Genomic DNA, 57,671 nt, shown 5'->3' on the forward strand with positions numbered 1-57,671 from the left:
AAATGTACGGTCTACGACTTTATCAATCACTTCAAGTATATGCTGTTCATCAAATTGCAGTTTTGGCATTTCACTCGTCTCCTCATGATGCATGATGACTATTTCAACCCGCTTGTGCTTATTCCTTCAACAATATAGCGCTGGAATAAGAAGAATACACCTAACACCGGAATCAAGCTTACGATCGACATTGCGAACATGGCACCCCAATTGGATACACTTTCGCTATCGAGGAACATTTTCAAACCAAGTGATACCGTATAAGCGCTTGGTTTATTCAGATAAAGCAACGGCCCCATTAAATCTTCCCAACGCCAGTAGAAGGAAAAGATCGAAGCAGTTGCCAAAGCCGGAATAATGAGCGGCAAAATAATCCGTAAAAACAAGCCAAACTTCCCAACTCCATCAATCGTAGCCGCTTCATCCATCTCTCTTGGAATGGTCCGTATGAATTGAACCATCAAGAAGATAAAGAATGGGACACCGAAGTATTGAGGGACAACAATCGGCGAAATTGTGCCAATCCAGCCTAGCTTGGAGAACATAATGTATTGCGGAACAAGTACAACGTCATGTGGCAGCATGAGCGTAACCATCATAATCCCGAACCAGATCGCTCTACCCCTAAATTGCAGACGTGCGAAGCCAAAGGCGATAAAGGCGGAGGACAATACCGCTCCAATCGTCGAGAGAATAACGATTTCCAGCGAGTTTGTAATAAAGCTCATGAAGGATTGTCCAGATGACCCAATCCAGCCCGTAACGTAGTTGGTCCAAATCCAAGGATCAGGAATGAGCGAGCTCGATGTTGTGAAAATAACATTACTAGGCTTAAAGGAGCTCATGAGCAGCCAAATAACAGGATACACCATAACGATTGCCAGCAGACCAACGAAAATGTGATAAATCGGCCACTTGAATTTTTTCAGTAACATGTTTAGCGGCCTCCTTCTGTTTCATAGTGAACCCAAAGCTTGGATGTTGCAAATACTGCCGCTGTTAAAACGCCAACGATGATGAGCATAACCCATGCCATAGCCGATGCGTAACCCATATCGAAAAATACGAAGGCTTGACGGAACAGATACAAGGAGTACAGCAGCGTGCCATCCAGTGGACCACCCTCGCCTTTGGAAATAATGTAGGCTGGAACGAAGGTCATGAATGCACTAATTAATTGCATAATCAGATTGAACAAAATAATTGGCGTCAGCATGGGCAAGGTGATGCGGAAAAACTTTGTAAAGAAGCCCGCACCATCAACACCGGATGCTTCGTACAATTCAGTCGGAATATTTTTCAGTCCCGCCAGAAAAATCAACATCGAAGAACCAAACTGCCATACCGATAGCGTTACAAGCATGAACAATGCGGCATTGGGATCACCGAACCAGCGCACGCTGTCTATTCCTATCGCGTTCAGCATCACGTTGATAACCCCTTGATCACCGAACAAGTTCCTCCACATAATAGATACTGCGACGCTTCCTCCAATAATTGAAGGCAAATAATACACCGTTCTATATAACCCGACAGCTTTCGAGGTTGTATTCAAGATCATAGCGACGAATAATGCAAAAATCAGCCGCAGTGGGACACCCAGAAATACGTAAAGCATCGTAACCTTTAGCGATTGCATATAACGGTCATCCGAGGTAAACATAGAAGTATAATTTTCAAGCCCTATCCAGCTCGGTGCGGACAGCAAATCATAATCCGTAAAGGAGAAATAAAGAGAGGCAGCCGCAGGTATGAGGGTGAAAATAAGAAAGCCAATGACGAACGGAGAAATAAAGGTATAGCCAACGAGATTATTACGCAAGGACAATGATTTCATCATTACCAGCTCCTGCTCCTAGTGAGGTCTATTAAGTCGGTTTAAGGGAAGGGCGATGAGCCGTTTATAAGCGCCATCGCCCGCTTTTCCAACCTTTATTTATTTTTCTTCAATACGTTTTCTGCATCACTTCTAAATTTCTTAGCAGCATCCTCTGCCGAAATTTGTCCGTAGTTTAACTGCTCTGTCACGCTTTTCAGCGAAGCAAATACTTCAATTGCACCGATAGGATCAACTGGATCCATTGGGGAGCTGTTTTCCTCCGACCAAGCTACATAATCAAATACTTGAACTTGCTCTGGGGACAACAACGGTTTAAGCTCATCTTTAATGACGCTGGATACTGGAACGCCGCGCTCGCCGAGAATCAGCTTGTTAGCTTCCACATCATTAACGAAGAAGTTAATAAATTTCGCTGCTTCTTCCTTCGCTTTCGAGTTTTTGGAAATCGAGAAGAACATGCTCGGTTTTAGATACAAACCTTCTTTAGCTCCTGGGTTCAGCATTGGAGCAATTTGCATCGGACGGTTAACCGCTTGCTGCAGAGCAACAAACTGGTTGGACCATTGCCATACACCGACTTGCGTGCCTTTTACCGTCATATCGTCCTCAACACCCTTAATTTGTGCGAGTGTATCAGGCGTTGGCGCAGCGCCGGATTTAACTAGATCAGCCAATTTTCCAAAGAAATCTACGAACAATTGATCATCCTCATAGCCAAGTCCATTGCCGGCTTCATTGTAAAGCTTCTTACCTACTGTACGGAGGTAGTAGCCGAAGAACACTTCTGCACGCATGCCGCCATCGATGTAAATACCGTTCTCCTTCGCTTTCGCCGCGATGGACATATAGTCATCCCATGACCAATTTTCTGGAATGCTGTCTACGCCGGCTTTAGCAAGTGTTGCCGGATCGTATTGGAAGCCGAGTGAGTTGACGCCAAGGTTCATTCCGTACACGCCTTCGCCCAATTTACCACCGTTCAAAGCATTTTCAGAAATGTTTGTTACATCAATTTCTTTGCCGAAAAATGGTGTCAGGTCTGCTAGCTGGTCTTTACCTGCATACTGTGCATAATAGCCAGTATCAATTTGCATAATGTCTGGAAGCTCATTAGCTGCCGCTTGCGGAGCGATTTTTTTCCAATAGTCATCATAGTTTGCATATTCCACTTCAATCGTTACATTTGGATTTTTTGTTTTGTAAAGGTCAATTACTTTTTTCGTATATTCATGACGTGTTTCAGAACCCCACCATGACATACGAAGCGTTATTGGCTTGTCGCCGCCACCGCTGTTTGTACCTGCATTAGTACCTGCTTCCGAATTCGTTCCTGCGTTGCTGCCACAAGCGGTAGCCAGCATAAGTGCGGACGCCATGAGGGCGAGAACAACTTTTTTAGCTTGCTTCTTCATTTCGTATTCCCCCTTATTTCTTCTTAGTGTTTATTTATGTTGCTTACAAATCAAATTATAGCGCTGTGAATGCGTTTTCTTAATAAAGAAAACCGCTTTTTTTGTTAAAAAAACAGAGATCACTATACGGTTATAGTGATCTCTTGTAGTCGGATGGCGTGTACCCGGTATGTTTTTTAAAAACTTGGCTAAAATATTGCGGGTTGTCACCGAAGCCAAAACGCTCGGCCAGCTCGAATACTTTAACGTCCTCCGTCCGCCCAATTTCCTCCATCGCCTTCTCCACACGCAGCTTCATGACGTAGGCTGAAAAACGCTCGCCCGTTTCTTTTTTGAACAGCTTGCCTAAATAATCAGCATTCATATATAAAATTTCATTGGCTACCCAGTTGAGTGATAATGCGGGATCAGCTATATTCGATGCGATGACCTCAATCATTCTTTTAATAACCGTCGATTGCTTGCTGGAAAATGAGTCAAAATTCGCCTCACAGATGTCTTTAGCCGCCTGAATCACGAAAGCTTCAATAGCCTTCAACGTCTCCAGCTCGTCAAGTCGTGCCAGCATTTGCAAATAATCGTTTAAGCGTTCTGGTGCACTTTGCCGAGCAATGGAAACGAAGAACGGAATGACATATGATTTCGTCAGCACCGTATCCATGCGCTGATCGGCCAGCAATTGAAAAAAACGCCCCAATTCCTCGCTCGCTGCTTCCCAGTTACCCGCTTTAAGCTCCATGCCAAGCTGTTCTTCGTCATAGTCAAAGCTCGAAAGCCGCTCCGCCGCAGCGGTTGAAAGATCCTGCGGCGTAATAATCGCCCCCTCCCCTACATGAAAGCGGAAGTTCAGACATTCAAGCGTCTCGCGGTACATTTTGCGAGCATCGGTAATTTCCCCGGCGCCGCTGACAGCAATCGTCGTTTCAAGCTTATAAAAATCAGTGAAGGTGCCCTTCATGCCTGATAGCCGAGCGAACAGCTGCTCCTGCTGCTCCGTTTCCTGAATAAGCAGCAGGACGTGACGACCAATCGTTGTGCTAAGCAGAACGATCTCCTCGCCAAGCTTTTCCTCGGCAATGTTCGTCAGCGCAAAAATATGCTCGTATTCGAACATTCCTTCCACCTGCATCAATATGAGCCTGATTGGCAAAGTCTCATGCGTAATATGAAACATTCGGCGGTACGTATCCCAATCGCGCTTGCCATATGTTTTATTCGTAACCAGCTCTTTAAGAAACTGCGCTTTCGCATGGGGCAGCACTCTGGTCAGCTCGTTTTGAATCGTTTGAACGAATTGATGCTGCGTGAGCTGCGATTGGAGTTCTTCGATAACCTCCGTAAGCGCCTCCGTAATCTTCGTCTCATTACAAGGCTTAAGCAAATAATGCTTGACTCCATAAGTCATCGCAGTACGTGCATAGTCAAATTCACTAAACCCAGAAAGCAAAATGAAGGCAATTTGAGGATACAGCTCTTTCACCCGTTCTACGAGCTGAAGACCATCCATGCCTGGCATTTTGATATCTGAAATAATAATATCAGGCTGTTGTTCCTCTATGAAAGTCAACGCTTCCAGACCATTTCTGGCTGTCCCGATTAACTCTGCCCCGGAGCTTGCCCACGGTACAATTTGTGAAATCCCTTCCAAAATAATACGCTCATCGTCTACCAACAGCACTTTGAACAAGCTAATCCTTCCTTTCGTAAGGCAGCTTCAAGCTGACTGCCGCCCCTTCCTTCGGCTGGCTGCTCACATGAAGGCCATATTCCTCACCATACAGCAGCTTAATTCGCTCATCAATATTTCGCAGCCCAAGCCCGGTTCCTTTCGCCCTCGCTTCGCCGCTTAACAGCTTATCGGCATACGCCTGCTCCATGCCAGGCCCGTTATCCCGTACAACGATGTACAGGTAATCTTCCTCTGTATAAGCCTGAATGCTAATGGTACAGGTGTCAACCATTTCTTCCAATCCATAATGAATGGCATTTTCAATTAGCGGCTGCAGCGCCAGCTTCGGCAAGCCACAAGTGAGCAGCTCAGCCGGAACATCAAGCTTGAAATCAAGGCGTTCCTCAAAGCGAAACGTTTGAATCGTAATGTAATGATTGACAATTTCCAGCTCCGTCCGCAGTGGAATAATCGACTCTTTCAGGTTAATCGACGTACGAAGCAAGGAGCCGAGCGCCTCCACCATTTGTGAAATTTGCAGCTGATTGCTCATTTTAGCGCTCCAATTAATTGAATCCAGTGTATTATACAAAAAATGCGGATTAATGTTCGCCTGCAACGCCTTGTACTGCGTATCCTTGATTGCGAGCTGCTTGACATAGTTTTCATGAATGAGCTCATTAATTCGCTCGACCATAATACGGAAGTTTCGCTGCATTTGGCCAACCTCATCCATTGCAAGCGCCCGCTCCGCCGGGGCCTCGACATAATCAAAATACCCCTGTTGAATGCGTTTCATATTGGCGTTAAGCCGTTCAATCGGCTTGGTGATGCCATTAGCAACCCTCAGCGCGAATATGCCCGATATAATAAACAGCAAGCCAAAGGCCGCAATAACGAAATTTTTGACCCCTACCAAATTGCGAAAAATATCATCAAACGAGATAATTGTATAATAATGCCAATTCATTCGATTGGAGGCGACATAGGTGACAAAAAAGGAATTGCCCTCACGCTCCATAATGCGGTATCCGCTGGTGCCCGCTGTCAAACTTACAAGCTCTTCAATGGGAAAAATAGCATTGTCCGGATATATAAGTTCCGCACCTCTGGCAATCATCATATTGGCTCCACTGCTGTCAAGTCCGGCTGACAAGTCATGAAACAGCTTAACCGCATCCACACGCACAACAATGGTGCCTAAATAATCCATATCCAAATTTTTATAGCTGCGAATTTCACGGGCAGCCGACAATGCACTGTCATTTTCACCAGGCGCCACCCATGTATTGCCCCCTTCATTTCGCTTCGTCTCCAGCTTAAGCCGCTCTAGTCTTTCACGGGATAAATTTATCGTTCGTACACCGATTGCATATGCCTTGTCATGCACATCATATAGCTGAACGGAATGAATATATTTATCCAAACCACCCAAATTAACGACGCGATCCTGAATATTGACTTGAAGCACGTAATTATCGTATTCCGTTCCACCGCTCTTAATGGTCCGCAAATATTCCTGTACCTTGGTGTCTGTTGCTATCGTATAGGACAATTGCTCGATTTTTCGAAGCTCATTCTCAATGCTTACAGCAGAGAGACTTAACGCTTTGGCAGATTGCTCATAGATTTTCTGATCGTAGATGTCGAAGGCATATGTCTGAAGTACGCCGCCAAGAACCGCAACGGTTAGGAGAACGGCGGAGAGGAGAAGAAACAGCTTATGTTTAATACGCAAATTCGCATAAAGCGCTCTCATATTACGCAAAGGAACTGCCCCCTTATCGAAAATAAGCGCTCCGATTGGAGCGCTCATCACCTATTGCTTCTAGTTCTAGGCCTTACGATATTTTAAATACAGTGTAATTTCGTCGCGATTGTGGAACAACTGCTTTGCCCTCTCAATTGTAAAAGCGGAGCTGAGCCGCTCTGACACATCTCGAATCGTTTGCAGCGGCTTGCGGTGCATAAGCTTAATTGTAATAATCGCTGTAGCTTCACGAGCCAATGACTGCTGGAGGTCAAGCACGAGCCTGCTCATTTGCATCGGACTCCAGCTCATATCGCAGACGAGCAAATCATAGGCTTCGGCGGGCAGCTTCACATCCGCTGCATTACGCTTATGATAGGTCAAAGCGTAATGTCCATTCAACGAAGGATGCAGCTCGCCAGGGTCGACGGCCGTTACTCGAAGGCCACGCTCCAGCAGCAGCGATGTCCAGCCTCCTGGTGCTGCACCTATATCCAGCGCTTGCTGGAATGTTTCATAATTCAAGCCAAACTCCCGCTCCGCTTCAAGCAGCTTGAACTTTGCACGGGAAATTTGCCCTTCCTCCCGTTGAAAACGCACCGCGCCACCCGGCCAATCAGACAACATCTCGCCTGGTGTGCCAAAGCCTACATAAAGCTGCCCGAATGCTGCATATATCGCAAAAATCATATCTGGCTTTTGTCTGGCGGATTCGGCACCGATTTCTTCGAGTACCGCATCCAGCACCGCTTTCGTATCCGCTGCAGAATACGGGTAGTCGGTTATTTTCGCCTTGCGCAAATGAATGGATACCTGCTTGTCCACAAAAGAAAGCTGTGCATTCCGCACAACTCTGGACAGCTCTTCCAAATCATCCGCATTGCCGCTTGTCTCAATGACACGGTCAACCGGCTGCAAATGCCGCAAAAAAATCGGCTGCTGCCGCTGAACCGCTTCCAAGGTTTCTTCCCTTGAAAGCGGGCTTTCAAATAAAAACACTTCACCAGCCGCAAGCTGTGTCACTTTCAGCTGGCCTAATAAACGCCTCAGCTCTTCTACCGCATAGACAGCATATCCTTGATTAGCCGTACCAATCCACCGGCTCATAACGCCACCTCCCTAACATCACACAAACCTTTACAATGAAGCAATTTCCTCCAGCAGCGAGAACGGCATCGGCCCATTATGCACTTTCGTTTCCTTCGGTGCATGGGCGTACAGCATCTGGTACATTTGTACCCGCCCTGCCGCGCTGGAGGTGTGCAGAAATACCTGCCTCGGATAACGTCCCGTGCTCACCATATGGCGAACAACCTCTGCACCCGTATCCTGGTTCCAGCCCAAGTCATAATCAAGAGATAAAATATCAATGTCTTCTGTATCAATAATTTGCTTGCATTGCTCAGCATTCAAAGCAAGAACAAACCCTTTTGGGCAATGCCTGTAATCGTCTAAAAAAAGATGAATCATGAACGATTCCCCCGTTCGCGACTTTAGCTTTCCTCTTGCTCCGTTTGGCAGGAAGGACATACAAATGCCTTGCGTGCAGCAGTACCGACAACTTCAATTGGGGTACCGCAAGTACCGCATGCTTCCCCCGCACGCTCATAGACACGTCGCTGTGTGTAATAGCCGCCTGTCAGGCTGTCATCCATCGTAAGTGGCTGCTCCACGCTGCCTCCCTTACCGGCCGCTTCTTTCAGTACGGCGTGCATCGCCTCATAAAGACGCTTCCATGCCTCTTCCTGAATAAGCGGAATTTTGATATCCGGGCGAACAGCGGCAGCATATGCAATCTCATCGGCATAATAGGAGCCGATTCCACTGATTACCTGCTGATCAGCCAGTGCGGCCTTTAGTGCTCCGCGTTTTTTACGGAACAACTGGGTAAACTTTTCAAGCGTCAGCCTCTTATCGAAAGGATCTGGCCCGAGCTCTGCCAGCACCTGCGCAGTTTCCTTTACTGATAATAGATGCACGAAGCCCTGACGCATACCTGAAACATAAAGGCTTCCCTTTTCCAATTGAATGACAATTTGCGCCTCGCGCTGCGGGCGTTCATCGCCTTGCCCATAAAACAGCGCCGCACCAGCATCGAGCTGCGCAAGCAAACGTTTGCCGTTATCAAGATGCAGCAGCAGATGCTTGCCACGGCGCTCAACAAACCAGATCGTTCTATTCGTAAGCGCCTCGTCAAACTGCTCAGCAGAAACATTTAGAAGCTTCTCTTGCAGCACCTGCACGCCTGTAATTCGGTCTCCTGCGAGCCGTTCTGTTAATAATACGCGATAATTTTCTATTTCCGGCAATTCCGGCATTGCTGCTTCGCTTCCTTCCTGTCTATACGCTATCCCTATGACAGCTGTCCGTAGTTTCCGTAATATAAGAGATCAGTTCATCTAAATTTCTACATATTTTATCCGGTTCACAGCCTGCGCGTTCCGAATAGTGCTTATAATTTTTCTCTGTTGTAAGTCCTGTTAACACGAGCAGTGTCCCACAGCCCGAAGCACGGCCAGCCGCAATGTCCGTAGCTAAATTGTCGCCGATTACCCAAGTGTCCGCAGCCGGAAGACCCAATTGCTTTAAAGAATAATCCATCAAGATAGAGGACGGCTTGCCAATGACAATCGGCTCCTTGCCCCCTGCTGCTTGCAGCATCGCTCCAATTGAACCAGCCCCCGGCATTAAACCGCCCTCTGAAGGAAGCAGCAAATCCGGGTTCGTTAAAATAAATGGAGCACCGCCATGAATATAGCGAACCGCAAGTGAAAGCCGCGAATAGCTTAGCTCGCGGTCGATACCTTGAATAACGAAATCCGGCTGTTCTTCCGTTAGCCGCAAGCCCGCTTCTTCAATAGCCGCGCGCAGACCTGCCTCCCCAATAACAAATACAGAAGCCCCCGGCTTTAGCGAGGCTGCATATTCAGCAGCAGCCTGCGCCGAAGTACACACATCCTGCTTCTCCGCCGGAATATCCATCCTGTTTAACCGCTCCGCTACATCTCCCGGCGTAGCCGAAGAATTGTTCGTAACGAAGCGGTAAGGAAGCTTCAGCTCTTTAAGCTTGCGCAGTAAGGCATCTGCACCATCAATTCTTCTCGTTCCATGATAAAGCGTGCCATCGAGATCGATGAGCAAGCCTCGCATGGCAGGCAAATTATGTCCCATGATTCCCCAGCTTCCTTCCTATCTTGCCCTGCAAGCGCAATGTTCGCTTGCGAAGCTCTGCAAGCTCCGCCCGCTGCTTGGCAGTCTGACGCCCCCGAAGCGGATGGCTAAGCGCCATCTGCAGCGCTTCGTCCGCATATAATAAAGCCGACTCATAATCTTTCAGCTTATGTTCGTAATACATAGCGAGCTCGATAAAGGCACTGTCGTCGCTTGCCCCAAATTTGAGCGGCAACATTACAGCCTTCTGCCACAATAACACAGCTCGCCGCCAATTTCCAGCCTTCTTGTCACGCGCAGCGAGCAGCAGCAAAGCATTAAGCGTCATGCCTGGATGCTGCTCCGCCACCGAGAATAGGCGTTCTGCCTTCTCCGCCTGTCCCATCTTCTCCAGCCATAGTCCTGTTCGAACGATTTCCTCTGGCTCTTCCGGCATCGGAAGGGGGCCGCGGCCAGCTTCACCGCATAGTAAATGCCCAAAACGGATCGCCAAGCTTGCAAGCGAGAGCATGTCGATTTCATTATGGCGGAATACACCTGCCAGCGGCTCCGGGTTTTGATCGGCTAAATATTGAAAATACAGCTGCGGGGCAAGCGAGCCCGGCACATCATCCACGCGTTCGATGCCAAGCCGCTCTTCCTCCACATGACTGAGCCTACAAGATGCAAGTGTATTGCGCCAAATGCTTCGCGCAGGATGAAGAAAATCCAGATGTAGCGGCGCCCACACTTTGCTGCCAAAGCCATTCAAAATAAAGCGGTTCAGCATAACGGGCCAATCAAATGTTCTTCCATTGTACGTTACTAAATACGCATAGGTCGTCAGCTTCTCCTTCAAATAGGCGAGCATAGCTCGCTCCTCAGCCGGATGGCGAATTAACGCCTGCTCTACGATGAACTGCTGTTCCTGCCAGTAGGCGATGCCGACCATAAACGGCACATTTCCCGTCCCGACCCCAAGGCCGGTCGTCTCCAAATCCAGAATGAGCAGGTGCTCTGCGCTAATCTGATCCCCGTGAAAAGCAGATAGCCCTTTGCTCGCCTCCTTAAGCTCCGAGAGTCGGTGAATGCCATGCTGATGAGCGGCGGCATACTTCACTTCACGCAGCAAGAAGGTGCCGACTTCATTGGTTTTCAGCTTGACTCCCATAGCAAGCCAGCTCTCGGGAAGCTGCTCGGGGCCTGCTTCTGTTTCTTCTGTTGCTGATTGTGAAACAGCGCCATCCGAACTGGCAGTATGGGAAGCGTCAAGTTCATTAGCTTTGCTATTGGCTAGTAGGTTGGTTTCTTTATTATCTTCTATTATGGTTTCTAGGGAGCCTTCTATAGTGACTTCTAACTCAGGCTCTCGAGAGAGCGGCTCCCCTGCACCCGCCGGTGCTCCTCCTGTGCTGCTAACCGCTCCAGTTGCGCTGCTGCGCAGGCGATTCATTCGCTCTCGCAAACTGCTCATATATTTCCCTCCGCTTCCTCCAGAAGCTTAAGTGCCTGCTCCTTGCCCAGCAGTCCGACCTCTTCAATGGGTCCGACACAAGCAGGGCAGCCGCTCAAGCAAGTACAGCCGCGAATGAGCGACTTTGCCTGCCGGATCAGTTCATCATGCACCTCAAACAATCTCTCGCTAAGGCCGATACCGCCTGGATACCTGTCATAAAAATAAATCGTCGGCTTCTGTGTATGCACAGCCTTCACCTGCGGCACGACGCGAATATCATAGGGATCGCACATTAGATAAAGCGGTGCAATATGAACCAATACATTCGCAATGCCCAGTAAGGCGTATTGCATTTCATTTTTGCTTTTGCGCGCGGCAGCCTCTTCGCTAAACGAGAACCAGTAGCCGCTCGTATGCAGCTCCTCCTCTGGTAAATGAATAGGGCCTGAGCCAATATTTTCATGGCTTCGCAGCCGAATTTTTTTGAAAATCGTCGCCTTCGCATTCAGCGCCAGCTCGCCGTATTGCCGCGTGAGCTCGCCCGATTCGCGCTCTTTGTCTACGTATAGCACCTTCAGCTCAACTGCGAGATTCGCATCCGTGTAATAATCGACATCGACTTTGCGCACATAAGCTTTCTTCTCGGGGTAATCCAGCTTCTCTACTTGATACTGCACGCCCTCATGAATGTATATCGCTTCTTCGTGAATAAGCGTCGGAGCGCTGAATCGATCGACTTCACCGAGTACGCGGCTGCCCTCCGTCATATCAATGATAACAAAATTTTCCTGCGCCGCGGAGCGCAGCGAAATGTTATGGGCGGGAAACGATTGCTCCATCCAGTACCAGCGGCTGCCTGCACGGTGCAGCACCTTTTCCTCCGTTAAAAACTCCATCATGTCCGCAAGCGACTCCTCCCCAAATTTCTCGCCCTCTTCAAAAGGAAGCTCGTATGCCGCACATTTCACATGGTCAATGAGCACAAGTAAATTATCAGGATGAATAAGTGCACGCTCCGGCGGCCGATTGAAAAAAAAGTCAGGATTTTGAATCATATATTGATCCAAAGGATTGCTGCTCGCCACTAAAAAAGTAACCGCGCTGCCCTGGCGTCGTCCCGCACGTCCCGATTGCTGCCAGGTGCTTGCTACTGTGCCCGGATAACCGTTCAGCACGCAAGCTTGCAGCTGCCCAATATCAATACCGAGCTCCAGCGCATTCGTGCTAACGACGCCGCGGATTTCCCCGCTGCGCAGACCGCGTTCGATTTCCCGGCGCAGCTTAGGCAAATATCCACCGCGATAGCCGCGGATGGTTTTCGCCTCAAGCTTGTCTTTTATAATGTCCTGCAAATAGGTCAATAGCAGCTCCACACGCACCCGACTGCGGGCGAATACAATCGTCTGCACGCCTTGGCGCAGCAGCAAGCCCGCCAGCTTCCTCGTCTCCAGCACACTGCTGCGGCGAATGCCAAGCTGCCTGTTCACAACAGGCGGATTATAAAATATAAAATGCTTTTCGCCCGTTGGCGCACCATTATTATCTACGAGCTGCACAGGCTCGCCTATTAGCTTGGCCGCATGCTCGGCAGGATTGTCAATGGTCGCTGAAGCGCAAATAAATTGCGGATTAGACCCGTAAAATCGGCAAATTCTTTTGAGCCTGCGGATCACGTTGGCAACGTGACTTCCAAACACGCCTCTGTATGCGTGAAGCTCATCAATCACGATATACTTAATATTTTCAAACAGCTTAACCCATTTCGTATGATGCGGCAAAATCGCCGAATGCAGCATGTCCGGATTCGTCACGACGATATGTCCAGCGTTGCGAATGATTTGCCTCGCCGTTGGAGGGGTATCCCCATCGTATGTATTCGTCTTGAGATCAACGTCCATCAGATTGGCAAGCGCCTGAAGCTCAGCCACCTGATCCTGAGCCAGCGCCTTCGTCGGAAATAAATATAGCGCTCGTCCTTCATCATCTTCCAATAATGACTGGAGCACCGGCAAATTATAGCATAACGTTTTGCCTGAGGCAGTCGGGGTAACCGCTACAATGCTATGGCCTTCTCGAACGAACCGATAAGCCGTCTCCTGATGGGTATATAGTTCATTAATCCCCTTTGTGCGCAGCGCTTCCGCAAGCTTCGGATGCAGATCCGCAGGCAATGTCGCGGTACTAGCCTCGCGCGGGGGAATCGTCCGCCAATGGGTGATATTGTCCATAATATCTTGATCGTGCTTCAGCAGCTCCAGCCATTCCTCGAGTCCCGAGGTCTTTCCCGTCCAGCGGTTCATGACTGCTTCTCTCCTTGTATCCTGACTTATCATGTTTATTTGCTTCTTTCATTTTACAAGAATACATGTTCGGCCTGCAATTTTATTTTTTGGGTATCCGTTTATTGACAACTAAGGGCATGACGATTACAATGTGTGTATATTAGATTATTAGATAATTATCTAAATATCGAAAGGAGGCAATCCCTCATTGTCGATTAACCAAGCGTTTAAGGCATTATCCGATCCGACGAGACGAACGATACTTGATTTATTGAAAGAGCGGGATTTGACAGCGGGAGAAATTGCTGAACATTTTCAAATGACTAAGCCGAGCATCTCCCATCACTTAAGCTTGCTTAAGCAGGCTGAGCTGGTGTCGGATGAGCGTAAAGGGCAGCATATCTACTACTCGCTAAATACGACTGTTTTTCAGGATTTGCTCAAATGGATTGCTTCGTTTCAATAAAAGCCTAACCAAAATGAACGACCTGACCTTGGAAAGGAACGATGAACAATGAAAAAGAACACATGGACTTGGCTCATTATCGCACTATCTTTTATGGCCGGGATGATCTTCTACTCTTCTCTGCCTGACACCTTGCCCGTGCATTGGAATGCATATGGCGAACCAGATCGGTATGCCGGCAAAATGTTTGCTCTATTTCTTATCCCGGTCATTATGGTGCTGCTTATGCTTTTGTTTAAATATTTGCCGAAAATCGACCCCAAGCTTGCAGCAAGCGACAGCACCCTTAAAAGCACGGAAATCATCAGTCAAGTTCTGATGCTTGGCCTAACAGCGCTTCAAGGCTTTACCATCGCGTATGGCTATGGCGTTCAATTAAATATTCAAATAATTGTTATTCCGTTTATCGGCATTTTGTACATTACGATTGGAAACTACTTGCCGCGTATGAAGTCCAATCGTTTTGTCGGCATCAGAACACCACAAACGCTAGATAACGAAAAGGGATGGCGCAAAGCACATCAGCTTGCAGCCAAATTATTTTTCTGGGGCGGCTTTCTCATTATCTTGACCGTGTTCCTGCCCGGTATGGTGCAAATAATCAGCTTTCTGACACTCATTGTACTTATTTCCGTCCTATCCGTCATCGCTCCCCTCTTTGTGGCAAAAAAAAGCTAACCCCCTTAATAGAGCGTTAGCTGTTCTACTAATAAAAACAGGATTAAACGTGGGGTGGCTCCCACGTTTTTTTATTCCAGCCTAGTCGGTGCTTCAGCACCTTCATATCTGCATCGAGCGTCACAGCTACCCCAAACGGCATTTGCTGCTTATTCCAAAAACGCACATCGCTCCACGTAACTTCATAACCGTCAAGCTTCTTCTGCACTTGCACATGTACACGTTCGGAAAAGGACAACAGCGCTTTTACACCCTCTTCGTTCATCGCCGCATGTACGACTGGAGCCAGCTCTGCGTCATTCGACTTGCTTACTGTCGTCTCAATCTGAACCAAGCCTCCGGCAACGGTGCCTACTGCGTAATGGTCGCCGCAGTCTGCCGTAAACTGCCAGCTATAGCCAAGCAGTGATGGTACAAGCGTTATGCCTGTACGGATGCCCAAGCATTCCCGCAGCAGCCGCTTCACCTTTCGGCTTATTAGCAGCCTCCATCCGATGTAGAGAGCCGTTATGGTATAAATAATGGCAAACATCGGACCTGGCACGGCTATGCCAGATGCCCAAAGAATACAGCCTGACCCATGCAAGGCAAACAAATACGGATCAAACAGGCATAACGTATCTAAATGAAGCCATTTTTGCGAAATAGGTCTAGCGCATTGCACCCCAAAGGAATTGAACAAATCCAGCAGAATATGAAAACAGACCGCTGCGAACATCCAGCCTACAACTTGCCAGGCCAGCTCCGGCACGCCATAAAGCCACGCAATTGGCCACCCTAGCAACGACCAAACGGCGGGTGCAGGCAACGAATGCGTAATACCGCGATGATGGCGAACATAGGCCGCTTGGCTTTTTAAGCGCATCACCGTATCAAAATCCGGTGCATGGCTGCCGAGCAGCGTCGCCGTCCCTACGGCAAGCATTGCAGCTGGCTGCGCAGCCAGCGCAGGGTCAAGCATCGCGAGTCCCCCTAGTGTTGCGCCGAACAATAAATGGCTTGCTGTATCCATAACGAATCAGCCTCCCGATGTGTAAACTGCTGTTCACAGCCATCATAAGGGGCTATTGTCAACGCATTATTTTCAGCATATGTTGATTTCGTAAGGGGTACCCGTGGCTGTCGTATATTAGGCTGAGCAGAAGCAGTAAATGACTAGCAGTCGCTGCGCCGTGCTATTTTAGCATGAAACAGATCATAGGCCGCTTCCGACTGCGGAAAAATACGCTGAGCCTCTTCCTCCAGCATCGGCATATCCTCAAGCATAAAGCGCGAGCTGAAATGCGTCATAATAAGCTGCCGCACCCCAGCATCCTTCGCAGCCTGCGCCGCTTCAACCGTCGTCGAATGGCCGTATTCATGCGCCTTTTCTTCCTGTCCTGCCGCAAACGTCGCTTCGTGAACGAGCAAATCTGCATTTTCGGCAAGCCGGGCCATGTTGGCACATGGGCTGGTATCGCCAGCAATCGCAATAATTCTGCCTTTCAATGGAGCTCCAGCTACATCAGCAGCACGCACCGTCGTGCCGTCCGGCAGTTCTACATCCTCTCCCTGCTTGAGCTTGCCATATAGCGGCCCTGACGGAACACCAAGCGCTTTCAAGCGCTCTGTATTAAGCTTGCCTGGACAATCGCGCTCCAGCAGGCGATAGCCATAACAGGGCAAGCGATGATCTAATGACCACGCCTCCACAATGAATCGCTCATCCTCAAAAATAACGCCATCCCTATGGATCTCGGTTATGATAAGCTCGTAATCCACATGGGTTCCGCTCAGCCGCAGCGCAGTTCGCACCATCTCTTCAATGCCCACAGGACCAAACAAATGGAGCGGGCCTTTGCCCCCGGAATAAGACCTTGTGCTAAGCAGTCCCGGAATGCCAAAGGTGTGATCACCATGCAGATGCGTAATGAATAACGCATTCAGCTTGCCCATTTTCAGCGGAGATCGCATCATCTGATGCTGAGTGCCTTCGCCTGCATCAAACATCCATAGCCCGCCTTCTGGCTCTGGCAGCCGCAGCGCGATCGACGTCACATTTCGTTCTTTCGACGGCCTTCCCGCACCTGTTCCAAGAAACCAAATTTCCATGCTCCTACCGCCCCCTGTTCAAAAATAGGATAAAGCCTCCGCCAATCGTTAAAAACGATTTTACGGAGGCTCTCCCTGCTATTCATGCTGTTATTTATGCGCCTAACGCTCAACCTTTTCAACGTTAAAATATTGCGCTTCCGGATGTGAAAATACCATCGCTGATACCGATGCTTCCGGCTCCATCATAAAGCCTTCTGTCAGCTCAACCCCAATATCCTCCGGCTTCATCAGCTCGAACAATGGGCCTTGATCTTCCAAATCTGGACATGCTGGATAGCCAAACGATACGCGAATCCCTTGATAACGGGCGCCATGACGCTGCTTCATCGTCATCGTATGCGGATCTGGATAGCCCCAAATATCCCGCATCATATGGTGAACGCGCTCAGCAAGACCTTCCGCCACTTCCAAGGCCACCGATTGCAGGGCATGCGAACGCAAGTAGTCGCCTTGATCCTTCCATTGCCCCGCCAATTCGCGAATGCCTTCTCCAGCCGTAACGACGAGGAAGCCGACATAATCCATAATGCCGCTATCTACTGGCTTTAGAAAATCCGCCAAGCAAAGGAACGGCTCTACCTGCTGACGCGGGAAGGTGAAGCGTTTGATTTCCTTCGTATGATCGTTCGCGTCGTAAATAATAATATCGTTGCCTGACGACTGCGCCGGGAAGAAGCGATACATGCCGTGCGCCTTCAAAATTCCATTCGTCGTTCCTTCTTGCAAAATGCCGTCAACCGTTTCTTTGAGATGAACCGCCTTCTCATTTTTTTCCTTCAGCAGGTTTTCCACATTGCCCTTCAGCCCTAGATGATGACCGAGCAGCATTTGCATATTAATATAAGGAATAATATGCGGCAGCGGAACATCGCGCAAAATATGGCGATCCAAATCAGGCGGAATGTACACAGGCGCGTCTACAGAAATTTTGGAGCGCTCAATCCGGGTAAGCTTAGGCAGCTCTTTACTTTGAACCTCTTCTTCGCCGCCCGATGCTTTGTATTCGGCCATTTCATCTTCCATCCGTTGACGGTGATCCTTATCCATCAGCTTATTGGCAATATCAAGCCCGTCCATTGCATCCTTGGCGTACAGCACCAAACCGTCATACTCTGGGCCAATTCGCGTTTTCGTAAATTTTCGGGTCAACGCCGCACCACCGACCAGAATCGGTGCGTCAATGCCCGCACTGCGCATATCCTGAGCCGTAACGACCATCTGCTGCGCCGATTTGACGAGCAGGCCAGATAGCCCAATCGCATCCGCCTTCTCATTACGGTATGCTTCTATAAGCTTCTCAGGCGGCACTTTAATGCCGAGATTTATAATTTTGTAGCCGTTGTTGGACAAAATAATCTCAACGAGGTTTTTGCCGATGTCATGCACATCGCCTTTTACCGTCGCCAATATAATTTTCCCCTTTACGGATGATTCATCCTTCTCCATAAACTGCTCCAAATGAGCAACCGAAGCTTTCATAACCTCTGCGCTTTGCAGCACCTCTGCCACAATCAGCTCATTGTTATTAAACAGTCTGCCGACCTCTTCCATCCCCCGCATGAGCGGTCCATTAATGACCTCCAGCGCCGTATATTTGGCAAGCGCCAAATCCAGATCAGGGATTAGCCCTTCCTTCGTGCCTTCTACCACATATGAAGCAAGTCTTTCCTCCAGCGTCAGGTTGGAGATTTTCTCCTTCTTGACAACCTTCTTCTCACGAAAGGCTGCAACGAAAGCCGCAAGCGTCTCATCGTTTGTATTAAAAATCAATTCCTCCGCCAGCCTGCGCTCCTCTTCTGGAATCGAGGCGTACCGCTCTAGCTTCTCGGTGTTCACAATCGCATAATCGAGTCCCGCTTTTGTACAGTGGTACAAATAAACCGAGTTCAGCACCTCGCGGCCCGCATCCGGCAAGCCGAATGAAATGTTGCTGAGACCAAGAATCGTTTTGGCAAGCGGATATTTTTCTTTAATTAGCTTGATGCCCTCAATCGTCTCCACTGCAGAGCCAATATATTGCGGGTCACCAGAGCCAACCGGGAACATATTCGGGTCAAAAATAATATCCTCCGGGTTCATGCCATACTTATCCACCAGCAAACGGTAGGAGCGCTCAGCCACTTCAAGCTTCGCTTCACGGCTAACCGCTTGACCCCGCTCATCAATTAAAATCATAACGACTGCGGCGCCATATTGATGGATAAGGGGAAGAATTTTTTCGAATTTCGCTTCGCCATCCTCCAAATTGATGGAGTTAATGATCGCTTTGCCTTGTGAATATTTAAGGCCAAGCTCGATAATATGATCGTAAGTCGAATCAAGCATGAGCGGTACTTTTATCTTCTTGACGACTTCCGGTATAAAATGATGAACAGCATATGCTTCATCAATATCTGTATCCTGTAGGTTAATGTCAATAACGTGGGCTCCGCCTTTTACTTGCGCTCTGGCAATTTCCGAAGCTTCGTCAAACTTCTCTTCTTTAATGAGTCGCTTGAACTTCCGTGAACCGGAAATGTTCGTACGCTCTCCAATCATAATCGGCCGATTTTCAGGCTCAATGTATACGGTATCAATGCCGGATACAGCTGCAGGATGCTCGCCATATTGCGTACGCGGCGGATATTTTGACATCGTCTCGACAAGTGCGCGGATATGGTCCGGCGTCGTTCCGCAGCAGCCGCCAGCAATGTTCAGCCAGCCTTGCTCGGCAAAAGCAGACATTTTTTTCGCCAGTGATTCCGGGGACTCATGATAATTCCCGTTCTCATCCGGCAAGCCTGCATTCGGATAACAGCTGATTGCCGAATTGGCAATTTCGCTTAGGGTACGAATATGGTCTCGCATAAACTCAGGACCTGTCGCACAGTTCAGGCCCATGGATATTGGCTTCAAATGCTCAAGCGAAATATAGAAGGATTCAATGCTTTGACCGGCCAGCGTCGTTCCCATAGGCTCAATCGTTCCCGAAATCATAATCGGAAGCTCTCGTCCCATCGTCTTAAATGCATTGCGAATGCCAATGCTGCCCGCTTTTACATTAAGCGTATCCTGGGATGTTTCCAGCAGCAAAGCATCCACATCCGCTTCCATAAGTGCAATCACTTGCTCGTAATAGCTGTCTACTAGTTCATCAAAAGTAACCCCGCCCGTTACAGAAAGCGTCTTCGTCGTCGGTCCAAGCGCTCCTGCTACATATCGAGGATGCTCAGGTGTCGAATATTTATCTGCCGCTTCACGGGCAATTTTTGCCGCAGCTAAGTTGATCTCGCGCGCCTTTTCAGGTATATCGTATTCAGCCAGCACGACGCTCGTCGCTCCGAACGTATTCGTTTCCAAAATGTCTGTGCCTGCCTCTAAATATTGTTCATGTATAGTCCGTATGACATCAGGACGCGTCAGCACGAGTATTTCATTACAGCCATCCATATCCTCGCCGCCAAAATCATCCTCGGTAAGATCAGCCTGCTGAATCATCGTTCCCATTGCGCCGTCCAAAATTAATATCCGCTTTTGCATCATTTCTTGTATGGTTGGTTTCGACAATTTCCTGCACCCTTCCTGTGAAAATCACTAAAATTCAGTTTAACAGAATCGTCGCAATGTGAAAAGCAATTGCAATCGACAATCAACTGATTTTGCATTATAATCAGTATATATTTAATATAACATTTAATTTCAATAGGAAAAGAGGGAATTGTGATGGCTGAGATTAGAATTCGCAATACTGAGGAAAGAATATCGGGCGAGCAAAATGTTCGCGCATTTTTAGAAAGCCAAGAAGTCCTTTACGAACACTGGGATGCTAGCAAGCTGCCAGGCCATCTGCAAAATAAATTTGTATTATCCGATGAAGAGAAGGCAGAAATTCTCGCTACTTACGATGTTGAAATTCGTGAGCTTGCCGAGCGTCGCGGTTACAAAACATGGGATATCGTTGCCCTTTCGGACGCCACTCCAGGTCTTGATGAAATTCTGAAGCGTTTCGAGCAAGTGCACACGCACACTGAAGATGAAGTTCGTGCGATTACAGCCGGACGCGGCATCTTTATTATTAAAGGCAGCGAAGAGGTTGGCTATTTCGACGTTGAATTGGAGGCTGGCGACGTTATTTCCGTTCCAGAAACGATTCCTCACTTCTTTACCTTGATGGACAATCGTCAAATCGTTGCGGTTCGCCTGTTTATAGAAACAGAAGGCTGGATTGCACACCCGTTTGAAGACCCTGCTTTCATCAAAGCTTAATCATTTTATAATTGACTTTCATCATTAAACACGAAGAAGCCCCTTGACCCATTTCACACAATGGACCAAGGGGCTTCTTCTTATACTTATGCAGCAGCAATGGCGCAAGTATACGCGATTATGCCAACAGCGGAAGCAGTTCTTCTAAATGCTTAATTTCATATGTAGGCACAATTTCATCCGAGCGAACAACTCCATGGCGATTAATCCATACCGAATCCATTCCAATCGTATTTGCACCAAGAATATCCGTAGTCAATTTGTCCCCAACCATAACGCCCTGCTCCGGCTCAATACCCAGGCTCTCCAGTGCATGGCGGAAAATCGAAGCTGCTGGCTTGCCTTCTCCGAAAGCACCAGAAATAATGATATGATCAAAATAAGGGGCAAGCTGTGGAACGCCTGTAAGCTTCTCCTGCTGCAAATCTGGAGAACCGTTCGTCAGCAGCAGCAGCTTGTATTTACCCTTTAACGCATCTAGCAGCCGGAACGTTTCATCATAAACGATTGGGCGCGCCCTGCGCTCTGCCGGAAACTGCTCCGCCAATTTGGCACCAAGCTCTTGATCGTCAACGCCAAGTGCTTTAAGCCCTCTCGTCCATGCTTCACGACGGTAAGTTGGTGCAAGCTGCTCCAGCTTTCTAAACTCTTCCTGCTCTCCCTCACGGAAGTTAGCCCATAGGCCTTCAAAAGGATTAATTCCGATCATTTTCGTGAAAGGGAACGTTTCATACGATTCATATAGGCTGCGAGCCTCCTTGCGGACAGCTTCCTCCAGCTCTATCGCATCTACGCCCGCTGCTTCCGCACCTGCTTGACAGGTCGCATCAAATGCTTCTTGCACACTACGGTCATCCCATAGCAGCGTGTCATCCAAATCAAATAATACCGCTAGCTTTGCCATTGTTCACAGACTCTCCTGCTCGATTTATTTTTGTTCGTACGTTATACCGTTTTCTTTGGCAAACTGCTCTAATTTCGCGCTAATTTCATCCGTTGGATACCGATGAAATACTCGTGAAAATGCCCATGTCGACCCTTTTTGCGGTTCAATCGACACATAGCCAGGCTGTACGCGAATCGTCTTGATCGCTTCTGCACCTAGACGCTTGTCACCGGTTAGCTTGCGAGTTTGAACATAGTTTTTTCCGATTGTAATATACGGGCGCCGCAAAAAAAACACAATTGCCAGAAATACGTAACAGCCAATCGTCACACCCAGCAAGGTGTCGAACTTAAATTGCGGGTCCATTTGTGCAAGAATAACGTACATGGCAATAAACAGCAGGAGCAAAATCGGCGCAATATAGCTGCGACCAACAAAACGATCTGACTGGGGTCCAGCAGGCTTGAAGCTCGGACCGCCTTGCTTTTTGCGGTTTTTGTTAATTTGATTCGTATTTCGGCGCACTTTGCGCTCCCATGTACGTGACAAAATCGTTCCTCCTCATATTGCCGCGGCACAAAATCAAGCTTCATCTATCTCGCTTGACAAGCGATGCAGACTAACACTGTTATCTATAGCTTTCGTTGCACTCTGTTAAAACGGGCGTTTGAATTTTGCAATAAAACGATTCGGATAGTCTTCGGCAAGCGCACTGACCTCGTCCAGACGATTCCACACCTCTTCTGGCATCGACCAACCGACAGCTCCCATATTATCCTCATATTGTGCAAGCGTACTGGCTCCAAAAATTGGGGACGTAATACCTTCCCTCTGCAACAGCCAATTTAATGAAACTTGAGCAGGTGTTTTATCAAGCTCCTTGGCAGCTGCTGCTACAGCATCCAAAACAGCAAAATTGTGCTCAGTTGCCCGATTTGCCCAAGCGCTTTCGCCTATTTTGCTAGTCAATCTGCCCTCTGTCGGCTCAGTGCGATCATACCTGCCTGTCAGAAAACCGCCACCAAGCGGAGCCCACGGTATAACACCTACGTTTTCTTCCAGACAAAGCGACATCATTTCGCGATCCATCTGACGGCTGACAAGGCTATACTGAGGCTGCAAGGAAACAAAGCGAACATAACGATTAGCATCGCTCCAAGCCAAGGATTTCATAAGCTGCCACGCAAAAAAGTTGGAACAGCCAATGTAACGCACCTTGCCTGCTGTGACAAGATCATCGAGCGTCCGCAGCGTCTCTTCAATCGGAGTAGCATGGTCCCATACATGAACCTGATACAAGTCAATATAGTCGGTTTGCAGTCGCTTAAGGCTCGCTTCAACGCCGTCCATAATATGCTTGCGGGATAAGCCTACTCCATTAATATCAGGCGAAGTTGTCATTCTAACTTTCGTCGCAACGACCATCTCCGAGCGCCGCCCTTTAATCGCTTTCCCAACAATCTCTTCAGAGCGTCCACTTACATAAACGTTAGCCGTATCTAAAAAATTACCGCCTCGCTCCACAAAACGATTGATCATTTCAAGCGAATCCTGCTCATTCGTTGTATTTCCAAACGTCATTGTTCCTAAACAAAGTTCAGAAACAGCCAGTCCACTACGTCCAAGCAATTGGTATTTCATAAATAAAGCCCGCCTCTCCCATTAAAATGATTAATGCTGTGGCTTCTCGTCTTCCGCTTCATTCTCTTCATCTTCTACAAACTTAATCGTATCAAGCTGCTGACGAAAATTACTTTTAAACTGCTCCATATATTTACTGCGCAGCTCAGCCCGTTCCGTCAGTTCTTCGGGCGTCAAACCGACTGTTTTATTTTTACGGGATAATTCATTAATTCTTGCAATAAGCTCTTCCATTCGTTGCTCACCTCACTTGCTGTACTTTTCCCAAACTCTTTCTACTTTGACATTACTAATGCGCTGTTGTCAAGGTGAAAAGGCTGTCGCCGTCCTGTGGCGGCGCAGCACGTTTCAGTCCGAGAAATATAGAGAAAGGATGAAAAAGTCATATCATTTCCTATATTTCAAGAAAACGAGCCTACAATTAAATACAGAATAGATCGTACAACGATAATACTATCATTGTTCCGATCTATTCTGTATTTAGATAGCCTATTGGCACTTCCTGAGCCCCAAAGTTCAACTATAGGATAGCTATAAAGCAGAATCCTTGCAATACACTTCTAAATCACAGTAGTTTGCTGCTAAACGCCACTAGGATGAAGGGATAACTAGCTTCTGCCCCGGCCATATATCCGGCGACGACAGTTGGTTCCGCTCCCGTATTTGAAAGACGGACCAGCGTATATCGTCAGAACTGTCCGAAAATTTACGGGCAATCCCCCATAATGTATCGCCTTGTGCAACTACTACCGTCTGCTCTCCAGCAGCTGCTGGTGCAACATGATTCACTGAAGCCTCTGTACGCATTAGTAAAAAACCAGAAAACAATACAATAAACAGGGCTAGACACACTGCCAGCTTCAAAGCATAGCTGCTAATTGCACCCATGTTGATTTGCGACTTCATCTTTACCACTTTAACAGGCGCTTTCTCTTTAAAAATAGATGAATAGGATTCTGGATAAATGATCATTGCGCTCACTCCCAAACGTTTGTTCTGTTTTGATATTAACACGAACATTTGTTTGTGGTCAACAGGCAATGCGAACTTTTGTTTTTAAGAACTTATGTTTGTACGAACGACGGTTCCATGTTATAATTTGAGAAATAAATACTCATACAAAAATCATGTCGCACTCACCTTAGAGTGCATGAACTGGAGTGATCGTGTTGTCTAAAGCTTCCAATCGCCAGCAGTCGATTCTGGAATTTATAAAGAACGAAGTTCGCGAGAAGGGTTATCCGCCTTCCGTACGTGAAATTGGAGAAGCAGTTGGACTTGCTTCAAGTTCAACCGTACATGGTCATCTGGATCGTCTAGAGAAGAAAGGACTTATCCGCCGTGATCCAACTAAGCCTCGTGCTATCGAAATTTTAGATCAGGAAGATGTTGACGGAATTATCCGTCCTGCCGTTACTCACGTGCCGATCGTCGGTAAAGTTACTGCAGGCGTGCCGATTACCGCTACCGAGAATATTGAGGAATATTTTCCAATCTCTTCTCATTATGTAGGCGATGATGATGTATTCATTCTTAATGTCATTGGCGAGAGCATGATTGAAGCAGGCATACATAACGGCGACTACGTTATTGTGCGCCAGCAGCAAACCGCTACTAACGGTGATATTGTGGTCGCTATGACTGAGCATGATGAAGCAACAGTCAAAACCTTTTACCGCGAGAAGGATCATATCCGTCTTCAACCTGAGAATGTAACAATGGAACCTATTCGCCTGAAAAATGTTACGATTTTAGGAAAAGTCATTGGCTTGTTCCGGGATTTCCACTAATCGTTGATTTTCTTACTCTTCATACATGAAGAAAGCTGCATCCTTGCCCATTAATAAAGTGGGTTGAATGCAGCTTTTTATTTTGTCAGTTGATTGTCTTGTTCTCTAAACCCCTTTTTAGACTGTTTCGGAATGCCGATACTTCGGATAGCTTGAACAACTAGCTATGTCCCACTACAACTAGAACAGCCCTGAAATTATCTTTTGCTTGTGCCACCGTCACTTTGTATCCTTGTGATTATAGAAGCTGTAAAAATACTTCTCAAACTGTCGCCTCGTCAACTTAATTATTTTTTGCACACTATCTAACTTGCTCCTAGAATAAGAGGCAATACAAATTCTTATACCAGATTGATTTCCTTTTATTCCTTATATGTTTCACCACGACTCAATCACTTTTTTAATCATTATTTTCCTTATATAAATAATATAATCGGGTTTAATATCTATTATTTGAAAAAGTCGATAAAAAAACGAAACAAAGCGCTACTGATGTAGATATCAGTAGCGCTTTGTTTCGACCCTTCCAACTTTTCAAAGTCAGTTATTGGACGTAATCTATTGTTGTATCAATCATTCTCTTGTAAAATTATGATCGAATTCAGCGGGGATATGTACAATCATGCTGTTTTCATCAATATTGTGAAGTGCATTTTCCCCGCTGTCTGAAAAACGATCATTTCTGTTTTAATATCTCTGTCTCTATAATGATATTCGTTTCCCTCTGCTTTACATTTTCAATATAACACAGAAGAAATCATCGTTATGTCGATTTTTGTCGAATGTCATTCACATTTCCATACTAGTATGGAAATTTATTGACATTACAAAAAAAGCACTGTATAATACCTTTTTTTGTATAAAGGACTGTTTCACTAACCTATAGGCATCAGTCCTTTGTAATTAAATGCTCCACCAAATGAAGTTTACGACCAATTACATTTGCAGTTACACCACCATCAAAAAAAGCCGTGTTCCCAAACCTTTCGACCTTCACATAATTGATGTGGTCGATATTAACAAGAATATTGCTATCCAGTGATTTAAATCCAAGAGGGATAAATATTTGCTTGCAGGCATCAAGCGTTAATATAACTGTAAAAATTCCTTTTACTGTATAGAAACGCGGAACGACATAGTTTTTCTTTGGCTTGAAGACATCAATCAGCATGACTTCGGATAAAATGAAAGTATCAAATTGTTCCCCATCAATAACATCTCCGTATACCCGCTGACCTAAAATCTCTGTTGACATGTCCATAGATCTCACGCTACTTCAATTCCTTCGGTACCGACTGGATCCCAAGGAAAATCTTTCTCTTTTTTCCTTCTGCTGATTTTTCTGCTTGTTTAAATAGAATTTCCGAGAATTTACGAGCAAGTTTCTGTTTCATTCCCCTTTTCACCTCCTATCTGTTGAACAATAACGAAGATCATATGTATAAAAAAAGCAAGCACAATTACATCTGATTTAAGATATATGTTTGATATTAAAAGCAGTAAAGAGATACCCTTCTCCCTCCGAAAAACAATTAATAACATTCCGCTTATTATGGTTAATGTTATTACTGTTACATCGTTCAAAACAATATGTGGGATTATTGAAAGTAGCAATGTAGAAACGGCGAAACATATGGTTAATGATGAAAAATGAAAACCTCCTATATCACGCCTAAAAACGCAAAAAGCAAGCATACCTATTATGGTCTCGATGAAGGCCTCGGTCATCCATCCTATAACTAAAGTCAGCACTACTATCGCCGTTGGATTTAACCAATATCCTAATTGATAGGCCATTACATCGACAGATACATTGCCCTGCGGATCAGCCTTTTTTATAGAAAGCGCTATTCGTCTGGATAAATATTCAATCATCTTCCCGATCCCTTCTACTCGATAAATAGTATAGTACGATTAAGACTAGCAACACCATTGGATATATAAACATGATTACATCGAAATAAAGAGTTATGTACAATGCAACAGTAATAGTGACAGCAATTCCAATTGAAGTAATAATAATTAACCTATTCGTTCCACTGAAAAACTTCTCTCTTATGTCAAAATCATGCGGTGGAATTACAATGAACGCAAAACCAAAGTTAAAGAGCTTAAAAACGGCACCTATAATCAATGCAACCGAGTTAGTTATAACTTGTATAAATTCGATTCCCGGGACACCTGACTCAGCTGCAACGGTTTCATTAACGCCGAACAGCGTTGCAACATAGTAAACAGGTAACTGCAAAGCGACAAAGACACCAAAACCTGTCGAGACCATTATCCATGAATAAAAAACTTTCACCTTCAACAAGAACCTGTTGAATAGAAGGAAAATCACAATCTGCGCCATCATATCCAGAACAGGAGATATATCAAGCACAACCCTAAATAAATAAGATGAGCATGAGCTTAAAGCGCATAAGAGCGCAATTATATATTTGTGATCCCATAAACTCTGCCTAAAAATTTTAAACATCAACACAACGACAGCTAGAGCATCAAACATGCTTAACATCAAAAAAGTTATAGTATTCAGAACGCCACCGTCTTTGATAGTATTTTTTATGAAGAAAAACTTTATTATAGTTGATGATTTCATCATTACATGATGATGTACATATTGGCAATAAAAATTTTTGACGCTAAATGAATAACCCTTTTAAACACCCGACCTGAAAATCAAAACAAACTCAGCCTACCATAAAAAAATCCCTCAACGCTTACAGCGCCAAGGAATTCCACCTTATTCCACCTTTAGAACAAAGTCAAATATTGATCTCTTTCCCATTGGTGAACTTGCGTTTTATTTAGGTACTATACGCCTTTACTAGATTATATCAGGCGTTTATGTGCTAATTCAGTATAATAAAGTTCTATACAAGTCATATAAGCTCATACTTAATCACAAGTCGGGGGGGCATTTGGGGGGCAACATATAATCAACTCAATAATCCATTAATCTATAATTATCCTAGATATTACATTCGGAGTTGCCACATTCACCACTATAGGTGGTACGATCTTTTTTCAATAAGGGATAGTTGGCCAGACAGAATTTGAACGCTAAATGAATAGAGGGGAATGCAAACAAAATGTAATTTAAATACCGATAATAGAAGTATTATGAATACTAAAGGGGTAAAAGCATGCCTAATCAATTTGATTTTGTATCATTGAAAAAACTGTTAATTCAACATGGCGAAAAAACGATTCAAACCTTTGCGAAAACACCACATAATATAGATGTTTACGCCTTTGTACTGGATGCTCAAGCGACGTACGGTACTGTAAACTTCAAGTGGAACACCTTAGAAGGGTTTGCATTGACGCGCACGTTTGAATATTATCAACATTACTCCAATGATAAATTGTACGGCTTATGTGGTCTCAAATACAGCGTTGGAGATTTTCGCTATGAAGACCCGAGAAACCTCAATCTCGACGAATGGGGTATGAAGTACAGAGAGGATTTAGATGCGTTGTGGGAGACAGATGAAGAGCAGGCGGATGAAGTCGTTGCCGGATTCATGGCAGTTTTAGTCGAAGTGGTTAAGGAACTTACACCTGCTTTGGAGCATCTTAATCTTACTGACGATTTTATTGCCTACGCAGTAGACCATGATGAGGACGAGATGAAGTTCCTCGTAGAGACCGTATCCGCTGCTCAGATGGACAAAGCCTTTCCAGAGTTAAAGGCCTATGAGTCTTATAAAGCAAGGGTCTACATGCTTAGTCCTATCGAGCAGGCGTCGTTTTGGTACCAAGCACTTGCTGATTTTGAGCAAGGCCGCGAAAGCGAAGCAGTTGTACAACTACAAAGCCTATCACGATCTTCACATGATGTTCAAGACGAACTAGTAAAGTTAGGAGAGATTTCAATACCACTACTCCTTACTGGCCTTGAACTGGCATTGGGCCACCTTCAAGGATCAATAGATATGAACGAATGGACGTTCCAGAAAACAATCCTCGACATCGGTATAGCAGGAGAGAATGAAATTAACCGCCTGCAGGCGATTTATAACCGTCAAGCATTGGAGCACCCTGAGGACCATAGAACCAAAAACACCTTGCGGGTGCTTAACAGTATCGATCCACAACGTTTCCCAGACAATTAAAACATTTAAAGAAGCAGACTCAGCACCACTTACCTCGCGCTTCTGCGCGAACCGAAATTATGGTAACTTAGTCGGAATTTATAAAATAAGTTTTTAGAGTTACCTTAGAAATTGAAACAGCGACAGCATAGGACGAGACAATAAAGTCCTAGACTGTCGCTATTTTTGAGCTAACGGGAAACGTTAATTGTATTCTTGTTCATACTCATCAATGTTAAGAGATAGTATTTTATTGGAAAATACACACTCAAATTATATTGAGTTTAAAGGTATCCTTTTATTAGATATTCATGAGAGTTTTTAACGTTTCCTACATCTCTTGATACAGGATACATATTCATTAGCTCTGCTGAATAAGGCTTAAGGAAGCTTAAAACATCTTCAGTTGCTTCTATGTATGGCTCCTGGTACTTTTGTGAATGTAGTTTATCCACCATCTGTCGAATCGACGGGAATGACTTTGCCTGCTCCACAAGGGACAGTTAATGCTGATGGGGTCGTTAACTCCTACAATTGATAGGATTGGCGTTGTTGTGACTGGTGATGTTGCCGTTTGATTTCCAAAAGTTAATGGGAATTTTAAGTTCAAAGGGTATTGTAAAAAAAAGGGAATTAGAGCAAAGAAAACGGCCCTGATGGAAAGGCAAAATTAGATACACATCATACAAATTACGGAAAACAATAAATTCATCCAAAAGTGCCTCATAGACATGATTATGATTGGACGAAACCAACACCTAGATCGGGTTGGTATAGTATAAGTACAAATATAATTCCTACTAAGGACTAAGGAGGAACTACCCATGTATTCTTATATAGATTTTTCAGAAGATATTGCTGCAGGACATGAAATTATGTTTACTTATAGAGATAAAGAATACTCAATTTCTATATCCCAAGGAGGATGGTACTTCACAAAAGTAGAGGATTACGAAAATGCCATTAGATATGAATCAGCAGATGAACTTTTAATTCAAGTTAGAATTGCTAATAAAACGTTAGAAGAAGTATTTAATTCAGGAAATCTATCGGATTTTTCTATTAATTAGCTTAGTAAAATCCAAAATGATTATTTTCAATATGAGCCCCTACTAATCTAGTTGGCAGACTAATTCAACAACTAGAATTATATAAAAAGCCCACAAAAAGAAAAAATCCCTCAGCGCTTACAGCGCCAAGGGATTTTACCTTTAGTACAACGTCAAATATTGATCTCTTTCCCACTGGTGAACTTGCGTTTTATACATATCCCACTCAATTTCTTTCAGCTCGTAGAAGTGAGCCAGAGCGTGCTCGCCGAGCGCGCTGCATACAACATCGCTGCGAAGCAGCTCATCGAGCGCCTCCTTAAGATCAACCGGCAAGCTTGGCACACCGGACTCAATGCGCTCTTCCTCAGTCATAATGTAGATGTTGCGGTCTGTTGGAGCTGGAAGAGTCGTTTTGTTCTTGATGCCATCCAGACCAGCTTTCAGCATAACGGCAAGTGCCAAATATGGGTTAGCTGCTGGGTCTGGGTTACGCACTTCAACGCGCGTGCTCAGTCCTCTTGAAGCTGGAATACGAATCATTGGCGAACGGTTGCTTGCAGACCATGCTACATAGCAAGGTGCTTCATAGCCCGGTACAAGACGCTTATACGAGTTGATTGTCGGATTCGTAATAGCAGCCATTGCGCGAGCGTGCTCCAAAATACCTGCCATATAATAACGAGCGGTTGCGCTAAGACCTAGCTTATCGCTCTCATCATAAAATACGTTGGTGCTGCCTTGAAACAGCGATTGGTGACAGTGCATGCCCGATCCGTTTACACCGAACAGCGGCTTCGGCATAAATGTAGCGTGCAAGCCATGCTCTCTCGCAATCGTTTTAACAACGAGCTTGAACGTTTGAATTTGGTCAGCGGCTTTAATCGCATCTGCATATTTAAAATCAATTTCATGCTGGCCTGGAGCAACCTCGTGGTGAGATGCTTCGATTTCAAAGCCCATTTCTTCAAGCGTCAGCACGATTTCGCGGCGACAGTTTTCACCCAGATCCATTGGCGCAAGGTCAAAATATCCGCCTTGGTCATTCAGCTCCATTGTAGGCTCGCCACGCTCATCGGTTTTGAATAGGAAAAATTCCGGTTCTGGTCCGACATTCATCGCCGTATAACCCATTTCCTCCGCTTCCTTCAACGCACGTTTCAGAATACCACGCGGGTCCCCTGCGAACGGTGTGCCGTCAGGCATATAAATATCACAGATCAGACGGGCTACGCGGTCTTGAGCAACCCATGGGAATACAACCCATGTATCTAAATCAGGGTAAAGGTACATATCTGATTCTTCAATACGCACATAACCTTCGATGGAAGAACCGTCAAACATCATTTTATTATCAAGCGCTTTATCCAACTGACTCATTGGAATTTCAACGTTTTTAATCGTTCCCAGCAAATCTGTAAATTGAAGGCGGATGAATCTTACGTTTTGTTCCTCTGCAATTCTCTTGATATCCTCTTTAGTATAGCTCACTAAAAGTCATCTCCCTTGTTTGCTTGATTATAATCGTACGATTGCATCTTAGCGCTTGTGCAAGAAACGCGATAGCTGACCCTGTATAAGAGAGGCCTGACCCGGCCGTTTCTCCAATAACTGCTGCTTGAGCATGCGATGAAGCTGGGCATCAGACAGCTCCTTGCGCGTAACCTCCGATTGCTCACTAACAATAGTCGCATCATCGGATTCTTTGGAAACCGGATTCATAACCTGCTTGATCCCGGCAATATTAACACCCTTCTCAATCAACGATTTAATTTCCAGCAGCCGCTCTACATCATTAAACGAAAAAAGCCGTTGGTTCCCAGCCGTCCTCGCCGGTACAATCAGCTCATGCTGCTCGTAGTAGCGGATTTGGCGAGCTGTTAAATCAGTTAGCTTCATTACAATGCCTATTGGAAATAAGGCCATATTTCTACGTATCTCGTCAGCCATATCACATCAACCTTCCAGTCGCTCATTTACATCTATTTTAACGCCCTACCAAGGAAGTGTCAAGTTGTGTGAGGTTTAATTACAATTAATCCTGCAACGACGAGACGCTGCAATGCCGTCAAAATACCGTATTTAGCATGGGCAAACGTAAGCCCACCCTGCATGTAAGCGATATAAGGCTCGCGAATAGGTGCATCGGCAGATAACTCAAGGCTTCCGCCTTGAATAAACGTTCCTGCCGCCATTATGACAGGATGTTCATAACCGGGCATGTCCCATGGCTCTGGTGTTACATGGGAGTCAACTGCCGCTGCCTGCTGAATCCCCTGTACAAAAGCAATTAGATGCTCCGCGCTGCCAAATTTGACAGCTTGAATTAAATCCGTGCGCGGCGTATCCCAGTGAGGCTGCGTATCAAATCCAAGCTGCGTGAATAATGCAGAAGCGAGCACGCTGCCTTTAACTGCTTGTCCAACTAAGTGAGGGGCCAGAAACAGCCCTTGGTAAATTGAACGAAGCGTCCCCAGCATGGCGCCTACCTCGCCACCTATGCCTGGAGCAGTCAAACGGTAAGCCGCTGCCTCGACTGCTGCAGCTGTACCGGCGATGTAACCGCCAGTCGAGGCAAGACCGCCTCCAGGATTTTTGATTAACGAGCCTGCCATTATATCAACACCAACCTGGGTCGGCTCCAAAAGCTCGGTAAATTCACCATAGCAATTGTCCACAAATACCAGCACATCGGGCTTGATCTGCTTGACGCGGCTCGTTATTTCACCAATTTGCTGCACAGTAAAAGAAGCGCGCCAGCTGTAGCCGCGAGAGCGCTGAATGCCAATTACTTTAGTTTGCGCGGTAATGGCTGCTTCAATTCCCACCCAGTCAAGTTCGCCGTCCTCCAGCAAAGCCACCTCATTGTATTGGATGCCAAAATCCTGCAAGGAGCCCTTTCCATCGCCAGGCTTGCCGATAACTTTATGCAGCGTATCATAGGGCGTGCCCGTCACATACAAAAGCTCGTCTCCTGGTCTTAATACCCCAAATAAGGCGCAGCTGATCGTATGTGTTCCCGACACAAAATGAGGACGAACGAGCGCCGCCTCTGCACCAAAAATATCGGCATACACTAAGTCAAGCACTTCACGCCCACGATCATTATAGCCATAGCCAGTAGAACCGCTAAAATGATAATCGCTTACTCGATGCTTTTGAAAAGCCTCAATGACCTTCCATTGATTTCGTTCTGCAATGCGGTCAACCGCCCTCATTCGATCGCCTGCCAGCTCCTCCGCTTCCTCAGCAAGCTCCTCAAGCCGTTGCCATACCAAAGCTTCTTCATTCCCGTTCAGTCCATTTTCAACGCCGCTATTTCCATTCATTGCTGCTGTAGTCTCTCCCTTTTGTCGATCGGCTCCCAAGCATCCTTAGACGATATAAGGATGCAAACGGTGCCCATTCACTTCATAATCCTGCTTACTCAACTGAATCGTCAAACGAAGCAATTCTCCCTCTTCGCCATCCACTTCCTGCTCAATGACTTCTCCCGTACGATACGCAAGCGCAATTAAATCGCCTCTGGCGGCTGGCAGCGCAAACACAACGGTATCCCCCATTAGCTTTTCCTGAATCGTATCGCAAAGCTGCTTCAAGTCAGCTTCCTTGTATGCGTTAATGATCAGAGAATCTCCACCCGAACGAAGCGTGTAAGCTTCCTCAGGCGAGCAAAGATCAATTTTATTATAAACCGTCAGCGTAGGCTTGCCTGCCGCTCCGAGTTCGTTCAGTATGCGATCTACAACGGCCATTTGCTCATCACGCATCGGCGAGCTGCTGTCTACAACATGCAGCACTAAGTCCGCCTCGTTCACTTCCTCAAGTGTCGCGCGGAAAGCAGCAACGAGATCATGCGGGAGATTTTGAATAAAGCCAACCGTATCGGTCAAAATCACTTCTCGTCCGTTAGGCAGCTCAAGCGTGCGTGAGGTGGGGTCTAGTGTGGCGAACAGCTGATTCTCCACATATACGTCAGCGGCCGTCAGCTGACGGAGCAGCGTCGACTTACCTGCATTCGTATAGCCGACCAGCGCCACTTGAATGATGCCGGATTTCTTTCTGCGCTCCCGGTACAAATGCCGATGGCGAACCACTTCGTCCAATTGAGCTTTAAGATCAGAGATGCGCCCTCGAATGTGGCGCCGATCTGTCTCCAGCTTGGACTCGCCGGGACCGCGCGTACCAATGCCGCCTCCGAGACGAGACAGGTTTTTGCCATGTCCCGACAAACGAGGCAGCAAGTAACTGAGCTGAGCCAGCTCAACTTGTATGTTGCCCTCGCGCGTGCCTGCACGCTGGGCGAAAATATCCAAAATAAGCTGCGTACGGTCTACAATTTTCACATCCAGCATTTCTTCGAGATTACGCACCTGCGCCCCGGAAAGCTCTTGATCAAAAATAGCGGTTGTCGCACCCATTTCGTCGGCAACGAGACGAAGCTCCTCCGCTTTGCCTTTGCCGATAAACCATTTTGTATCAGGCTTTTCACGGTTTTGCGTCAAGGTTGTGAGCACTTCAACGCCTGCCGTTTCGGCAAGCTTAACCAGTTCCTCTAGCGAATGCTCCGGATCGCTGGAGCCGCGCTTTATTTGTTGTGTGACCAAGGTGACCAGTATAGCGCGATCCTGAATGTCTGTCTGTGTATCGTGCGTCTTTTCTCGCATATGTTTACCCTCTCAATCGTTCTTTGCGTCTTCCATCAAGCTTTCGGCTCCCATTTGAAGTCCTCTGGCCTGATGGTCATCAGCTCCTGCTTTGGCGGTACACCGCTTGCATAATGATTCAGCAGCCGCACCGCCTGATGACGAATCGCCTTTTCCAATAGATTTCTAACGTATCTTGCATTGCTGAAGGAAAAAATGTCATTTTGCTTCTCCGCCATTAAATGCTGCCTTAACTTAAATATGGACTGCTGCGCCAAATGATAATCACGGTCCTTGGACATTAGCTCGGAAATTTGAATTAATTGATCCACCGAATAGTCAGGAAAATCAATCTGAATCGGGAAACGCGAAGGCAAACCGGGATTCGTCAATAAAAAATGATCAATCTCGGCCGGATAACCGGCTAGAATGAGCACAAAATCATTACGCCGATCCTCCATGCACTTCACTAGCGTATCAATCGCTTCCTTGCCGAAATCCTTTTCTCCGCCTCTGGCAAGGCTGTAAGCCTCATCGACAAACAATACGCCGCCCATAGCCTTGCGAACTAAATCACGCGTTTTCTGCGCCGTGTGACCAATATATTCACCTACAAGATCTGCACGCTCTACCTCAATCAGATGACCTTTCGACAAAACCCCCATTTTCTGGAACAGCTTAGCGACGATTCGTGCAATCGTCGTTTTCCCAGTGCCGGGATTGCCTTTGAAAATCATATGATACACATGCGAGCCGCCAAAAAGACCTGCTTCCGTCCTCATGCGGCTTATATAGAGAAGGGCATAAATTTCATAAATCAGCGTCTTTACATTTTCCATCCCGACCATTGGCTCAAGATCTTTCTGTATTTCAGCAAATTGGTCGCTCGCAGGCAAAGGCTTCACCGCAGGCAGGGGCTCGCTTTCAGTCAGGGGTGGAGAGGCTGCAACAGCATACGTCTCATGGCTTCTGAGAATAACGTTAATTTGCCTTGAAGGCCTGGCTCCGCTACTAGTGCTCGATTTGACATGTCCGCTCATCTGACGCATCACCTATCCTTCACACTTGTCATTAGGAATGAGCGCAAATGCACAGGCGCTGCATTCAAGGTGAAACGGCTGTCGCCGTCATTTGACGGCGCGGCGCGTTTCAGTCCGAGAAATATAGAGAAAGGATTGGAAAATCACAGCCTTTCCTATATTCAAGCAGAAACCGCTCCCTTGCAGCAGCCTCGCTGCTTGGGCATCGTTCCGCTTTACAAGTGTATTCAGGCATAAACGGTCCTATTAACAGATTTTTTAACTATAGCTGTCATAGGGTCAGCCTAGCCAGAGCATGAGGGCATCAAGCTTCCATTTCGTGTATGCCAAAACCTCACGCCCCTCAGCATTCCACGGCTTCAACACCTGTGAAGGCGTGCCAGCAGCCTCAACCGATGTGTAGTTCAAAAATCGCGCAATTTCAAATGCTCTAGGCGCATGAAATTGATGGGTAATTATTAAAGCGCTCGCAAAACCTTCGCGCTCCATAATGATTTTGCTAAACAGCAAATTCTCATAAGTGCTTGTCGATTGATCCTCCAGCAGCAGCTTGTCCACTGGAATGCCTTTATCAACCAAATACGTCTTCATTCCCGCCGCTTCTGTGACGACCGCGCCTCCTGCATCAAGACCCCCGCTCATAATAAGCTTGTCCACCTTGCCTTGCTCATATAGCTTATAAGCAAAGTTCAGACGTTCTTTAAGCGCTGGACTCGGCACATTGTCCCAAAGCGCAGCGCCGAGTACAATACCGACCTCTGCTTTCTTGGTCTCTTTAGCAGCATCATAACTGTTAATGACCCATAACACATAACCACACCAGAAAACTCCAGCAACCGTGCACCATGCCAGCATACGAAACAAGAGCAGCCCCGGACGCTTATTCGTCCGCCGCTTGCGCCGGCTGCTCCCTGTCCTTAGCATTTGCTTCATGACTCGCTTAACTCCCCTGTTTTCTCCGCCAAGCTTTTGCGATGCTTCAAGCTTAGCGTAAAATAACGGAAACGCCCATTGCGAATATTGGAAAGCAGTCTGCCGGCTGTCTTGCGCGCCATAGCAGCCTCCTTACCAGTAACATCGCCCTGACGCAGCGCATCCTCAAGCTCATCCTCATCGAGCAGATATACTTCTCCGCTTGGCAGCACGACCACATCAAGAAACAGATCATCGAACCAGGGAACCTGTTGATCTGTTAATCCCTGAGTCTTGCAAATGTCAATGTACCACTGTACAACGCGACCCTTGTCATCAAACATCGTCGTCACAACGAAATGCTCGCCACGAGGAAAATGCTGCATCCACAAATAGCCGCGATCGGCCAGACACAGCCGATGTCCGTTATACTCTTTCCAAAGCGGCTCACGCAATTCGTGAATGCGGTAAAAGGTTACCAAGCCACGGAACTCATCATTGTCCAGCGTGATGCAAGAGTAGCTCTTGCGCAAAATGCGACGCCAGTTCGCACGGTCAGAAAATTTTCGTTTCATACGGAACGTACCTTTCCGTTGAGATAAGCCTTGAAGCAACGGCTTTCGATGGTAAAGGATAGCTTTGTAAAAAGCTTACCATAACCAGCCGCGCATCTCCACCCGACTTGAAAAATAAACCAAGCTCTGCTTTTCCCAAATTGCAAAATCGCCGCCCCGGTGACGGGACGGCGAGAGCAGAGCTATTTTTCCTCGATGATTACATTTTGAATAATAATATCTTCAAGCGGCTCATTATTGTCAACAGGCGTCTTGGCTATATCAGTCACCGTATCCATGCCGCTCACAACTTTGCCGAAAATAGAATAGTTGGGATTCTGATTCAAATTCTCAGAGCCGGAGCCTGTGCAAATGAAAAATTGGCTGCCGCCTGTATTCGGCTTGCCAGCATTGGCCATTGCAACAATACCAGGCTCATATTTAATTTCTGTGTCCAGCTCGTCGGGAATCGAATAGCCCGGTGTCCCAACGCCATTGCCTTGCGGATCACCGCCCTGAATCATAAATGATTCAATAATGCGATGAAACGTCAAACCGTCATAGAATCCATGACGCGCTAGAAAAACAAAGTTATTTACCGTTATAGGCGCTTCATTAGCGTAAAGCTTCACAGTAAAATTCCCTTTATTCGTTGTAAATACGGCGGTATACGATTTATTGAGATCCAGCTCCATCTCCGGCATGCGCTCCCAGCGCATCACCTTCTCGGCATTGCCTGCTTCCCCCGCTGTTCCTTGACTGGTCAAGCTCCCTTTCGCTCCACAGCCGGCAAGCAAAGTCATGATGAGGAGTGCCATTAGAAAAGCGCTGCATACCGTCCCCTGTTTCCTGCTCATTCCTGTAACCAGCTCCTTACGTATTGCCGCTTGCTACCCGGCTTCGTTAGTCGTTCCATCCCCTTGGGCGGGATCCGGCGTCGCGTTCGCCGGATGGTCCTCGCCACCTGCATTGCCGCCATTTTGCAACCCTTCCTCTACCGGAGGGCTAGCAAGGTTATCCGTTGGCTCGGGACTTACTGTCCCTGGGTCAATGGTTTCAACCGGCGGCGTCTGTGTGCCAGGCGTCGGGGTTGGCGTCATGCCGCTGTCAGGACTGAAGGAAGGCAATTCAATACCACCTTCATCTGGATCTATGGAATCCATCGGAACGTCTGGAACATCAATAACCGTTTCTGGAATTTGTACGGTTATCGTCTCGGATTGCTTGCTGGTCAGATTATTCTCGGCATCTATCGCAACAACATAATAGTCATACGTCATGCCTGGTGCAACCGACATATCATCAACCGATGTTCCAGCAGAATCAACAAACAAGCTGAAATCCGCCTGATCCATCGCTTTGCGATAAACCTTATACGAAATGCTGCTGCTTGCTGCACCTTGCCAGGACAGAGCAACTTTCATTTGCTCTGGAACAAACACCGCATTAAAGTTCGTTACGGCACCTACATCTTTAACCGGCTCTTTCACGCCCTCTGGCTTCTTAAAGCTGGACTTCGGTATGTCTGCCATCGCCTGCTTCATTACCTTGGAGAACATGGCAGCCGACTGGGCACTGCTCTTCTTGAGCACGTGCTGCTCATCCGTTCGATCGTACCCCATCCATACAGCGGCAGTCCACTCCGGCGTGTAGCCTACAAACCAAGCGTCACGGTTTGCGCTGGAGTTAAAGCCTGGAATACCATGCTGAGTCGTACCCGTCTTGCCGGCGACGGGGCGATCTATGGCCGCACCTGTTCCTGTACCTCCAGATTGGACAACCGTCTGCAGCATTTCCGTCATATACCAAGCGCTATCCGGATTCATAACTTGCTCAGCTGACGGCGCTTTGTACGTATAGACAGCCGTATTGCTGCTCGTCGTAATTTCTCTAATCGTATGGGAATCAACGGTTTGGCCGTTATTGGCAAAAGCACTGTAAGCTGTCGCCATTTGCAGCGGTGTAACACCTTCCGTCAATCCGCCAAGCGCAATCGCAAGATTGCGATCCTGGTCGCTCAGTTTAAAACCAAGCTTTGTCGCAAATTTCACGCCATTGCTAACGCCAATTTCATTCAGCGTCCATACGGCAGGCAAGTTGCGGGAATGCTTAACCGCATCCTGCATCGTAATCGGCGTTGCGCCTCTTGAATCTTTAGGGCAATAATTGCCGAAGCAGGTTTTATCATTTTTCAGAACGGTCCATGGAAAATATTGACCGGTTTCCAGTGCAGGACCGTAAGATGTAATCGGCTTGAACGCTGATCCCGGCTGCCGCGGTAATTCCACGCGGTTCAAGCCTTTGCGTTCATAATCACGGCCGCCAGCAATAGCCTGGATAGCCCCATCCCGATGGTCGATAATGACCATTGCTCCCTGAACCTTCTTGTCGTCAACGCTTTCCTCAAAATTGGAATCGTCGGCAAATTCTTTTTCAACAACTGTTTGCGCTGTTGGATTGAGCGTCGTATAGATCCGATAACCGCCGATGCGCAGATCCGTTTCGGTCATATCCGGCATCACTCTCAATGCTTCTTCTACTGCATAGTCAACAAACGCTTTGTAAGGCTCATCCTTGCTTTGTTCTACTGAAGGAGGCGTCACATAATCAACTGCCTTCGCCTCATCCATTTCGTCCTTCGTAATGTAGCCCTGATCATACATCAACTGAAGCACAACTCCGCGGCGCACCTTGGAGCCTTCTGGATCATTAACCGGATTGTAGCGGCTTGGCGCTTTTGGCATTCCGGCAAGTGTAGCCATTTGCCATAGCTTCAAGTCCTTCAGCTCGCTGTTGAAATAATATTTTGCAGCTCCTTTGACACCGTAAACCCCTTTGCCAAAGTAAATCCGATTTAAATAAAGCGTCAATATTTCTTCCTTCGTCTTGTTGTTTTCCAAGGCAACGGCAATAGATGCTTCCGTCGCTTTCCGGAACAACGTTTTATCCGAGGATAAAAACATATTTTTAGCTAGCTGCTGGGTAATTGTACTTCCGCCCTCAACCGCACTGCGAGCGATAACGTCCTTGACGAGCGCTCGTCCAATGGCGAAAAAGTCGATGCCGGAATGCTCGTAAAAACGCTGATCCTCCGTCGCCACAAGGGCATTCATCATTTCCTTTGGAATTTCATCGTATTCGGCAATTTCACGATTTTCTCCTGCTGTTGACAATCGTGAAATTTCATCTCCGTTCGCATCATAGACGATGGATGCTTCGCCCATAACCATCATATCGGCTCTTTCCTTAAGCATTCGCTCCCCGTTCAAAATAATGAGCGAATACCCGATGATACCGCACACGATAGCAATAACTACAGTGAAAAATAACAGGAAAAACCACGTTTTCCCCGACATTCTTCTTTTTTTCTTAGGCTTTGTTTTCTTCTCAGGTTGTGTTCTTTGCCTGCGATCAGCCATTGCGACTCCCCTCCTGCGCTTCTTCCTAGAAGCTGTCTGTCTTCTTATTTATACCCCCGGAATGAAAAGGACAACCCCTGTTAAAGCGGGCTGCCCTTTCCTTCCGCTATCTAGTTAAACGCAGATCGCTATTAGAAAGTTTCACTAATGGCGTGCGCCTTACGAGTCAGAGCTGCTGTTGTCCTGCATGAGAGATACATTTCGCTGCGGAGTAAACGTCGAAATGGCATGCTTGTACACCATTTGTTGACGGCCTTCGCTGTCAATAATAATGGTGAAGTTGTCAAATGCTTTAATAACGCCCCGGATTTGGAACCCGTTCATCAGGAAGACTGTAACAGGAATGTTATCTTTACGCAATTGGTTCAAGAACGTATCTTGAATGTTGATGGATTTGTTCATTGGACGTTACCTCCGTCTACTAATGATTGATTAGAAGTATATTCAAGATGGACTTGAAACTTTCCTGCTATTATACCATGAATCCGTTGTAAATTGTTGTGAAAATTTTCCCCCATATCGATCCATTCGATATCCTTCATGTGACGAAACCATGACAATTGGCGTTTGGCAAAGCGCCGAGTGTCCCGTTTCAGCAAAGTTACCGCAGCCTCAAGCGTACAATCTCCCCGTAAAAAGGACGCCATTTCCTTATAGCCTAGTCCCTGCATAGCTACTGCATGAGGCGGAACGCCACGCGAGAGCAGCGCCTTCACTTCCTCGACCAGCCCCTGCTCCAGCATTTGGTCAATTCTCCGCTCAATCCGGCGGTACAGCTCCGCACGCTCCATCGTCAGCCCGATGATACACAATTCGTATGGAGATTCTTTTTTCTGACCCTCGAGCTGCTCTGATTGCTTGATGCCTGTTAAATGAAACACTTCAAGCGCGCGTATAACGCGCCTTTGGTCATTCGGATGCAGGCGCTCCGCAGACTTCGGATCAATGAGCGCGAGCCTCGCATGCAGCGCCTCGGCGCCGTGCGCAAGAGCGAAGCGCTCCTGCTCCTGGCGAAAGGCCTCATCAGAACCGCTCTCCGAAAATTCAAAGCCATAGCATACGGCTTCCACATAGAGACCCGTGCCGCCAACGATGAAGGGCAGCTTCCCTCTAGCAGCAATCTCTTCAATGCTGCTTCCGCAGCCCGCCTGAAAGTCTGCCACCGAATAGGGGTCATCCGGTTCGCGAATATCAATTAAATGATGCGGGATGCCCTCGCGCTCCTCCAAAGGAAGCTTCGCTGTTCCGATGTCCATGCCGCGATAAACCTGCATGGAATCGCCCGAGATGATTTCCGCCTGCCAAGCTTTGGCCAGCTCCAGGCTTAAATTGGTTTTGCCTACTGCCGTAGGACCAATCAACACGAGCAAAGGCTGCTTTTTGTATGGCGCGGTTACCCGCTTATTGTCTTGTTCTGGCAACCTCTATCACTCCATAAGCAATTTTTGAAGAATGTAAATGCCGCCGCTCAAAGCCGAGTCTTGCAAACTCTTCACTATGGCGATGCTCCTTAAGCACGACGGTTTTGCGTGCCACTCGCAGCGCTTCGGTCACTGCCTCGGCAGACAATGCATTGTGATTGACCAATTGGCGCAGCGGCTGAATCGAGCTCGACTCATGAATCGGCTGCCGGAACATCGGGTCAAAATATACGACGTCGACGCTTTGATCTGGCAGCTGCCGCAAGTAGTCCAGATGGTTCATGCTGATCATGCGAATTCTGCGCATCGCCGCATCCACATCAGCAAGCCCTGATTCATAGACGGCAAGCCCTTCACGCACCAAGGCGCATAGCACACGCTCGCTTTCAATAGCAGTAACTTGTCCAGATGTGCCTGCCGCATAAGCAAATACGAGAGAATCAGAGGCAAGACCAGCTGTACAATCTACAATTGTATCGCCTTCCTCGCAGCGGGAGAGCGTAATGAGCGGATCGGCCTCTCCCCTTCGAAGCCGCTTGACTCTCACAAAAGCCATGCTGGGGTGAAAAAATAACGGCGTATCCGTCTGTCCTTCATAATACCTGACTTCGCGATCCGTCACAACAAACAGACGAATCTCGGCCATCTCGGCGCCGATTTGCCGCAGCGTCATTCTGCCCCTCGTTTTGTAAGGAACGGACAGCTCACTTGCGATTCTTCTCGCCTTGGCTACCGTTGCCTCAGATGGACGATCAGCGGTCGTTACGATCATGACATCACCCGCTTAAACATTTTTTCAAGCTGATAGGTGGACATATGCACGACGATCGGGCGTCCATGCGGGCAGGTATACGGTTGATGGCATGCCCCAAGCCTTGAAAGCAGCGCCTCGCCCTCTTCACGCGTAAGCCTATCGTTAGCTTTAATTGATGCTTTGCACGAGCACATAATAGCAGCCTTCTCACGCAGCTTGGCAATATTAATAGATTTGCGCTCGGTCAGCAGCAAATCAGCCATCTCTTCAATAATATCCTGCTCCTCGCCATCCGGCAGCCACTGCGGATAGGCGCGCACAAGAAACGTTTGCGAGCCAAATGGCTCAAGCTCGACGCCAGCTTCGTTAAATAACGGCAGCAAGCCGCGCAGTTGCTCCGCCTCACCCGGCGTAAACTCCAGCGTAAGCGGCACTAGCAGCTGCTGGCTTGCAGCCTCGGGCATCCCGAACTTAGCGTAATAATATTCATAATTGATCCGCTCATGCGCCGCATGCTGGTCAATTAAATACAGCCCTTCCTCGGACTGCGCCACAATATACGTCCCATGCAGCTGGCCAATCCAGTGCAGCTCGGGAAAACCGGCTTCATTCGCAGCTGAAGGCTGCTCTGGAGCAGCGCTCGCTTGGCTGTCTTGCCCAAGATTACTATCGGGCAAGGGGGCTGCATGAACAGAGGCAGCAGCTTCACTGCTTAAATCGGCCGTTGCTGCCCCTATTCCTTCCAATCCGCTGCCGGGCTCGTTTCCTGCTGCCACAGACTGCGCGCTAGCCACGCTAGCCGCGTCTTGACGAATCCATGAAGGCTCGGATGGAAGCGGAGCGTCTTCGCTTTGCGACTGCGAATGATTCGCCCCAACACGACCACCGGGCTGCCTTGCCTCAGAGGCAAGGCTCCCCCATGCGGCGCTTGCTTCACGCGTCAGGCCATTTCCAGCCTGAGCAGGCTTGTACAAACGCTCCGCTGCATCCTTCGGCACAAACTCTCTGGCTGCACCTTGTCCAAATGGAGAGTAGGGTGCCTGTGCGAGCGGCCTCTCCCTTTTGGTGTCCTTGTCTGGCACGGGAGGCGTTTTTGGCTCTGGGCGATGAAAGGACATAGCTCCCTGAACAAATACCGGTCCGGACCTTTTTTGATTATGTATAGAATCCGGGCCTGGAATATGACGCTCCTTTCCAAGCGCAGCCTGAATAGCGGACTCAACGAGTGTCCGCAGCTCTGCCTCCTTGCTGAAGCGCACCTCCATTTTGGAAGGATGAACGTTTACATCAAGCAGGCTTGGATGCATGCCGATCTCAATAATCGCAAGCGGAAAACGATTAATCGGCAGCAGCGTATGGTAAGCCTGAAGCATAGCCTGATTAACCGCATGACTGCGAATATAACGACCATTCACAATAACGGTTATGCCATTTCGATTGGAACGTGTCAGCTCAGGCTTGGAAATATAGCCTATAAGCTCATAATCCGGGCTATCGCCTTGTATCGCCATCATCGCCTTAGCCGTGTTGGAGCCGTAAATCGCAGCAATAACCTGCAACCGGTCGCCTGTGCCGAGCGTTCGCAGCAGCGTATTGCCATTGTGCTTCAGTGTGAAAGCAATGCCGGGATGTGCAAGCGCAATACGGTAAATATAATCTGAAATATGTCCAAGCTCGGTTTGCACCGCCTTCATATATTTCAACCGGGCAGGCGTATTGTAAAACAAGTCGCGAACGGTCATATCCGTACCTTGCGGCGTTGCAGCCGGAATGCTGGCTGTTATCGTTCCGCCTTCGATGGACAGCTTATGGCCTAAGCCAGTCTGTCCGGTAGAAGACAAGCATTCCAGCCGAGAAACGGCCGCGATACTTGGCAGCGCCTCGCCGCGAAAGCCCAGGCTTGCAATGCGGAACAGGTCGCTGCTCGTGGCGATTTTGCTCGTAGCATGGCGCTGGAATGCCGTTTCGATTTCTTCGGCAGGAATGCCCGAGCCATTGTCAGTAACACGAATAAGGTTTAAGCCGCCCTCCTCCACTGTGATGTCGATTGTGGAGCTGCCGGCATCGACAGCATTTTCGACCAGCTCCTTAATAACAGAAGCCGGCCTTTCTACCACTTCGCCTGCGGCAATCTGATTCGCGAGCTGCTCGTCCAGCACTAGAATTTTCCCCATTTAAGTTCTCCTCCTTCCCACGCGGACATGCCGCTTCTAGTCGTTCATTTTGCGCTTCATATCACCAATCCACTGCATCGCCTGCATTGGCGTCATATTATATAGGTCGAGCTTACGCAGCTGTTCAGCAAGCTGCTCAGATTTCGCATTTCCTTTGCGGCGACCCGAATCAGCCTGCGCAGCAGCTGGCTCATCCCAAATAGACAGTTGGATCGCCGCAGCCGTTTCACGTACGGCAGCACTTGCTGCTTGGGTAGCCGAATGATCTGTATCCGATGAATTGCCGCTATAGGCATGTTCAGGAGCATTGGATAAAGCAGGAGCCTGCTGCTCAGCCGTCAGACCTCCTGTTCCAGCAACAGCACCTGCCCTCACCTTGCTGCTCGCATTCGTTTCAACCACTGCTTCCGAAACTTCCAACAGCTCATAGGAGCGGGAAATAATGGACTCTGGCAAGCCTGCCAGCTTCGCGCAATAAATGCCGTAGCTCGTACCGGCTGCGCCAGGTATCAGCTTACGCAAAAAGGTCACATGATCGCCACTTTCCTGTACCGCCATACAAGCGTTGGTCAACAACGGCAAGGAATCCTCCAAATGCGACAGCTCGTGAAAATGAGTCGATACGAGCGCTTTACAGCGAATTTGATGATGGACATATTCAATAACCGCTTGGGCAATGGCCATGCCTTCGCCCGTAGAGGTGCCTCGTCCAAGCTCGTCAATAATAACAAGGCTGTTCTCCGTTGCCTTCTCGGTCATAATTTGAATATCCTTCATCTCGACCATGAACGTGCTTTGTCCGCCAATCAGGTCATCCGCCGCGCCAATTCGCGTGAAAATTCGGTCGATCAGCGGAATTTGCGCCGATTTTGCCGGAACAAAGCAGCCGATTTGCGCCATAATGCCGATTAATGCGACTTGGCGCATGTAGGTGCTTTTGCCCGCCATATTTGGCCCCGTAATAAGCAGCATCGTATTATGCTCTTTATGAAGCTCCGTTGCATTAGCGATGAAAGCTGCCCCATTTTCCATAACGGCCTCAACAACAGGATGTCTGCCTTCTTCGATGACCATATCAAACGAATCGGTAATCGAGGGGCGAGTAAATCTGCGTTCAGCACTTACCGTCGCAAATGCCTGATACACATCTAGCTCGGCTATGACCTCTGCAAGGAGCTGAAGGCGGTGAAGCTGCCCTGCTAAATGCTCTCGCAGCTCTAGAAACCGCTCGTATTCGAGATCGACCATTTTCTCCTCAGCTTCAAGAATAAGACGCTCCTTCTCCTTCAGCTCAGGCGTTACGAAGCGCTCAGCATTAGAAAGCGTCTGTTTTCTTTCGTAGCGGCCTTCCGGCAGCATCGCGAGATTGGCTTTGGAAACTTCGAGATAGTAGCCAAATACTTTATTGTAGCCGATTTTGAGCGAGCGAATGCCGGTTGCCTCGCGTTCCGCACGCTCCAGCTCAGCGAGCCATTTTTTGCCATTGGTGCTAGCTTCCTTAAGCTGGTCTAAATAAGCATCGTAGCCCGCGCGAATAAGTCCGCCTTCGCGAATTGAGACTGGCGGCTCGTCTACGACGACCGTCGCAATCATATCCGCCAAATCGGCGCAATCGTCCAATCCGTCTACGAGCTGCTCCAGTCGCTGCGAGCCCGAGTCATTGCATAGCTGGACTAGCTGAGGAACGCGCTGAATGGACGTTTTAAGGGCATTCATGTCGCGTCCATTAGCACTGCCGAATGCCACTCTGCCGACCAAGCGCTCCAGATCATAAATATCATGCAGCTCCGCACGAATATCATCGCGCAAAATCAAATTCCGATACAAAGTATCAACGGCCTCAAGCCTTGCTTCAATTGCGGTGCGCGAAAGCAGCGGCTTGTCGATCCAGCGGCGCATCAGCCTTGCACCCATTGAGGTTTGGCTGCGGTCAAGCAGCCAAAGCAGCGAGCCTTTCTTCGAGCGGTCGCGCACGGTCTCGGTCAGCTCCAAATTTCGGCGGGTATAATGATCTAAAATCATATATTGACCCGGCTCATAGCTGCGGATTGCGCGAACATGACCGAGTGAACGCTTTTGCGTATCATCCAAATAGCCGATCAGCAGATTCACAGCGCGCAAGCGTGCCTCATTCAGCTGTACAAGCTCCTGCCTGCCGAACTGGTCAAGCAGCTTTTGCTCTGGTACAAGCTCGCGCTTAGTCAGCAATATCGGACGATTCCAAGCATTTGAAGCTTGAAGCTTGTCAAGCAAATCCTCATCACCAACAATTTCAGCGGGCTGATAGACGTTAATTTCATCAATCAGCGCTTCCATCTGGAGCGGGAACGAAGTAACATACAGCTCACCCGTGGATAAATCGCAGGAGGATATCGCTACATTTCCATTGACGAGGGCAACCGCTGAAATAAAGTTATTCGTTTTATCGGACAGCGCCTTCGACTCCATGACCGTACCCGGCGTAATGACCTGCACAATTTCACGTCGTACGACGCCCTTGGCAGCAGCGGGATCCTCGACCTGCTCGCAAATGGCAACCTTGTACCCTTTTTCAACGAGTCTTGCGATATAGTTTTGCGCAGAATGGTAGGGTACGCCGCACATTGGAATTTTTTCAGCGCCGCCCCCTTCTCTGCCGGTTAGTGTAATTTCAAGCTCTCGCGAGGCCGCAATCGCATCTTCAAAAAACATTTCATAAAAATCGCCCAGACGAAAAAAAAGAAACGCATCCTTCGCTTCTTCTTTAATCGCTAGGTATTGCATAATCATCGGGGTGTAGCTTGCCACAGTTGCCCCTCCTTTATTTTTGTAAGCGAACGCGGGTGTTCGCAATCTAGGGCGTGTCTGAGAACGCTGAGGGCAGCCAATTTTGCCGAATTTTCGTTCCATGCAAGGCGCGTTTGTGAAGGCGTACCGGGGGTACGGCAAGCAAACGGAACGAAGCAGGGGGCGAAAAGGCGGTGAAAGGAGCCACTGAACGGGTTTTCAGACACGCCCTAGGTTTATCGTATGCTCAGAGCCGTAAATTCCGCCAAATCTCCGAAATTCTAATCAAGCAGCTTTCTACTATTATATCAAGCGTTGGCTTGCCGCGCCAACTTGTCTATTTTTCCGGGTATGCATGAAGGGGGAAAAGCTGGGGGTCTATGCCTAATAAAGGGAGAAGTAACGGGAGATAGAGCAGGAAGTAAAGCATGAAGTTACGCGGAGAAAAGCGGGAAAAAGCGAAGAAAAAAGAGGAGAATGGCCTGTTTGCTTGGCATACAAGCCATTTTGAAGGTGCAGGAACCCCCGCTGTTAATCACGTGCGGAAAAAAGGGCGAATTAAAGATTAAAGATTAAAGATTAAAGATTAAAAATTAAAGATTAAAGATTAAAGATTAAAGATTAAAGATTACACCTTATGTCGTCCTTTTGTTAGACGACCGGTTAGAAGCAGGAGCTGGCATGGGGATGCGCCATTTGTGGCGGATGTCAGCCCGCTCATCCCAGATTATGCCGCGCCGCGCTGCATCGAGCAAAGGCTCGATGTCGGCTGCAAGCGCCGCATAGCTTGGCGTCGCCGCGAGTGCCGCAGCTAGCGGGTCTAAGCACCCGGCCAGCGCCGTGCGGTCGCCGGAGTAGAAGGCTTCGACATACCGCTCGTCAAGAGCCGGTATGTCTGTGAGGGCTCTAGTCTCGCGCGCGCACAGCAGCGCGAGCGCGAGCACTGCTTTTGCCGCTGCTGGCGAGATGAGCCAGCTCGGCAGCGTGCGGTATTCGAAGCCGCCATGCGGCTGCTGGCGGTATTCGCCAAGGGCGCCGTAACGGGGGCGTCTGCCCCGGCCGGCCGAGTCTTCAACGAGCGCGAGCGGAAACGCCGCGTAGCTGTCGAGCAGCCGCAGCAATCGGCTGGACAGCGGCGTGCCGCTGATATGGATGTGCCCGCCGAGCGGCAGCCCCGGCACGGGCATGGCTCCGGCGACCCAGCAGAGGCTAGTGTCGCTGATGCGCTCGGCGGCGCGCAGCAGCAGTCGCCGGAGGTTCGCGGCCAGCGCGGCCGGGCTTTCGGCCGGCTCGGGCCGCAGCTCGGCGACGGGATAGACGATCCGTCGCCCAATAAGCATCGCGTCGCTGCCCGCTGCCCCCTGGGCGCCATCGCCAAAAAAGCGCGAAGCCGGCACAATTCGCCCATCCGGCCGCATTAGCGCAAACTCCGGGTCGGCGCCCAGCATCAGCTTGGGCGCCGTTCCCGGCAAAGGCGCTGCGGCCGCCTCATACCAGGCGGCCATTCGCGCCAAGCCCACTGCGCGCAGCTTCGCATCGCGCACAGCCCCCGCTGCGCGGACGGCGGCTCGCCCGCCTGCGCCAAGCACAACCTCGGCCTCGCCCATATCGAGGCCGAGTGCATACAAAGCGGCGACTGCGGCGCGGATGACCCGCCGCAGAGCCGCATCCCGCGGCCATGGCGCTGCCGCATGGCCGCCCGGCTCCGCCCGCAGCAGCTGCTGCCCGGCTGCGGGCCTGCCCCACCGATCGAGGCGCTGCAGCTCGATCGGCTCCAAATGCGCGATAGCGACCTTATATAATCGGTCGCTATCTCCCAGCTCCTGCCGCCGAAGCAGGCCTGCCCGGCGCAGTCTTTGCTGCTGCTCGGCGGGAGACATCGCCGCGATGCCGAGCTCGCCCTCATTCAGCAGCCAGATGCCGCTTGGCAAAGCAGGCAGCCCCTTCTTTTTCTCAAAAGCGCAGCCGCTCACGATAACCGCATCGCCAGTCTTAACCTCATTAAGCAGGCTTGCGGCCGGAGGTGATTCAGCGGCAGCAGTCTCTTTCCCTGCCCGCTCCATCCGCCCGGTACTGCTGTTCCACAGCCACACTGCCGCCATCTCATTACTCCCTTCTGCATGACCTGCTTGCCTTAACTTATGAGCTTTATTTCCTGCCTATAAGCCCCTTTTCCAATTCCAGCCCTAGGGCATCCGCCCGAATATGTTTAATTGCAACAAAAAGAGGGCTTTCGCCCTCAAGTTTGCGGACATTGCCGCATATCATACCGTACAGAAGCCGAGGCACAGTGGCGTTAAGCTGACGCGTTAAGGATTTTAGCTTCCTTGCCGGGAAGGTTCAATCCTCGCGCGCCCTATGGCCGTCAGGCTGCCAGATTAAAGCTCGTCGTCGAGCAAATCCGGATCAAGATCTTCGTAGTCGTCATCGCCGAGACCGTACTCGTATTCCTTGGCATCGAGGCCGTCCAAACCTCCAGGGATACAAGCTACCGTTACCTTCGTCTCGGCAACCAGCTCTACTGAAAATTCCCGTTCAACCCGGATGACAACGCCGGAGCCGCTCGATGAAACATTCGCTTCGATGCAATTCGGCTCCTGAAGCGCGTCGGCTGAAACTTCCACAGTTGTAGCGCGATGCTTCGGATCGACAAACGAAAGCGGAACATTTTCTACATAATGAACGGATTCCTTTGCCACCTCGGTTTGCGAGTTTTTGCTGTACGAGTACCAGATGTTAATGTCGTAAGTACCGATGACCTCGATTCCATCGCCCGAACGAACCGCTTCATATTGATGGTTGATAATCCATGCGCCCAAAATACTGGTCGGATGTTGAGGCGGCGTAACGGTATGGGTTACAGTGGAAAACTTACGACCTTTGCCGCAGACAGCTTTGGTAATAATTTCTCTGTATTGAAGCTGTTTATCTGCATTAGCCATTGATTTAACCTCCTCCATGCAATCATTCACTTAAAGTGTATGCAGGACGTGGGCGAATGTTGATAAAACGAATGCAGACAAAGAGAGATTGTTTTAAAAAACGCCCACAAAACCTGCTGCAAAACGTAAATCCACGTTTCCCCAAGACCTTCGCTCCCCATTTCCCCGCCTTTAGTTGGCCGCTATATACGAGCAGCTTGCGGGAGGCTCGCCGCAAAATCCTTTTTTCACCCTTGCAGCTCCCGCTCCTATTACGAAAGCGCCAGCTCAAATCGAACTATACTCATAGTTATGAGGCCACACGGGCCATTATGCCAAAGCCTGTTTTTGCTTCTATTTTCAACCGCGCACTAGCTAATTTAGCAGACATAAAAATCACCGCATACCCTGCGCTACTGCTCACGCCAGCCCGCCATCAGCTTGCTCTCCAGCGCAGAAACGGCTTTGTACATAACCGTGGCGACCGCCGCAATGACTAGCAGACTGGAAAGAACAAGCGTAAAGTTGAACACCTGGAAGCCATAAATAATAAGGTAGCCCAGCCCAAGCTTCGCAACGAGAAACTCGCCTACAATTACACCGATCCACGCCAAGCCCACATTCACCTTCAGTGTAGAAATAATAACCGGGAACGAGGCTGGCAAAATCACGCTGCGAAAAAGCTGCGACCTTCCCGCCCCGAATAGCCGGACAACTTTAATGTAGCCTGCATCTACCTCGCGGAACTGGTTATAAATGTTTAAAGTCGTAATAATAACGGTCACTGACAAAGTGACTGCTACAATGGAGAGAAAGCCAGGGCCAAGACAAACGATAAATATAGGCCCTAGCGCCACCTTCGGCATGCTGTTCAGCACGACCAAATAAGGGTCCGCAACCCGCGAAACAAATGGGAACCACCACAGCAGCGCCGCAAGCAGCGTGCCCAGCAGTGTGCCTAGCGCAAAGCCGACAATCGTTTCCGATACAGTCACTCCGATATGCGGCCAGATTGAGCCGTCTGACATCGTCCCCCACAATTGCTGAAACATCTTCGTTGGATAGCTGAACAGCAGCGGATCAATCCACCGATTTCGTCCCGCGGCCTCCCATAGTCCAATAAATAGTACTAAAATAATAAACTGTGTCAGCCCTACTAGCCCAGTCGTCCTTTTTGCCCGCTTCATATAAGCTCGGTGCAGCCAATCCAGCCATTCTCCTCTGACCTCTTGCACATCAGAAGGAGCTTGCTTCTGTCCCTGCCCTACTCGCGCTGACTCTATATCTGCACGTTGCTCCCTTTGTGGATTTAAACCCCCATCATCCTTCATGGCTCTCGCTCCCTTCCCAGAGGGTTTTCTCGGCAGCATCCAGCTCTGTCCATAATTGATCGAACAGCGGCTGAAACTCCGGCAGCTGCCTGGCTTTCATCGGCGATGCCTGCCGAATGGAATCCGGTATAGTCAGCTCGCAGCGAATTCTCCCAGGATTTGCCGCCAGTACAATGACGCGGTCACTCATCGCGACAGCTTCGGATAAATCATGCGTCACAAGCAGCGCCGTCTTGCCAAGCTTTCGCAGCGTTTCCTGTACCAAATCCTCCAATTGAAGCTTGATGTGCAAATCCAGCGCCGAGAAAGGCTCATCCAGCAGCAATACCTCCGGCTCAGTTGCCAGCGTCCGCGCCAGAGCAACACGCTGCCTCATACCGCCCGACAGCTCATGCGGATAACGACTTTCCGCTCCGGGCAAGCCGAGCTCTGCCAGCAAATCGGCTACGGTTTCCACCGCAGCACGCGTCTTTTTCCCCGCTAGTTCCAGCCCCAGCGTCGCATTATCCAAAATCGTCCGCCATGGAAACAAATAATCCTGCTGGAGCATATAACCGACAAGAGTAGACGGCTGTATAACCTGTCGATTGTTCAGGAGCACTTCGCCGCGCGTTGGCAAAAATAAACCGGCCAGCATGCTGAGCACCGTCGTTTTTCCACAACCGCTCGGCCCGACCAGACTGACGAACTCGCCGCGCTGAACGGTCAAGTTCATATCCTCCACAGCAAGCGAGGCGCCCTTCTCATTCACATATACATGAGTCACTTGCCGCAGCGTAAGCGCGGGGTCACTATTCGCCATCGTTTTTCCTCCTCGCAGCCATCGTTACTTCACGGCTTCAATCGCAGCTTCCGCAAAGCCCGTGTTTACGATGGCATCATGCTCGGTTCGCGCCTTCAGCTCGCCGGCCGAGGTCATGACGTCCAGCAAATTGTTCCATTCCTCTTGATCAATGATCGGGTCAGCCGCAAAAGAGCCTTGCTGCTTATAACGATCAATCGAGCTAATCAAAATGCTGCGATCTACATTTTCAAAATAAGGCAGCACAACGTCCGCAATCGTTTCGGCATTATTTTCAGCCACCCATAATTGTGCCCGATGAATCGCATTGGTGAACGATTGCAGCGCACCCTTGTTTTTGCTTGTAAAGCTTTGCTTCGCCATATAAACGGTATACGGCAAATGTCCGCTCTCCGCCCCGAAGGAAGCTACAACCTTGCCACGGCCCTCTTTCTCAAAAATAGATGCAGTCGGCTCAAAAAGCTGTACAAAATCGCCTGTCCCTGAAGCAAATGCTGCCGAAATATTGGCAAAATCGACATTTTGGATCAGCTCTAAATCCTTCTGCGGGTCAATTCCGAATTTTTTCAGCGTAAATTCTCCAGCCATCTGCGGCATGCCGCCCTTGCGCTGCCCAAGGAAAATCTTCCCTTTCAACGACTGCCAATCAAAGCTAGACTCAGGCTCCCGAGCGACGAGAAACGTACCATCGGTCTGCGTCAATTGGGCAAAATTGATGACCGGGTCATCCGCACCCTGCTGATACACATAAATCGACGTCTCTGAGCCGACAAGCGCAACATCAATCACGCCTGACAGGAGCGCCGTCATCGTCTTGTCCCCGCCAGCCGTTGTCGTTAGCTCAATATTCAGCCCTTCCTGTGCAAAAAAGCCCTTCTCCAGCGCAACATATTGCGGCGCATAAAAGAGGGAGCGCGTGACCTCGCCGACTTTTAGCGTTGTTTTCTCACTTTTCCCGCCACAGCCGGTCAGCACAGCGGTCAGCGCCAGCGTGACAACTAGCAGCAACGTTGTCCATCTTCTCCTCATCCCTTTTTCTCCTCCCGCTATTTACAGCTTGCATGCTGTACTCCAGCCTATGCGTGCGCAAGCTCGGCGGTGATTGCCGCTAGCAGCTTTTTGAGCACGAAAAAGCCGTTATTCCACCTGATGCGGAATAGCGGCTCTACTAGGGCATGTATGTAATCGCAAGCAAGGACACAACTCATACATGGGAACCTACTTACCAAAAGACAGCTTCATGCTGCTCTTCTTTTGAAGCTTTGCTCCCTGCACAAAGACGCAGAGATAAACATGGAGGACACAGCAGCCGCTATTCTTGCGGAATCACTGGTTTTGGAACAGGCTGCGGACTCAGAAGCCGCTAATGCGCTGCCCAGCGTCATTTTGAGAGGATTATGATGACAATAGCGAATCTCCAGTCCTCTTAAGGCCCGAAATGGGAGTCAAATCCAAAATAGCGGAAACTCAGTCATTTAGAAAAGGAATAAATCACCAAATGTACATAGTCACAGCCACAGTGGTTTCTGTGAGTATGCTCTAGTAACGATTGCATACTAAGCTTCCTTAAGTCTTGTATGGTCAGAGGGGATCGGCCTCGCACGGGGAGCGACATAAATATGTTTAAACAGTTAAAGAAGACGTGGTCGGGTTCCAATCCACGCTCCCGCACGGGGAGCGACAGCACACCCAAAAACTCCTTACACAGCAAGGAAAAAAAGGTTCATTTTCGCGAACCTCGTTTTCCCCTCTCTTTACCGGCCCATTATTTAACCCGTAATCCGCATTTCTAGTTATTGAGCGCAGAGTGCGAACGTCCCAGGGTTTTCATGGGAGCTTGGGGTTCGCGCGGGGAAGTTTGGTTCCTGCCACTATCGCAGCTTCCTTCCCCCACTAAACCTCCTTATAAGCTAGAACCATTCCCTTATTACAGCTTATAAATCTCGCTATATTTCTTCTCCAAATATTTCACCAAATATTGCGGGTCCAGCGGCTTGCCGGTTACATTTTGGATCAGCTCAGAAGGTGTTCTGAGCTTGCCATATTTGTAAATGCGTTCGCTGAGCCATTCTTTAATCGGCAGCAGCTCCCCTGTACTTACAAGCTCCCAGAAGTTCGGCAGCTCTCGCTCCAGCGTATCGGCGAATTGCGCCGCATACATGTTGCCCAGAGAATACGATGGGAAATAGCCGAATGCCCCGCCGGACCAGTGTACATCCTGCAGAACGCCTTCTGCATTTGTCGGCGGCTCAATACCGAGATATTCCTTATATTTTTCATTCCAAATGGCTGGAAGATCCGCAGCCTTCACACCTTCATTAAATATCATTTTCTCAATTTCATAGCGGATAATAATATGCAGATTGTACGTCAGCTCATCGGCTTCGATGCGAATAAGAGACGGCTGAACGACATTATTGCCCCGATAAAACTGCTCCAGCGTTACATCCAACTGACCCGGAAACTGCTGCTGTAATGCAGCAAAATTATGCTGCCAGAACGGCTTGCTGCGGCCAATAACATTTTCCCAGAATCGCGATTGCGATTCATGAATGCCCATAGAAGTGCCTGTGCTCAGCGTTGTTCCATCCAGCTCAGCCATAATATTTTGCTCATAAAGCGCATGACCGCCCTCATGAATAGTGCCAAACAAGGCGCTCGTCACATCGTCTTCCAAATAACGAGTCGTAATTCGCACATCGCCTGTATTGAGCCCCGTTGCAAACGGATGCGCGCTTTCATCAAGTCTGCCCGCTTCAAAATCATAGCCCATCTGCTGCAAAATCCGCAGACTGAACGCTTTTTGAGCTTGCTTATCATAGTTTTGGCGCAGGAAGGACGTATCTGGCTGATGCTTGGACGCAGCAATGGCTGCTGCAAGTGGCACAAGTTGCTCGCGCAAGCCGCCAAACACTTTATCCAGTTCCTTCACGGTCATGCCTGGCTCATATTGGTCAAGCAGCGTGTCATAGCGGGTTTCTTTCGGGCCCCAAAGGTCGATAAACTGCTGCGTGTAGTCGATTACTTTTTCCAGATATGGCTGGAAGCCCTCGTAATCGTTCGCCGCCTTCGCTTCTTCCCACTTGGATTCAGCTTGAGAGCAAATAACGACATGCTCTTCATAAAGCTTAGGAGGGATTTTGACGCTGCGGTCGTATTCTTCCCTTGTATCCGTTACAAGCTTGCGCTCTATTTCGCTTAGTCCACTGAATGTTTCTGGCTGTTCCAGCTCACTTAGCCATTCACCTAATTCAGGCGATGTGGAGAGCTTGAACATGTCGCCAGACAAAGATCCGATGACCTCCGAGCGCATATCCATGCCTTTACGCGGAGCGCCAGTGCGCAAATCCCAATAAAGTACGCCAAGTGCCTCACCGTAGGCTTTCATTTTTTTCACCGTTTCCAGAAATGGAGCTAGCGCCTTCGAGTTATGTAAGGTCATTTCTCATCACCCTTTCCAAATAAATAAAAGATCAGCCTATTTCAATATGAAAAGTGTAATTTCTGCCAGAGAAAAACACGATTCCTTCATCTTTCATCTGATCTTAACTTGATCTTAACGATTACTGTACGTATAATCAACTTTAATCTAAACATCATTAAAAGTGCGAATTGAAATGGAAGAGAGGCATTGCCTATGTTTATAACTTTTTCCCCGTCTGCAGTGGAGAAGCTTTCACCCTATTTAGAGGATGGCGTTCACCAGCTTAAGCTGCTGCATGACACCGAAGGCTGCGGCTGCGTCGTTAGCGGCGTCCCTGCCCTTCAGCTTGTAAAGGAACCTAGCACAGATGACCGCTTAGCACAAGGCCACCCCTTCTCCTTTTTGTATGAACCCCGCCATGAAGTTTATTTTGAACCTCAACTACGCATTGGTTACGATACAGATCGTGGAACATTCAGTTTGAAAAGCGACGGACAAATTTATTCAATAAACTTGAGATTTTTGACAGCCTGACGGCTACAGCCTATGTATATTGTGTTTTGTTAACCTGCAACTATGATTAACCTGCAACAACAGATTTAGGAGGAGTTTATGAATAACGTCAATCAAATCATGAACGACAATAGAGCATTTGTCGAACGCAAAGATTATGAGCAGTACATAACGAGCCGTTTTCCCGACCGTAAAATGGTCATCGTCACCTGTATGGATACACGGCTAACCGAAATGCTTCCGAAAGCGATGAACCTGCGCAATGGGGATGCCAAAATCATTAAAAATGCAGGCGGCATCGTCACCCAGCCGTTCGGCAATATTATGAGGAGCGTGTTAATTGCGATCTATGAGCTGCAAGCCGATGAAGTATTTGTCGTGGGGCATCACGGCTGCGGCATGACTGGACTTAATCCCGAGGTCATCGTTCAGCATATGACGGAACGCGGCGTACCTGAGCAGACAGTTGAAACATTGCGGCATTCT

Annotated in this window: 53 protein-coding genes (2 of these 53 only partly in view); 9 read left to right on the forward strand and 44 right to left on the reverse strand. The window is 48.3% G+C overall.

The genetic code is table 11. The features are described 5' to 3' along the window. The 12 genes from V5J77_RS14205 to V5J77_RS14260 all read right to left on the reverse strand — a co-directional run. Window positions 1-69, reverse strand: the start of a protein-coding gene (locus V5J77_RS14205; protein WP_338551496.1) for a glycoside hydrolase family 88 protein. 966 nt of this gene lie to the left of the window's left edge; the window shows 69 of its 1,035 coding nt (coding positions 1-69); it begins with the start codon at window positions 67-69; the stop codon falls past the left edge of the window. A gap of 29 nt (window positions 70-98) precedes the next feature. Further along, entirely contained in the window at window positions 99-935 is an 837-nt protein-coding gene (locus tag V5J77_RS14210) for a carbohydrate ABC transporter permease (RefSeq protein WP_338551497.1), read from the reverse strand. Window positions 936-937: 2 nt separating this feature from the next. Next, window positions 938-1,837: a sugar ABC transporter permease gene (locus V5J77_RS14215; RefSeq protein ID WP_338556795.1), complete on the reverse strand. Its 900-nt coding sequence runs from the start codon at window positions 1,835-1,837 to the stop codon at window positions 938-940. Between the two features lie 95 nt (window positions 1,838-1,932). Next, window positions 1,933-3,252, reverse strand: a complete 1,320-nt coding sequence (locus V5J77_RS14220) for an extracellular solute-binding protein (protein WP_338551498.1) — start codon at window positions 3,250-3,252, stop codon at window positions 1,933-1,935. Between the two features lie 130 nt (window positions 3,253-3,382). Further along, window positions 3,383-4,930, reverse strand: a complete 1,548-nt coding sequence (locus V5J77_RS14225; RefSeq protein WP_338556798.1) for a response regulator — start codon at window positions 4,928-4,930, stop codon at window positions 3,383-3,385. Between the two features lie 10 nt (window positions 4,931-4,940). Beyond that, on the reverse strand, window positions 4,941-6,680 hold the full coding sequence (locus tag V5J77_RS14230) for a histidine kinase (RefSeq protein ID WP_338556800.1): 1,740 nt from the start codon (window positions 6,678-6,680) through the stop codon (window positions 4,941-4,943). A 75-nt stretch (window positions 6,681-6,755) separates the two neighbouring features. Beyond that, window positions 6,756-7,778, reverse strand: a complete 1,023-nt coding sequence (locus V5J77_RS14235) for an SAM-dependent methyltransferase (protein WP_338551499.1) — start codon at window positions 7,776-7,778, stop codon at window positions 6,756-6,758. Window positions 7,779-7,808: 30 nt separating this feature from the next. Continuing rightward, window positions 7,809-8,141 (reverse strand): cyclic-phosphate processing receiver domain-containing protein, encoded by a 333-nt coding sequence (locus V5J77_RS14240; RefSeq protein WP_338551500.1) that lies wholly within the window; start codon window positions 8,139-8,141, stop codon window positions 7,809-7,811. A 23-nt stretch (window positions 8,142-8,164) separates the two neighbouring features. Then, entirely contained in the window at window positions 8,165-8,989 is an 825-nt protein-coding gene (locus V5J77_RS14245) for a DNA-formamidopyrimidine glycosylase family protein (RefSeq protein ID WP_338551501.1), read from the reverse strand. A 22-nt stretch (window positions 8,990-9,011) separates the two neighbouring features. Then, window positions 9,012-9,842 (reverse strand): TIGR01457 family HAD-type hydrolase, encoded by an 831-nt coding sequence (locus tag V5J77_RS14250; RefSeq protein ID WP_338551502.1) that lies wholly within the window; start codon window positions 9,840-9,842, stop codon window positions 9,012-9,014. Continuing rightward, window positions 9,832-11,295 (reverse strand): ribonuclease H-like domain-containing protein, encoded by a 1,464-nt coding sequence (locus tag V5J77_RS14255; protein WP_338551503.1) that lies wholly within the window; start codon window positions 11,293-11,295, stop codon window positions 9,832-9,834. Before V5J77_RS14255 ends, V5J77_RS14250 begins: the two co-directional genes overlap by 11 nt. Beyond that, complete coding sequence (locus V5J77_RS14260) at window positions 11,292-13,577, reverse strand: DEAD/DEAH box helicase (RefSeq protein WP_338551504.1); 2,286 nt, start codon at window positions 13,575-13,577, stop codon at window positions 11,292-11,294. Before V5J77_RS14260 ends, V5J77_RS14255 begins: the two co-directional genes overlap by 4 nt. A gap of 196 nt (window positions 13,578-13,773) precedes the next feature. Here V5J77_RS14260 and V5J77_RS14265 point away from each other — a divergent pair, with 196 nt between their 5' ends. Both V5J77_RS14265 and V5J77_RS14270 read left to right on the forward strand, forming a co-directional pair. Beyond that, a complete protein-coding gene (locus V5J77_RS14265; protein WP_338556803.1) occupies window positions 13,774-14,025 on the forward strand; it encodes an autorepressor SdpR family transcription factor in 252 nt (83 codons plus the stop codon). Between the two features lie 48 nt (window positions 14,026-14,073). Further along, window positions 14,074-14,703 carry a DUF1648 domain-containing protein gene (locus V5J77_RS14270; RefSeq protein ID WP_338551505.1) on the forward strand — a complete coding sequence of 210 codons (630 nt, stop codon included), beginning with the start codon at window positions 14,074-14,076 and terminating at the stop codon, window positions 14,701-14,703. A gap of 43 nt (window positions 14,704-14,746) precedes the next feature. Here the strand turns inward: V5J77_RS14270 and V5J77_RS14275 are convergent, their stop codons facing one another. From V5J77_RS14275 to metH, 3 genes are all read right to left on the reverse strand, one after another. Further along, window positions 14,747-15,715: a metal-dependent hydrolase gene (locus V5J77_RS14275; RefSeq protein WP_338551506.1), complete on the reverse strand. Its 969-nt coding sequence runs from the start codon at window positions 15,713-15,715 to the stop codon at window positions 14,747-14,749. Window positions 15,716-15,858: 143 nt separating this feature from the next. Beyond that, window positions 15,859-16,794, reverse strand: coding sequence for a ribonuclease Z (rnz, locus tag V5J77_RS14280; RefSeq protein WP_338551507.1), 936 nt, complete (start codon window positions 16,792-16,794; stop codon window positions 15,859-15,861). Between the two features lie 102 nt (window positions 16,795-16,896). After that, on the reverse strand, window positions 16,897-20,343 hold the full coding sequence (metH, locus tag V5J77_RS14285) for a methionine synthase (RefSeq protein ID WP_338551508.1): 3,447 nt from the start codon (window positions 20,341-20,343) through the stop codon (window positions 16,897-16,899). A 156-nt stretch (window positions 20,344-20,499) separates the two neighbouring features. On the opposite strand from metH, the gene V5J77_RS14290 reads away from it, so the two are divergent. Then, the gene (locus V5J77_RS14290; protein ID WP_338551509.1) at window positions 20,500-21,042 is read left to right on the forward strand and encodes an acireductone dioxygenase; all 543 of its coding nucleotides are present in this window, start codon (window positions 20,500-20,502) and stop codon (window positions 21,040-21,042) included. 118 nt (window positions 21,043-21,160) lie between these two features. On the opposite strand, the gene V5J77_RS14295 is transcribed toward V5J77_RS14290, so the two are convergent. The 5 genes from V5J77_RS14295 to V5J77_RS14315 form a co-directional block, all read right to left on the reverse strand. Further along, entirely contained in the window at window positions 21,161-21,946 is a 786-nt protein-coding gene (locus V5J77_RS14295) for an HAD family hydrolase (protein WP_338551510.1), read from the reverse strand. Window positions 21,947-21,970: 24 nt separating this feature from the next. Then, window positions 21,971-22,477 (reverse strand): hypothetical protein, encoded by a 507-nt coding sequence (locus tag V5J77_RS14300; RefSeq protein ID WP_338551511.1) that lies wholly within the window; start codon window positions 22,475-22,477, stop codon window positions 21,971-21,973. A 105-nt stretch (window positions 22,478-22,582) separates the two neighbouring features. Next, complete coding sequence (locus V5J77_RS14305; RefSeq protein ID WP_338551512.1) at window positions 22,583-23,569, reverse strand: aldo/keto reductase; 987 nt, start codon at window positions 23,567-23,569, stop codon at window positions 22,583-22,585. Between the two features lie 30 nt (window positions 23,570-23,599). After that, window positions 23,600-23,803, reverse strand: coding sequence for a DUF896 domain-containing protein (locus tag V5J77_RS14310; RefSeq protein ID WP_338551513.1), 204 nt, complete (start codon window positions 23,801-23,803; stop codon window positions 23,600-23,602). 357 nt (window positions 23,804-24,160) lie between these two features. After that, the gene (locus tag V5J77_RS14315; protein ID WP_338551514.1) at window positions 24,161-24,541 is read right to left on the reverse strand and encodes a LysM peptidoglycan-binding domain-containing protein; all 381 of its coding nucleotides are present in this window, start codon (window positions 24,539-24,541) and stop codon (window positions 24,161-24,163) included. Between the two features lie 197 nt (window positions 24,542-24,738). On the opposite strand from V5J77_RS14315, the gene lexA reads away from it, so the two are divergent. Beyond that, complete coding sequence (gene lexA, locus V5J77_RS14320; protein WP_046232543.1) at window positions 24,739-25,359, forward strand: transcriptional repressor LexA; 621 nt, start codon at window positions 24,739-24,741, stop codon at window positions 25,357-25,359. Between the two features lie 889 nt (window positions 25,360-26,248). On the opposite strand, the gene V5J77_RS14325 is transcribed toward lexA, so the two are convergent. From V5J77_RS14325 to V5J77_RS14340, 4 genes are read right to left on the reverse strand one after another with little or no spacing between them, the layout of a single operon-like run. Next, window positions 26,249-26,614: a dipeptidyl aminopeptidase gene (locus V5J77_RS14325; RefSeq protein WP_338551515.1), complete on the reverse strand. Its 366-nt coding sequence runs from the start codon at window positions 26,612-26,614 to the stop codon at window positions 26,249-26,251. Between the two features lie 16 nt (window positions 26,615-26,630). Beyond that, window positions 26,631-26,753 carry a hypothetical protein gene (locus V5J77_RS14330; RefSeq protein WP_338551516.1) on the reverse strand — a complete coding sequence of 41 codons (123 nt, stop codon included), beginning with the start codon at window positions 26,751-26,753 and terminating at the stop codon, window positions 26,631-26,633. Further along, window positions 26,731-27,234: an accessory gene regulator B family protein gene (locus tag V5J77_RS14335; protein WP_338551517.1), complete on the reverse strand. Its 504-nt coding sequence runs from the start codon at window positions 27,232-27,234 to the stop codon at window positions 26,731-26,733. Before V5J77_RS14335 ends, V5J77_RS14330 begins: the two co-directional genes overlap by 23 nt. Next, window positions 27,227-27,964: a hypothetical protein gene (locus tag V5J77_RS14340; RefSeq protein WP_338551518.1), complete on the reverse strand. Its 738-nt coding sequence runs from the start codon at window positions 27,962-27,964 to the stop codon at window positions 27,227-27,229. The genes V5J77_RS14335 and V5J77_RS14340 overlap by 8 nt, the downstream gene beginning before the upstream one ends. Window positions 27,965-28,508: 544 nt before the next feature. Here V5J77_RS14340 and V5J77_RS14345 point away from each other — a divergent pair. Both V5J77_RS14345 and V5J77_RS14350 read left to right on the forward strand, forming a co-directional pair. Continuing rightward, window positions 28,509-29,480, forward strand: coding sequence for a DUF4303 domain-containing protein (locus V5J77_RS14345; RefSeq protein ID WP_338551519.1), 972 nt, complete (start codon window positions 28,509-28,511; stop codon window positions 29,478-29,480). Window positions 29,481-30,283: 803 nt separating this feature from the next. Continuing rightward, on the forward strand, window positions 30,284-30,529 hold the full coding sequence (locus V5J77_RS14350; RefSeq protein WP_338551520.1) for a hypothetical protein: 246 nt from the start codon (window positions 30,284-30,286) through the stop codon (window positions 30,527-30,529). 141 nt (window positions 30,530-30,670) lie between these two features. Here V5J77_RS14350 and glnA read toward each other — a convergent pair whose 3' ends face one another. The 14 genes from glnA to mutS all read right to left on the reverse strand — a co-directional run bounded on the left by glnA (window position 30,671) and on the right by mutS (window position 48,215). Then, the gene (gene glnA, locus V5J77_RS14355; protein ID WP_338551521.1) at window positions 30,671-31,999 is read right to left on the reverse strand and encodes a type I glutamate--ammonia ligase; all 1,329 of its coding nucleotides are present in this window, start codon (window positions 31,997-31,999) and stop codon (window positions 30,671-30,673) included. A 48-nt stretch (window positions 32,000-32,047) separates the two neighbouring features. Continuing rightward, a complete protein-coding gene (locus tag V5J77_RS14360) occupies window positions 32,048-32,458 on the reverse strand; it encodes a MerR family transcriptional regulator (RefSeq protein WP_046232536.1) in 411 nt (136 codons plus the stop codon). 59 nt (window positions 32,459-32,517) lie between these two features. Beyond that, window positions 32,518-33,726 (reverse strand): methionine gamma-lyase family protein, encoded by a 1,209-nt coding sequence (locus V5J77_RS14365; protein ID WP_338556805.1) that lies wholly within the window; start codon window positions 33,724-33,726, stop codon window positions 32,518-32,520. 156 nt (window positions 33,727-33,882) lie between these two features. Further along, window positions 33,883-35,175, reverse strand: a complete 1,293-nt coding sequence (gene hflX / locus V5J77_RS14370) for a GTPase HflX (protein WP_338551522.1) — start codon at window positions 35,173-35,175, stop codon at window positions 33,883-33,885. Between the two features lie 35 nt (window positions 35,176-35,210). Continuing rightward, window positions 35,211-36,194, reverse strand: a complete 984-nt coding sequence (locus V5J77_RS14375; RefSeq protein WP_338551523.1) for an AAA family ATPase — start codon at window positions 36,192-36,194, stop codon at window positions 35,211-35,213. A gap of 279 nt (window positions 36,195-36,473) precedes the next feature. Continuing rightward, the gene (locus V5J77_RS14380) at window positions 36,474-37,127 is read right to left on the reverse strand and encodes a YdcF family protein (RefSeq protein ID WP_338551524.1); all 654 of its coding nucleotides are present in this window, start codon (window positions 37,125-37,127) and stop codon (window positions 36,474-36,476) included. Next, entirely contained in the window at window positions 37,124-37,681 is a 558-nt protein-coding gene (locus tag V5J77_RS14385; protein ID WP_338551525.1) for a DUF402 domain-containing protein, read from the reverse strand. Before V5J77_RS14385 ends, V5J77_RS14380 begins: the two co-directional genes overlap by 4 nt. Window positions 37,682-37,863: 182 nt before the next feature. Next, a complete protein-coding gene (locus V5J77_RS14390) occupies window positions 37,864-38,517 on the reverse strand; it encodes a peptidylprolyl isomerase (protein WP_338551526.1) in 654 nt (217 codons plus the stop codon). 33 nt (window positions 38,518-38,550) lie between these two features. Next, entirely contained in the window at window positions 38,551-41,079 is a 2,529-nt protein-coding gene (locus V5J77_RS14395; protein ID WP_338551527.1) for a PBP1A family penicillin-binding protein, read from the reverse strand. A gap of 159 nt (window positions 41,080-41,238) precedes the next feature. Continuing rightward, entirely contained in the window at window positions 41,239-41,481 is a 243-nt protein-coding gene (gene hfq, locus V5J77_RS14400; protein WP_056028072.1) for an RNA chaperone Hfq, read from the reverse strand. Next, the gene (gene miaA, locus V5J77_RS14405) at window positions 41,478-42,500 is read right to left on the reverse strand and encodes a tRNA (adenosine(37)-N6)-dimethylallyltransferase MiaA (protein ID WP_338551528.1); all 1,023 of its coding nucleotides are present in this window, start codon (window positions 42,498-42,500) and stop codon (window positions 41,478-41,480) included. The genes hfq and miaA overlap by 4 nt, the downstream gene beginning before the upstream one ends. Then, window positions 42,481-43,272, reverse strand: a complete 792-nt coding sequence (locus tag V5J77_RS14410) for a class I SAM-dependent methyltransferase (protein WP_338551529.1) — start codon at window positions 43,270-43,272, stop codon at window positions 42,481-42,483. Before V5J77_RS14410 ends, miaA begins: the two co-directional genes overlap by 20 nt. Then, window positions 43,269-45,428, reverse strand: coding sequence for a DNA mismatch repair endonuclease MutL (gene mutL / locus V5J77_RS14415; RefSeq protein WP_338551530.1), 2,160 nt, complete (start codon window positions 45,426-45,428; stop codon window positions 43,269-43,271). Before mutL ends, V5J77_RS14410 begins: the two co-directional genes overlap by 4 nt. Before the next feature lie 36 nt (window positions 45,429-45,464). Further along, window positions 45,465-48,215 (reverse strand): DNA mismatch repair protein MutS, encoded by a 2,751-nt coding sequence (gene mutS / locus V5J77_RS14420; protein WP_338551531.1) that lies wholly within the window; start codon window positions 48,213-48,215, stop codon window positions 45,465-45,467. A gap of 407 nt (window positions 48,216-48,622) precedes the next feature. On the opposite strand from mutS, the gene V5J77_RS14425 reads away from it, so the two are divergent. Further along, the gene (locus V5J77_RS14425) at window positions 48,623-48,763 is read left to right on the forward strand and encodes a hypothetical protein (RefSeq protein ID WP_338551532.1); all 141 of its coding nucleotides are present in this window, start codon (window positions 48,623-48,625) and stop codon (window positions 48,761-48,763) included. 66 nt (window positions 48,764-48,829) lie between these two features. Here the strand turns inward: V5J77_RS14425 and V5J77_RS14430 are convergent, their stop codons facing one another. From V5J77_RS14430 to V5J77_RS14455, 6 genes are all read right to left on the reverse strand, one after another. After that, complete coding sequence (locus V5J77_RS14430) at window positions 48,830-50,296, reverse strand: hypothetical protein (RefSeq protein WP_338551533.1); 1,467 nt, start codon at window positions 50,294-50,296, stop codon at window positions 48,830-48,832. Between the two features lie 276 nt (window positions 50,297-50,572). After that, window positions 50,573-51,136, reverse strand: coding sequence for an outer spore coat protein CotE (locus tag V5J77_RS14435; protein WP_338551534.1), 564 nt, complete (start codon window positions 51,134-51,136; stop codon window positions 50,573-50,575). 392 nt (window positions 51,137-51,528) lie between these two features. Further along, window positions 51,529-52,302 (reverse strand): ABC transporter permease, encoded by a 774-nt coding sequence (locus V5J77_RS14440; RefSeq protein WP_338556807.1) that lies wholly within the window; start codon window positions 52,300-52,302, stop codon window positions 51,529-51,531. A gap of 133 nt (window positions 52,303-52,435) precedes the next feature. Next, on the reverse strand, window positions 52,436-53,248 hold the full coding sequence (locus V5J77_RS14445) for an ABC transporter ATP-binding protein (RefSeq protein WP_338551535.1): 813 nt from the start codon (window positions 53,246-53,248) through the stop codon (window positions 52,436-52,438). 24 nt (window positions 53,249-53,272) lie between these two features. Further along, window positions 53,273-54,277 (reverse strand): ABC transporter substrate-binding protein, encoded by a 1,005-nt coding sequence (locus V5J77_RS14450; RefSeq protein WP_338551536.1) that lies wholly within the window; start codon window positions 54,275-54,277, stop codon window positions 53,273-53,275. An 898-nt stretch (window positions 54,278-55,175) separates the two neighbouring features. Next, a complete protein-coding gene (locus V5J77_RS14455) occupies window positions 55,176-56,690 on the reverse strand; it encodes a carboxypeptidase M32 (RefSeq protein WP_338551537.1) in 1,515 nt (504 codons plus the stop codon). 195 nt (window positions 56,691-56,885) lie between these two features. On the opposite strand from V5J77_RS14455, the gene V5J77_RS14460 reads away from it, so the two are divergent. Both V5J77_RS14460 and V5J77_RS14465 read left to right on the forward strand, forming a co-directional pair. Further along, window positions 56,886-57,206 (forward strand): iron-sulfur cluster biosynthesis family protein, encoded by a 321-nt coding sequence (locus tag V5J77_RS14460; RefSeq protein WP_338551538.1) that lies wholly within the window; start codon window positions 56,886-56,888, stop codon window positions 57,204-57,206. 78 nt (window positions 57,207-57,284) lie between these two features. Next, window positions 57,285-57,671, forward strand: partial view of a carbonic anhydrase gene (locus V5J77_RS14465; protein ID WP_338551539.1) — the 5' portion only. Its footprint extends 183 nt past the window's final position; the window shows 387 of its 570 coding nt (coding positions 1-387); its start codon is at window positions 57,285-57,287; its stop codon lies off the right edge, out of view.

The sequence above is a fragment of the Paenibacillus sp. KS-LC4 genome (genome assembly GCF_036894955.1).
GTDB lineage: Bacteria > Bacillota > Bacilli > Paenibacillales > Paenibacillaceae > Pristimantibacillus.

Coding starts and splice junctions, on each gene's coding strand:
- V5J77_RS14430 (WP_338551533.1), bottom strand. CDS start 50,296: ATGGCGGCAGTGTGGCTGTGGAACAGCAGTACCGGGCGGATGGAGCGG.
- rnz (WP_338551507.1), bottom strand. CDS start 16,794: ATGGAAATTTGGTTTCTTGGAACAGGTGCGGGAAGGCCGTCGAAAGAA.
- V5J77_RS14335 (WP_338551517.1), bottom strand. CDS start 27,234: ATGATTGAATATTTATCCAGACGAATAGCGCTTTCTATAAAAAAGGCT.
- mutL (WP_338551530.1), bottom strand. CDS start 45,428: ATGGGGAAAATTCTAGTGCTGGACGAGCAGCTCGCGAATCAGATTGCC.
- V5J77_RS14270 (WP_338551505.1), top strand. CDS start 14,074: ATGAAAAAGAACACATGGACTTGGCTCATTATCGCACTATCTTTTATG.
- V5J77_RS14215 (WP_338556795.1), bottom strand. CDS start 1,837: ATGAAATCATTGTCCTTGCGTAATAATCTCGTTGGCTATACCTTTATT.
- V5J77_RS14455 (WP_338551537.1), bottom strand. CDS start 56,690: ATGACCTTACATAACTCGAAGGCGCTAGCTCCATTTCTGGAAACGGTG.
- V5J77_RS14460 (WP_338551538.1), top strand. CDS start 56,886: ATGTTTATAACTTTTTCCCCGTCTGCAGTGGAGAAGCTTTCACCCTAT.
- V5J77_RS14445 (WP_338551535.1), bottom strand. CDS start 53,248: ATGGCGAATAGTGACCCCGCGCTTACGCTGCGGCAAGTGACTCATGTA.
- V5J77_RS14440 (WP_338556807.1), bottom strand. CDS start 52,302: ATGAAGCGGGCAAAAAGGACGACTGGGCTAGTAGGGCTGACACAGTTT.
- V5J77_RS14240 (WP_338551500.1), bottom strand. CDS start 8,141: ATGATTCATCTTTTTTTAGACGATTACAGGCATTGCCCAAAAGGGTTT.
- V5J77_RS14310 (WP_338551513.1), bottom strand. CDS start 23,803: ATGGAAGAGCTTATTGCAAGAATTAATGAATTATCCCGTAAAAATAAA.
- V5J77_RS14230 (WP_338556800.1), bottom strand. CDS start 6,680: ATGAGAGCGCTTTATGCGAATTTGCGTATTAAACATAAGCTGTTTCTT.
- V5J77_RS14295 (WP_338551510.1), bottom strand. CDS start 21,946: ATGGCAAAGCTAGCGGTATTATTTGATTTGGATGACACGCTGCTATGG.
- V5J77_RS14220 (WP_338551498.1), bottom strand. CDS start 3,252: ATGAAGAAGCAAGCTAAAAAAGTTGTTCTCGCCCTCATGGCGTCCGCA.
- V5J77_RS14395 (WP_338551527.1), bottom strand. CDS start 41,079: ATGGCTGATCGCAGGCAAAGAACACAACCTGAGAAGAAAACAAAGCCT.
- V5J77_RS14350 (WP_338551520.1), top strand. CDS start 30,284: ATGTATTCTTATATAGATTTTTCAGAAGATATTGCTGCAGGACATGAA.
- V5J77_RS14305 (WP_338551512.1), bottom strand. CDS start 23,569: ATGAAATACCAATTGCTTGGACGTAGTGGACTGGCTGTTTCTGAACTT.
- V5J77_RS14245 (WP_338551501.1), bottom strand. CDS start 8,989: ATGCCGGAATTGCCGGAAATAGAAAATTATCGCGTATTATTAACAGAA.
- V5J77_RS14250 (WP_338551502.1), bottom strand. CDS start 9,842: ATGGGACATAATTTGCCTGCCATGCGAGGCTTGCTCATCGATCTCGAT.
- V5J77_RS14255 (WP_338551503.1), bottom strand. CDS start 11,295: ATGAGCAGTTTGCGAGAGCGAATGAATCGCCTGCGCAGCAGCGCAACT.
- V5J77_RS14385 (WP_338551525.1), bottom strand. CDS start 37,681: ATGAAACGAAAATTTTCTGACCGTGCGAACTGGCGTCGCATTTTGCGC.
- V5J77_RS14375 (WP_338551523.1), bottom strand. CDS start 36,194: ATGAGCGGACATGTCAAATCGAGCACTAGTAGCGGAGCCAGGCCTTCA.
- V5J77_RS14365 (WP_338556805.1), bottom strand. CDS start 33,726: ATGAGGGCGGTTGACCGCATTGCAGAACGAAATCAATGGAAGGTCATT.
- V5J77_RS14330 (WP_338551516.1), bottom strand. CDS start 26,753: ATGAAACAGAAACTTGCTCGTAAATTCTCGGAAATTCTATTTAAACAA.
- V5J77_RS14435 (WP_338551534.1), bottom strand. CDS start 51,136: ATGGCTAATGCAGATAAACAGCTTCAATACAGAGAAATTATTACCAAA.
- V5J77_RS14290 (WP_338551509.1), top strand. CDS start 20,500: ATGGCTGAGATTAGAATTCGCAATACTGAGGAAAGAATATCGGGCGAG.
- V5J77_RS14325 (WP_338551515.1), bottom strand. CDS start 26,614: ATGTCAACAGAGATTTTAGGTCAGCGGGTATACGGAGATGTTATTGAT.
- hflX (WP_338551522.1), bottom strand. CDS start 35,175: ATGCGAGAAAAGACGCACGATACACAGACAGACATTCAGGATCGCGCT.
- V5J77_RS14425 (WP_338551532.1), top strand. CDS start 48,623: ATGAAGTTACGCGGAGAAAAGCGGGAAAAAGCGAAGAAAAAAGAGGAG.
- hfq (WP_056028072.1), bottom strand. CDS start 41,481: ATGAACAAATCCATCAACATTCAAGATACGTTCTTGAACCAATTGCGT.
- V5J77_RS14235 (WP_338551499.1), bottom strand. CDS start 7,778: ATGAGCCGGTGGATTGGTACGGCTAATCAAGGATATGCTGTCTATGCG.
- V5J77_RS14450 (WP_338551536.1), bottom strand. CDS start 54,277: ATGAGGAGAAGATGGACAACGTTGCTGCTAGTTGTCACGCTGGCGCTG.
- V5J77_RS14345 (WP_338551519.1), top strand. CDS start 28,509: ATGCCTAATCAATTTGATTTTGTATCATTGAAAAAACTGTTAATTCAA.
- V5J77_RS14360 (WP_046232536.1), bottom strand. CDS start 32,458: ATGGCTGACGAGATACGTAGAAATATGGCCTTATTTCCAATAGGCATT.
- V5J77_RS14390 (WP_338551526.1), bottom strand. CDS start 38,517: ATGAGCAGGAAACAGGGGACGGTATGCAGCGCTTTTCTAATGGCACTC.
- V5J77_RS14410 (WP_338551529.1), bottom strand. CDS start 43,272: ATGATCGTAACGACCGCTGATCGTCCATCTGAGGCAACGGTAGCCAAG.
- V5J77_RS14210 (WP_338551497.1), bottom strand. CDS start 935: ATGTTACTGAAAAAATTCAAGTGGCCGATTTATCACATTTTCGTTGGT.
- V5J77_RS14340 (WP_338551518.1), bottom strand. CDS start 27,964: ATGATGAAATCATCAACTATAATAAAGTTTTTCTTCATAAAAAATACT.
- V5J77_RS14260 (WP_338551504.1), bottom strand. CDS start 13,577: ATGAACCGCTGGACGGGAAAGACCTCGGGACTCGAGGAATGGCTGGAG.
- V5J77_RS14380 (WP_338551524.1), bottom strand. CDS start 37,127: ATGAAGCAAATGCTAAGGACAGGGAGCAGCCGGCGCAAGCGGCGGACG.
- V5J77_RS14315 (WP_338551514.1), bottom strand. CDS start 24,541: ATGATCATTTATCCAGAATCCTATTCATCTATTTTTAAAGAGAAAGCG.
- V5J77_RS14275 (WP_338551506.1), bottom strand. CDS start 15,715: ATGGATACAGCAAGCCATTTATTGTTCGGCGCAACACTAGGGGGACTC.